Source organism: Streptomyces sparsogenes subsp. cuspidosporus (assembly GCF_039532705.1).
Lineage (GTDB): Bacteria > Actinomycetota > Actinomycetes > Streptomycetales > Streptomycetaceae > Streptomyces > Streptomyces sparsogenes.
The window spans coordinates 1-56,445 of sequence record NZ_BAAASD010000028.1; the positions used below are offsets into that span (position 1 = coordinate 1).

Here is a 56,445-nt window from a genome sequence, read left to right on the forward strand (position 1 = left end):
CGCCGGACCGCGTCGGCGCCGGCCGCGCCCGCCGCCGTGGCGGCCGGGAGCGAGCCGCCGCGATGCCCGCCGCCGACTCCACCACCCGCCGGACCGCGTCGGCCCGCCGGGCCCACCGCCCGCCGCACCGCGTGCTCCGTTCGGGCGCGGCCACCGCCCCCGCCCGCGCGGTCTGACGGCCGACTCGCTCGTGCCGGGCGTCGCGGGCCCGCGGAGACGGGGGGACACCCCCTAGCGCTGATAGCGGGCGAGCACCAGGTTTCCGTCCTTCACCAGCCGCTCCTTCAGCTCCGCCATCCCGATCTCGCCGCCGTAGTACTCCTGGAGACCGGGCGTGGCGATCTTGTCCTTCCACTCGGGGTAGCCGCGCACCGTCTGGGCGGGCGCCGGGCGCAGGGCGGGCGCCAGGGCGGCGCCGGTCGCCCAGCCGTGCTCGCGGGTGCGCAGCGCCGGGTCGGCCAGGGCGCGCGTGCCCGTCGGCAGCAGCCAGTCGCCGCGCGCGAGCCGCACCATGTTGCGCGGCCGGAGGAAGAAGTCGATGAAGCGGGCCGCCTCCTCCTTGTACGGGCAGTCCTCGGCGATGGACAGCGTCTGCGGGCTGACGCCCTGCCGCTGGTCTCCCCCGGGCCCGGCGGGCGCCGGCAGGACGGTCCACCGGAAGCCCTTGGGGGCCTGCTGCACGATCTGCTGGCGGTACGAGAAGCCGAGCGGGACCATCGCGTACTTGCCGCCGAAGAAGCCGGGCAGGGTGTCCGAGCCCCCCATGCCGAGGGTGGCCCGGGAGCCGGTGCGGTCGGTGCCGAGCTGGCGGTGAATGACGGCGGGGACCGCCTGGTCGGCGGCGTCGAAGCGGATGGTGACCTTGCCGTCGGGCCGCCGGTGGAAGATCCGGCCGCCGGTGGAGAGGGACAGATTCAGCGTCGCGGAGACGGGCTCCTTGAGCGGCCAGGCCACGCCGTAGGTGCCGTCGCGGGTCAGCCGCTTCGCGGCCTCCTCGAACTCCTCCCAGCTCCAGGGGTCGCGCGCGGTGGGAATACGCACCTTCGCCGCCGCGAGCAGGGAGCTGTTCGCCATGATCATGCGCGGCTCCTGGAGGAACGGCACGCCGTAGATCCCGGCGCCGAACGTGGCGGTCCGCCAGCTCTCGGCCGGGATGTCCTCCTTGAGGCGGCGGGGCAGCAGGTCGGTGAGGTCGGCGAGCGAGCCGCCGTATGCGAAGTCCGCGAGGTCGTCGGTCGCGTCGTGGATGATGTCGGGCGGCTCACCGCCCTCGAAGGCGGTCAGCAGCTGGTCGTGGACGCTGGTCCAGCTGCCCTGCACATACTCGACCCGGATCGTCGGGTGCGCCGCGTTCCACTCCGCGACGAGCTGTTTGTTCGCGGCGACGGACTCCTGCTGCCAGGCCAGGGACTGGAAGCGCAGGGTGACGGTGCCGTCGGCCGAGCGGCGGCGCCGGTCCGCCGCGCAGGCCGGCAGCAGCGCGGCGCCGGCGGGCGCGGCCAGCGCCCCGGCGAGGAAGTGCCTGCGGCGCATCAGTGCTTCACCGCCCCGGCCAGCACCCCGCCGGTGATCCGCCGCTGGATGACGGCGAAGAGGGCGAGGGAGGGGAGGGTGGCCAGCAGCGCGGCCGCGGCGAGCGGGCCGAGGTCGGCCACGCCCTCGGCGCCGATGAAGTGGGTGAGGACGACCGGCATGGTCTGCTTCTCCGGCGACTTGAGCAGGACGAGGGCGAAGAAGAACTCGTTCCACGAGGTGATGAAGGCGAAGAGGGCGGTGGCCACGATCCCCGGGGCAAGCAGCGGGGCGGTCACCGAGACCAGGATGCGCGCCCTGCCCGCGCCGTCCACGGCCGCGGCCTCCTCCAGCTCGCGCGGGAGGGCGCGGACGTAGCCGGTCAGCATCCACAGGGCGAACGGCAGCGCCCACACCACGTACACCGCCACCAGGCCCACGAGCGAGTCGATCAGACGGAGGTTCTTGAGGATCAGGAACAGCGGGATGATCACCAGCACCAGCGGGAACGTCTGGCTGACCACGACCCAGCCGGTGGCCGCGCGGGACAGCGCGGACCGGTGCCGGGCCATGACATACGCCATCGGGGTCGCGACGACGACGGCGAGCGCGGCGGCGCAGCCGGCGGCGATCAGACTGTTGGCCGCGGCCCGCAGCAGCGGCTGCTCGTCGAACGCCTGGCGGAAGTTGTCCAGGGTGGGGTGGTCGGGGATCCAGCCGGGGTGGAGGGAGGCCAGCTCGCGGGGCGGCTTGAAGGCGGTGGAGGCCAGCCACAGCAGGGGCAGGAGCAGGAAGGCGAGGTAGCACAGCAGAGCCAGGTACTGCCCGGCGCGGGAGGCGCGCTTCGCGGCCCGCCGGTTCGCGGTACGCCCCGGCCGTCCCGTCCGCCCGCTGACGGTCCGCCGGTCCGCAGTGCGGGGGCTCGTCGGTCGGCCGTTCACCGGTCGTCTCCCCTCAGCCGCCCGGCCAGATACACGGCCAGCAGGACGGACACCACCGCGACCAGGACACAGCCCATCGCCGCCGCGTAGCCGAACTGGCCGTAGCGGAAGGCCTCCTCGTACGCGAAGAGCATCGGCAGCCGGGTGCGGCCGCCGGGGCCGCCGTTGGTCAGCACATAGACCAGCGCGAAGGAGTTGAGGTTCCAGATGAAGCTCAGCGCGCTGATCGCGAGGGCTATGGGCCTGATGGCGGGCCAGGTGACGGTGCGGAAGCGGCGCCAGGCGCCGGCGCCGTCCACCGCCGCGGCCTCGTGCAGCTCGCGCGGCACATTGGCGAGGCCGGCCAGCAGCGCGACGGTCACCTGTGGCATGCCCGCCCAGACGCCGACCACGACGACCGAGGGCAGGGCGGTCGCCGGGTCGCCCAGCCAGTCCCTGCCGGTGCCCAGCGCCTCGTTGAGGACGCCCGCGTCCGGGTGGTAGACGAGCCGCCACATGACACCGACGACGATCTCCGGCATCGCCCAGGGGACGATCGCCAGGGCGCGCGCCAGCCAGCGGAAGCGGAGGTTCTGATTGAGCAGCAGCGCCAGCCCGAGCGCCAGCAGGAACTGCGGGACCGTCACCCCGACCGCCCACTGGAGCCCGATGCGGAAGGACTCCCAGAAGAGCCGGTCCTGGCCCAGGTCCTGGAAGTTGAGCAGCCCGGTCCACTGCGTGGCGCGGGTACGGCCCGACTGGGAGTCGGTGAAGGCCAGCACGATGCCGTACAGGAGGGGGCCGACGCTGAGGACCAGGATCGGTATGAGGGCGGGCAGGACCAGGAACCACGCGCCGCGGCCGGGCCTCCGCTCCGGTGTTCCGGTACCTGGCCGCGTCGTCGCGGCCATTGATGTCACTGCGAAGGGCTCCTTAGGGCGCGGCTCGAGCACGGTGGCTCTCAAAAACGGTGGGGGGGCGCCCGGTCGGGAGGCCCACGTCATCGTGCGGAGGGTGCGCGGCGCAGTCAAGCGTTCGGCTCGCGGTATGTGGTGCGAGACTTGGCGCCGCACGGCGCGCGGACGAAGGAGCACGGCATGGGGCAGGCGGCACTCACCGAGGAGCGGGCGCGGGCGGTGCTCACCGCCGCGCTGCCGCCGTATCGGACGGGCACCGCCGGGGCCCGGCTGCTGGCGCTCGGCGAGAACGCGGTCTTCGCCCTCGACAGCCTGTCGCTGGTGGTGCGGATCAGCCGCGACCTGGAGGTGTGGGACCGGGCCGCGCGGGAGCTCCGGGTCGCCGACTGGCTGGCGCGGGAGGGCCTGCCGGCGGTGCGCCCGGACCGGCGCTTCGGCCCGGAGCAGCCCCTTCCCTTCGGCGGCCACCTCGTCACGTACTGGCGGCAGCTCCCCGAGCCCGTACGCCCCGCGGGCCCGCGCGACCTCGGCGAGTTGCTGCGGCTGGTGCACGCCCTGCCCGATCCGCCGTTCGCGCTGCCGGGCCGCGATCTGCTGGGCGGCGTGGAGCGCTGGCTGCGGCTGGCCGGGGACGCGATCGACCCGGCGGACGCGGCGTATCTGCGCGCCCTGCGGGACGACGCCGCCGCGGCCGCCGCCGAGCTGACCCCGCGTCTGCCGCCCGGCCCGGTGCACGGCGACGCGCTGCCGCGCAATGTCCACATCGGGCCCGACGGCCCGGTGCTGGTGGACCTGGAGACCTTCTCGCGGGACCTGCGCGAGCACGACCTCGTCGTCATGGCCCTGACCCGGGACCGCTACGGGCTCGGCCCGGCGGCCTACGACGAGTTCGTGGCGGCGTACGGATGGGACGTGCGGGAGTGGGACGGCTGCGCGGTGCTGCGGGGCGCGCGGGAGGTCGCGAGCTGCGCCTGGGTGGCCCAGCACGCGCCGGGCAGCCCGGCCGCCCGCGCCGAGTTCGCCCGCCGGGTCGCCTCCCTGCGGGAGGGCGATCCCACGGTCCGCTGGCACGCGTTCTGAACCGGCGCGACGGGCTGAACCGGCGTGGCGTTCTGAACCGGCGCGACGGGCTGAACCGGCGCGGCGGGTGGGCAGGTCAGCCCGCCACCGCCCCGGCGCCTGCCTCGGCCTCGCGGAGCGGCCAGTGTCCGTCCACGACCGCGTCGGGCGTCTTGCGACGCAGCCAGGCCTGGAAGTCGGCCGCCCAGCGCGCATACCACCCGATCTGCTTGCGGTGCAGATCCCACAGGTCGAGGCCGGCCACCTCGCCGTGCCGCTCCGCCACCGCGCAGGCGACGCGGACCGCCGCCAGCGCGTCCGCCCCGGCCTCATGGGCCCGCTCATGGACCACCCCGTACTCCCCGCACACCGCCTCCAGCGTGCGCTTGCCCTTGCGATAGCGGTCGACGGCCCGGTCTATCGTGTACGGGTCCACGACCGGGCCGGTCTCGGCGCCGCCCAGCCGCTCGCCCAGCGAGGGCAGGCCATGGCGCCGCAACTCGGCGGCGAGCAGGCTCAGGTCGAACGCCGCGTTGTACGCCACCACCGGCGCCCCCGCCCGCCAGTGGGCCACCAGCGCGTCCGCTATCTCGTCGGCCACCTCGCGCGCGGGGCGCCCCTCGGCCGCCGCCCGCTCGGTGGTGATGCCGTGGACGGCCACGGCGTCGTCCGGAATGGGCACGCCCGGATCGGCCAGCCACGCGCGCCGCCCGATCGGCTCCCCGCCCCTCACCTCGACCACGGCCGCCGTCACGATCCGCGACTCCCGTGGGTCCGTGCCCGTGGTCTCGAGATCGAACCCGATCAGCAGCTCCCGGTGCCAGCCCATACCGGCCCTCCTTTGTCGTACTTCCCCCTGGTGTGCACCACCCTCCCACGCACCACTGACAACGGGCCGGGACAACGGGCGCCATGGGTCCTCAGACGTCTGAGGACCCGTGTTAGAGTCCCGGCCGACGCACATGATCGGAAAGAACCGGAAAGAGGTGGGGGGATGACGGAGCCGGCCCGGCTGCGGCACGGCCGTGTCGTACCGCAGGTCGAAGGCGCGCTGCGGGACATGCTGCGCGAGGGGCGCTGGGAGCCCGGCGCGCGGCTGCCCAACGAGGTGATGCTCGCGGCGGAGCTGGGCGTCGGCCGCTCCTCCGTGCGGGAGGCCGTGCGGCTGCTGGCCCACGACGGGCTGCTGGACGTGCGCCACGGCTCGGGCACCTTCGTCGCCCGGACCGATCCCGGGCGGGACGGCGGACCCGACCTGCGGCACCTGCTGCGCCGCGCCCGGCTGCTGGAGGTCTACGAGGTCCGCAGGGCCCTGGAGGTGGAGGCCGCCCGGCTGGCCGCGCGGCGCACCCGCCCCGAGGACCTGGCGCGCCTCACGGCGGACCTGAAGCGGCGCCAGGAGGCCGCCGGGGGCGATCCGGCCGCCTTCGTGGACGCCGACCTGGAGTTCCACCGGACCGTCGTGGAACTGTCAGGCAACGCCGTGCTGCTCGGCCTGTTCACCTCCGTGCTGCCGGTGCTGCGCGAGGCGCTGATCGAGATGGTGCGGTACGAGACCGGCCTGCCCGACCTGTCGTGCGCCCACGCGGACCTGCTGGACGCGCTGGCGCGCGGCGACGCCCCGGCCGCGATCGCGGCCACCACACGGCACCTGGAGTCCGTCATGGCCCTGGTCCAGCCTCCGGCCCGGCCTGCGGCGCAGGAAGGACCGAGGGCCCGGGAGGAGGCGCGATGACCGGGTCGGTCGTGCTGTGTGCCGAGGACGTCGACGTGGTCCGCGACGGCCGGCACCTGTTGCGGTCGGTCTCGCTGACCGTGCGCGAGGGCGAGCACTGGGCGCTGCTCGGCGCCAACGGCGCGGGCAAGAGCACCCTGCTGGGCCTGCTCGGGGCGCTCGCGCACCCCACCCGGGGCACGGTGCGGGTGCTGGGGCACACGCTGGGCCGGGTGGACCTGCGGGAGCTGCGCACGCTGGTCGGCCACGTCAACCCGCGCCATCCGCTGCGCTCCCCGCTGCGGGTGCGGGACGTGGTGCTGACCGGGCTGACCAACACCGTCGAGCCCGTCCCGCGCCGCAGGGTCGAGCCGGCGCGGCTGGAGGAGGCCGAGGCGCTGCTCGACACCCTCGGGGTGGGCGCCCGGCGCGACGCCCTGTGGCCCACCCTGTCCCAGGGCGAGCGCGGCCGGGTGCTGATCGCCCGCGCGCTGATGCCCCGCCCGCGGCTGCTGCTGCTCGACGAGCCGGCCACGGGGCTGGACCTGGCGGCGCGCGAGCAGCTGCTGGACAGCCTGGACGCGCTGCGGCGTGACCATCCGCGCCTCGCCACCGTGCTGGTGACCCACCATCTGGAGGAGCTCCCCGCGAGCACCACGCACGCGCTGCTGCTGCGCCAGGGGCGGGTGCTGGCGCTCGGGTCGGCCGACGAGGTGGTGACCTCCGAGCCGATCAGCGCCTGCTTCGGCCACCCGGTCCGCATCACCCGCGCCGACGGCCGCTGGGCCGCTCGTACGGGACGCGGCGCCGGGCGGGCCGCCGGCACGGACCGCGCGGGCCAGGGGGCACCGCTCGCGGGCCGGGGAGGCCCGCCGCGGGCTCAGGACACCGGCCGGGAGTCCGCCCACACGCTCTCGAACTCCTCACGGTAGGTGCCGAAGAGCCCGCCGTCGCCGTCGCGGCTCGGGTCCTGCCCGTCCCGCACCACGCCACGGCCGCGCCCGGCGCCGCGCAGCACCAGGACCGGGGCCTCGATGCCCCGGGCCTTGCGCAGATACGACTGGACGACGGCCAGGCCGTCGGCGCCGTCGCCGTTGACCAGGTAGGCGGTGAAGCGCGGGGTCTCGTCGAAGACGTGGATCTCGAACGCGCCGGGGTCGCGCAGCCGGGCGCGGACCCGCCGCATGTGGAGGATGTTCATCTCCACCGACCGGCTCATCTCGCCCTTCTTCAGCCCCAGCTCGCGCTCGCGCCGCCGCACCGCGCTGCTGGCCGGGTTGAGGAACAGCAGCCGGGCCCGGCAGCCGGCCTCGGCCAGCCGGACCATCCGGCGGCCGGAGTAGTTCTGGACCAGGAGGTTGAGTCCGATGCCGATCGCGTCCAGGCGGCGGGCGTTGCCGAAGAGGTCCTCGACGGGCAGCTGCCGCTGCAGCCGCACCCGGTCGGGATGGACCCCCACCACGTCCGCGTACCGGTCCCCCACCAGGTCCTCGACGGCGTCGATGGGCAGCCGGTCGGCGGAGGGGGTGCCGGTGCCGCTGCCGAGGATCTCCAGCAGCCGGGCGGAGGCGCGCTCGGCCTGGGCCAGGACGGTCTCGGTCAGGGCCCGGTTGCGGGAGACGACGTTGCGGGCCACCTCCAGCTCGTCCAGGGCCAGTTCCACCTCGCGCCGGTCGTCGAGGTAGGGCTCGAAGCAGGGCCAGTGCTGGACGAGGAGTTCGCGCAGCTGGGGCAGGGTGAGGAAGCTGAGGACGTTGTCGTCGGCGGGGTCCAGCAGATAGCCCTTGCGGCGGCTCACCTCCCGGACGGCGACCGCGCGCTGCACCCACTCCTGCCCGGCGGGCCCGGCCGCGGCGACGACCCAGTCGTCGTCGTGCACCGGTTCGTAGATGGGGCGGAGCACGGCGGCCACGACCGCGCGCAGCCGCTGCTCGACGAGGTTCAGCCAGATGTAGGCCCGCCCGGCCCGGCGTGCGCGGGTGCGCACCTCGGCCCAGGCCTCGGCGCCCCAGTCCAGTTCCGCTCCGATCTCCACCGGCTGTACGAGGGACACCGCACCGGGGGGTGTGTCGGTGGCGCCGTCACCCCCGGGGCCCGTGTCCCCAGGGGGCAGCTCCAGCCCGCCCGAGCTCACCTGTGCACCGCCTTCCGCCCCCGTCCAACGATCACCGCAGACTACTGCGGCGGACGGGGGCGGTGCAGCTCGATCGATCGACCTTACGGTCAACCTTGCTCTTCTGTATGGCCGTTGTGATCGGACAGTGCAGAAGGCGTGAGCGGATTCATAGCGGTGACGTCGCGCGGGGCGAGCTGGAAGCCCTGCCAGTGCACCGGCATGGGCTCCTGGTCCTCGTCGCGGGCGATGTGGTGGAACCCGATGTTGACCCAGACGATCGGGTGCTTGAGGGTCTGGCCGTTCACCCACTTGTCGACGCTCTTGCCGGCGCCGGGGCCGCAGTCGCGCAGGTTGTGGCTGGCGAACTGCTCGCACTTGTTGTACTCGGTGAAGTACACGTCGTGCCTGGTGTAGCTGCGGCCGGGGAACTTGGTGGTGTGGCCCGGCACGATCTCGTAGCTGCGCGGGTGGCCGTCCTTGTTCTTGCCCGCGGTGGACACGACCCGCCACCAGCGCGCGGCGGCGGCGTCCCCGGCCAGCTCCTTGGTGACCTGGGTGCGGGTGGTCTTGGTCTTGGGCTGCTGGCCGCTGGCCGTGGTGGTCTTGGAGTCGTACTGCTCGATCTTGCTCTTGGGGGAGCCGTCGAGGCCGAAGTTGAGCCGCCAGAAGACGTTGTGGGCGTGGCTGGTGGCGTAGTCCTTGGCGCCCTTGCCGATCGGCCAGCCGCGGCCGTCCCCGGCGTCGTAGTCGAACGGGGAGAGCGTGCCGGTGGCGCCGACCTGCATGGTCATGGTGCCGTCACCGGAGAACCGCCACTCGGTGATGTACTCGTACCAGCCGACCTGGTTGACCGTGTACAGCAGCAGGTCCTTGCCCTGCATCTGGTAGACCTTGCTGCCGTCGTCGCCGCCGCCGCCCATGCGGTAGGCGTGGCCCCGGGCGCGGGTGGTGGCGCACAGGCCCTTGACGTCGGGGTGCTCCGGGTCCCACGCGCCGGGGACGCGGACGGTCTTGATGGTGCCGCCGGGGCACTCGGCCGGGTCGAGCTGCTGCAGCCCCTGGGCGAAGCCCTGTCCGGTCAGATCGTCGTACTCATTGCTGCCGTCGTCGTACGGCACATGGATCTGGCCGAGTTTGGCGCTGGTCAGCACCTTGATGGGGGCGGCCTCGCCCTTGGGCTGGTACGAGACGTCGTCGAGCACGAGCCCGGCCTTGCTCTCGTAGTGCCAGCACATCCGCCAGGTGGTGCCGCCGTCCAGCTTCTGTTCGATCCGGTACGCGGCCGAGCAGTCCGCGGCGGCGGCCGGGGCCTTCGCCGGCGCCTTGGGCGCGGCCTGGGCGGACCCGGCCGGACCCGCCGCGACGGCCGTGACCCCGATGAGGGCGGAGGCGCCCACGGCCGCCGCGACCCGGGCACGGGTACGGCTGAGCCTTCGTTCAGGCATGGTGGTACTCCTGTGAGGAACGTGAAGGTATGCGGGAAGGGACGCGCCGGCGCCCGTCAGCCCAGCCGGTGGACGGTGCGGTCGCTCAGGTCGATCACCAGCTGCCGGGTGTCGATCCACGGGCCGTTGACCACCTTGGTGAACAGCCGTACGCAGCGGTGCTTCCCGCAGTCCGCGAGGGCGGCCGGCCCGGCGTTCTCCTCGTCGACGCGGTAGACGAAGCCGGTGATGGTCAGCTGGTCCGGGCTGGTCAGCGCTCTGCTGGTGGCGTCCTTGTAGTCGGCCTTGAGCCCGGTGCCGAGCTTGTCGGCGATCAGCAGCCGGACGGCCTCGCTCGCCTCTTCCCGGGTGGGCGGCGGCTGGACTCCGCGCTGGGTGTCGGTGTGGACGACCTTGCCGGAGGCGAGGTCCACGGTCTTGGTGACGTAGGTGTCGTCCTTGTAGTCGTAGTACGAGACCTCGGCGCGGCGCGGCGGGTCGGCCTCGGCCGCCTCCTGGGGGGACAGCTCCTCGAGGTCGACGGCCAGCCGCTGGGGGCCCTTGCCGCCGGTGACGTTCTCGCTGCTGTCGCGGAAGCCCCGGGTGAGCGCGATCGTTTGGGCGCGCTTCAGCTCGTCGTCCGTCAGCGGGTCCCGGCCGGTGCCCGTCCTCCCCTGCTCGGGGGCGGACTCCACGACGGCGGGCCGCTGCCGCGGCGACTGGCTCTGCTCGGCCGTCGAGCCCTGCGGGCCCCCGTCGCCCTTCGCGCCCCTCTCCTGGCCGGACGCGTCGCTCGGGAGGGTCACTCCCACCATCACCGCGGTGGCGGTGACCGCGATGGCCGCACCGGCCACCACCTTGCCCAGGTGGCGGTGCATCATCGTGCGCACATTCTCCCCCAATTCCCCCTCATGTCACAGGGCACCACATACCGGGAGATCCGACATGGGTAGGTCACCCGGTAGGACGAACCGATCCGGCCGCGGGTTGCCTCTGGTTTTCAGGAAGTTGTGGTGAAAGTGCTGCCGGGGGCCGCGAGTTGGGCAAGGATTCCCCCCTGCCCGCCGTCAGGGGTGCTCGCCGCCCCCGGGGAAGAAGTGGAAGAGTCGACGCATGCAGGTCTGGCCGGGACAGGCTTACCCCCTGGGCGCCACCTACGACGGCGCCGGAACCAACTTCGCGGTCTTCTCGGAGGCCGCCGCGCGGATCGAGCTGTGCCTACTGCACGACGACGGCTCGGAGACCGCGGTGGAGCTGCGCGAGACCGACGCCTTCGTACGCCATGCCTATCTGCCGGGGATCATGCCCGGGCAGCGGTACGGCTTCCGGGCCCACGGTCCGTACCAACCGGAGCGCGGCCACCGCTGCAACTCGGCCAAACTGCTGCTCGACCCCTACGCCAGGGCGATCAGCGGCCGGATCCGCTGGGGCGAGGAGGTCTACGGCTACCACTTCCAGCGGCCCGAGAAACGGAACGACCTCGACTCGGCCCCGCACACCATGGCCTCGGTGGTCGTCAACCCGTACTTCGACTGGGGCGACGACCGGCCGCCGCGCACCGACTACCACCGCACCGTCATCTACGAGGCCCACGTCAAGGGCCTCACCATGCTCCACCCTCGGCTGCCGGACGAGCTGCGCGGCACCTACGCGGCGCTCGCCCACCCCGCGATCATCGAACACCTGACGGAGCTGGGCGTCACCACGCTGGAACTGATGCCGGTGCACCAGTTCGTGCACGACCACCGGCTGGTCGACGCGGGTCTGTCGAACTACTGGGGCTACAACACCATCGGGTTCTTCGCCCCGCACAACGCGTACGCCTCCTGGGGCGACCGGGGGCAGCAGGTCCTGGAGTTCAAGTCGGCGGTCCGCGCCCTCCACCAGGCCGGCATCGAGGTCATCCTCGACGTCGTCTACAACCACACCGCCGAGGGCAACCACCTGGGGCCCACGCTGTCCTTCCGGGGCCTGGACAACTCCTCGTACTACCGGCTGAGCAACGACCGGCGGTACTACATGGACACCACCGGCACCGGGAACTCCCTGCTGATGCGCAGCCCGCACGTGCTGCAGCTGATCATGGACTCGCTGCGCTACTGGGTGACCGAGATGCGGGTCGACGGCTTCCGCTTCGATCTGGCGGCCACGCTCGCCCGGCAGTTCCACGAGGTGGACCGGCTGTCCTCGTTCTTCGACCTGGTGCAGCAGGACCCGGTGGTCAGCCAGGTGAAGCTGATCGCCGAGCCCTGGGACGTCGGCGAGGGCGGCTACCAGGTGGGGAACTTCCCGCCCCTGTGGACCGAATGGAACGGCAAGTTCCGCGACACGGTGCGCGACCTGTGGCGGGGCGAGCCGCGTACGCTCGCGGAGTTCGCCTCCCGGCTGACCGGCTCCTCCGACCTCTACCAGAGCGACGGGCGGCGGCCGCTGGCCTCCGTCAACTTCGTCACCTGCCACGACGGCTTCACCCTGCGCGACCTGGTCTCGTACGACAAGAAGCACAACGAGGCCAACGGCGAGGGCAACCAGGACGGCGAGAGCTACAACCGCTCCTGGAACTGCGGCGCCGAGGGCGACACCGACGACCCCGGGGTGCTGGCGCTGCGCGGGCGCCAGATGCGCAACTTCATCGCCACCCTGATGCTCTCCCAGGGCGTGCCGATGCTCAGCCACGGCGACGAGTTCGCGCGCACCCAGCACGGCAACAACAACGCGTACTGCCAGGACAACGAGGTCTCCTGGGTGCACTGGCCGGACCCCAGGAACGAGGCGGACGCCCCGGCCCTGGAACTGCTGCGCTTCACCCGCTCGCTGATCTGGCTGCGCCGCGACCACCCCGTCTTCCGGCGCCGCCGCTTCTTCCACGGGAGGCCGGTGGAAGGCACCCACGACGAGCTGTCGGACATCGCCTGGTTCACGGCCGAGGGCGAGGAGATGCGGCAGCGCGACTGGCAGGCCGCGCACGCCAAGTCGCTGACGGTCTTCCTCAACGGCAACGCGATCTCCGAGCCGGGGCCGCGCGGGGAGCGGATCACCGACGACTCCTTCCTGCTGATGTTCAACGCGCACCACGAGCCGCTGGACTTCACCGTGCCCGTCGACCACGGCAAGCAGTGGCAGGTGATCGTGGACACCTCGCTGCCGGAGGGTGTGGAGCCCGGCAGCGGGGCGAAGGTGGCGGCGGGCGACCGGCTGACGCTGGTGGACCGGAGCCTGCTGGTGCTCCAGCGGCCGGCGTAGCTTCGGGTTTCGCCGCTCGGGTTCCCGTTCGGTTCGTGTGAGGCTGCTGTGCGGGTTCCCGGCCGGGCTTCCGTTCGGGTTTCCCGCCCGGGTTCCCGTTCGGGTTCCCGTTCGGGCCCAGAAACCCTCGTACGAGTGTTTGGCGGGTGCGCCGATCTGATGGCGGGCGGGTTGTGGGTACGTACGTTCTATGACGTTCGACCGCATCGCTCCCGGGGCCGCCCCGACCGCCACCTACCGGCTGCAGCTGCAGCCCGCCTTCCCCTTCGCGGCGGCGCGGGCGGCCGTGCCGTACCTGGCCTCGCTCGGCGTGTCGCATCTGCATCTCTCGCCGGTGCTGGAGGCCCGCCCCGGCTCCACCCACGGCTATGACGTGGTCGACCACTCGGCCGTGCGGGCGGAGCTGGGCGGCGAGGAGGGGCTGCGCTCCCTCGCCCGCGCCGCACACGCCCACGGGCTCGGGCTGATCGTCGACATCGTCCCCAACCACATGGCGGTGCCCGCTCCCGAGCGGCTCAACAAGCAGCTGTGGGAGGTGCTGAGGGACGGCCCCGCCTCGCCGTGCGCGCGGTGGTTCGACATCGACTGGGGGCGGCACGGCGGCAAGGTGCTGCTGCCGGTCCTCGGCGGCCCCCTCGGCGACGAGCTGGCGCGGCTGCGGGTGGAGGAGGGGGTGCTGCGCTACCACGACCACGAGTTCCCGCTGCGGCCAGGCACCGAGCGGTTGCCGCTGCCCGAGCTGCTCGACCGGCAGTGGTACCGGCTGTCCTGGTGGCGGCTGGCCCGCACGGAGCTGAACTACCGGCGGTTCTTCACCATCTCCGAGCTGATCGCGGTGCGGGTGGAGGACCCCGAGGTCTTCGAGGCGACCCACGGGAAGCTGCTGGAGCTGGTGCGCGACGGGGTGGTCGACGGGCTGCGGGTGGACCACCCGGACGGCCTCGCCGACCCGGAGGGCTATCTGCGGCGGCTGGACCGCGCGGTGCGGGCCGCGGCGGGCGGCGGCCGGTGGACCGTCGTCGAGAAGATCCTCGCCCGCGGCGAGCGGCTGCCCGCCCCCTGGCCGGTCGCCGGGACGACCGGCTATGACGCCCTGCACCACATCGACGGCCTCTTCGTCGACCCGGCCGGGCTGGAGACGCTGACCGCCGTCTACCGCGGCTTCGCCGTGCCCCCCGACGACCTGGGCGGCGACTGGCCGGCGACCGTGCGGCGGGCCGCGCGCCGGGTGGTGACCCATGAGCTGGCCGCCGAGGTGGAGCGGCTGGCGCGCACCGCGGTCCGGCTCTGCGCCGCCGATCCCCGGCTGCGCGACCACGCCCCCTGGGCGCTGCGCACGGCGATCCGCGAGCTGCTGGTGCGGCTGCCGGTCTACCGCCCGTACGTCTCCCCCGGCGCCCCGGTGGCGGAGGCGGACGCCGAGATGCTGACCGTGGCGGCGGAGGACGCGCGGGCGGCGTTCGCGGTGCGCGAGGAGGCGCGGGTGGTGTTCACGGTGCGGGACGCGGCGCTCGGCAGGCTGGGGGACGGGCCGCACCACCGCGACTTCTGCGCGCGCTTCGCCCAGACCGCCGCGGCTCTGCGGGCCAAGTCGGTCGAGGACACCGCCTTCTACCGGTACACGCCCCTGCTCTCGGCCGCGGAGGTCGGCGGCGATCCCGGGCGGCCGGCCGTCACCCCCGCCGAGTTCCACGCCTTCGCCGCCCGGCTGCGGTCCGACTGGCCCGCGACCGGCACCGTGCTGTCCACCCATGACACCAAGCGCAGCGCGGACGTGCGGGCGCGGCTCGCCGCGCTGACCGAGTGCCCGGACCGCTGGGGGCGGCTGCTGGAGGCGCTGGGGGCGCGGGACACGGCGGCGGGCGCCGCGCCTGCTCCCGACCCCCATCTGGAGTGGACGGCGTGGCAGACCGCGGTGGGCCTGGGGTCGCCGGACGGCGAGCGGCTGGTCCCGGCGGTCCTCAAGGCGGTGCGGGAGGCGGGGCTGCGCACGACGTGGACCGAGCAGGACCCGGAGTACGAGGAGGAGGTCGCCCGCTTCCTCAAGGCCGGCCCGTGCGACCCCGGCCACCGGGCGTGGGCGGCGCTCGGCGACGCACTGGACGCCCCCGCGCGGGCCAACATGCTGGGCGCGGCGCTGCTCCAGCTGACCATGCCGGGGGTGCCGGACCTCTACATGGGCAGCGAGCACACCTATGCCGCGCTGGTCGACCCCGACAACCGCCGCCCGCCCGAGCCGCGCCCCGAGGCGCTCGACCGGCTGGCCGCGGGGGGCGTGCCGGAGGGGGTGTCGGCCGAGAAGCTGCTGCTGACCTCGGCCGCCCTGCGGCTGCGGCGGCGCCACCCCCAGTGGTTCGGGCCGTCGGCCGGCTACACCCCGCTGTCCGCCGAGGGCCCGGCGGCCGCGCACTGTGTGGCCTTCCTGCGCGCGGGAGCCGCCGGGAGCGAGGGCGGCGCGGGCGCGGGCGGCACTGGCGCGGGCGATACGGGGCGGGGCGATACGGGCCGGGGCGAGGGGGGCGGCGGGGCGGTCACCGTCGTCACCCGGCTCTCGCGACGGCTCGCGGAGGCGGGCGGCTGGCGCGAGACGGCGCTGCGGCTGCCGCCGGGCCGCTGGCGGGACCTGCTGACCGGGCGGACGGCCGAGGGGGCCGCCTCGCTGGGCGAACTCCTCGACCGGCTCCCGGTGGCGCTGCTGGTTCCGGCCTGACGCTTCGGGCCTGACGCTCCGCCAGAACTCGGGCTGCCTTCGCGGTGTAAAGCATTTACAGCTCTTGCGGACGGCGCTACCTTCACAAAGTAACTTGGGAGCGCTCCCATACGACGGTTCCTGACCCGTTCGCGTCGAAGGGAAGAAGTAGCGCAATGCCACGACGATTGATGGCCCTCGCACGTCCCGCTCACCCGCCGGGCCGCTCCCGCGCCCGTCGGCCCGCACTGCTGGTCCTGCTCGCCGTGCTGCCCGCCCTCGGGCTGGTCTTCTTCGGCGGCGGCAGCAGCGCCTCCGCGCACGGCGCCCCGCTGGCGCCGGGCAGCCGCACCTATCTCTGCTGGAAGTACAGCCTGTCCAGCACCGGCGAGGTCAAGCCCACCAACCCCGCCTGCAAGGCCGCGTACGACAAGGGCGGGGCCACCCCGTTCTACAACTGGTTCGCGGTGCTGCGCTCCGACGGGGCGGGCCGCACCAAGGGCTTCATCCCGGACGGCCAGCTGTGCAGCGGCGGGGCCACCGTCTACAACTTCTCCGGCTTCGACCTGGGCAGCAAGGACTGGCCGGTGACCCATCTGACCGCCGGGAAGTCGATGCAGTTCTCGTACAACGCCTGGGCCGCGCACCCCGGTTCGTTCCGCAGCTACGTCACCAAGAACCCCATCGACCCGACGAAGCCGCTCACCTGGAGCGACCTGGAGGACCAGCCGTTCAACACGGTGACGAACCCGCCGCTGTCCGGTCAGGTCGGCACCGTGGACGGCAAGTACACCTGGACCGCCAACCTGCCCTCGGGCAAGAGCGGCCGCCACATCATCTACACCGTCTGGACCCGCTCGGACAGCCAGGAGACCTTCTACAGCTGCTCCGACGTGGTGTTCGACGGCGGCAACGGCGAGGTGACCGTCCCCGGCGCCTCCAGCGGCGGCAGTGACCCGACCACCCCGCCGACGGACCCGCCCACGGCCAAGTGCACCGCCACCCAGAAGACCATCAGCACCTGGAACGGCGGCTACCAGGCGGAGGTGACCGTGGCCAACACCGGCGCCACCCCCATCTCCTCCTGGATGGTCGACTGGACCCTGCCGTCCGGGCAGCGGGTGGACAGCGTCTGGAACGGCAAGCTGACCGCCACGGGCTCCTCGGCCTCGGTCACGAACGCCGACTGGAACGGCTCACTGGCCGCCGGAGCGTCCACGACCTTCGGCTACGCGGCCAGTGGCGGCTCTCCGGACACGGGCGCCACGCCCATCTGCATGGTGCACTGACCCGCCCCGCGCGGCGCGCCGACCCGCACAGCGCGCTGCCCGGCCCCCCTGCCCCACCCCGGTCCACGCGGTGCCCTGATCCGCTCCTCCGCCATGTCAGGCGCACCTCACCCCGCCGGTCTGCCGCCCCCTTCCCCCTCGTGGGCGGCAGGCCGGCCCTGCCGCTTCCGCCCTTGCTCCCCCTGCTCCCTTCGCTCCCTCTGCTCCCCCCGGCCCCACCACCGCTGGTCCAGCAAGCCGACGAAGGAGGCCGCGGCCCCGGTGAGTTCGACCCGGGAGAACGCGGTCAGCTCACGCGCCCAGGGCGGGTCCAGGGGCAGCACCGCACAGTCGTACTGCGTGGCCACATGCGCGGCCGTGATGAGGACTCCCGCTCCCGCGGCGGCCATGCGCACGGCGGTGGAGGTGTGCTCGGTGTCGACACCGGTACGAGGCGTGAAGCCCACCCGCTCACAGGCCACGTCCAGGAAACGACGGCCCTCGACCACCGGCTCCAACGCGCAGCGCACCCAGTCCCGGTCCGCCAGGTCGGCCAGCCGGACCGCCTCCCGCCCGCTCAGCGGATCATCCGGCGCCACCACGACCACGATCTCCTCCTCGCCCACCGTCACCACCGGCCCCCGCCAGCCCTCGGGCCGGTGCCCGAGAGCGACGTCCGCGACACCGCGCTCCATGCCCTCGCGCAACTCCCCGCCGGTGGCGTACTCGTGCACCACCAGGCGCACCTGCCCATGGTCGCGCCGCCAGCGGGCGAAGACCTCGGGAAGCACCCCGATGGCGAAGGCGTGCAGGGTGGCGATGTGCAGCTCGCCCCCGGCCGCCCCGGCGGCCGCCCGCGCCGCGCGCCGCGCCTGCCGGGCGCTGCGCACCGCGAACTCGGCGTGCGGCAGAAACGCGCGGCCCATCGGCGTCAGGCGCACTCCGCGCGGCAGCCGCTCCAGCAGCGGCCCGCCGACCTCCCGCTCCAGGGCCTTGATCTGGTGGGAGAGCGCCGACTGGGTGACGCCCAGCAGCTCGGCGGCATGGGTGAAGGAGGCCTCCTCGACCACCGCCATCAGGTACTCCATCTGACGCAGGCTCATCCGCGCCCCCCTTCGCTGTCGCTCCCCTGACGCGCGCCCTCATGCGGCAGCCCTCATGGGGCGGTCCCCATGCGGCAGCCCTCATGCAGGAAATTCATCGTAACCAGAGAAACTTTGCCTTGGACTCATGTGCCGCTCTGGGCAGAGGGTGGGTTCATGCATGAGACAGACATCATCGTCATCGGCGGCGGCACCGGCGGCTACAGCACCGCGCTGCGCGCCGCCGCCCTCGGTCTCGACGTCGTGCTGGCCGAGCGCGATCTGGTGGGCGGCACCTGCCTGCACCGCGGCTGCATCCCCAGCAAGGCGATGCTGCACGCCGCCGAGCTGGTCGACGGCATCGCCGAGGCTCGCGAGCGGTGGGGGGTGAAGGCCACGCTGGAGGCCGTGGACTGGTCCGCGCTGACCGCGACCCGCGACGACATCGTGGCCCGCAACCACCGTGGCGTCGAGGGGCATCTGTCCCACGCGGGCGTCCGCGTGGTGCGCGGCTCCGCCGCCCTGACCGGCGCCCGCACGGTACGCGTCGAGCCGACCGGTACAGGAGCGGACGCCGAGGCGGGCGGCGAGTGGACCGCGCGGCGCGGCATCGTGCTGGCGACCGGCTCCCGCCCGCGCACCCTCCCCGGGCCGGCGCCGGACGGCCGACGGGTCGTCACCAGCGACGACGCCCTCTACGCCCCGGGGCTCCCGGCCTCCGTGCTGGTGCTGGGCGGCGGCGCGATCGGCGTCGAATACGCCTCACTGCACCGCTCCATGGGCGCCGACGTCACCCTCGTCGAGGCGGCGGACCGGCTGCTGCCGCTGGAGGACGCCGATGTCAGCCGCCATCTGACGCGCGGGCTGAAGAAGCGCGGCATCGAGGTGCTGACCGGTGCCCGGCTGGAGCAGGCGGAGACCCTTCCCGACGGGGTGCGCGTCACCGTGCGCCCGGCCCGCGGCGAGCCGCGCACCCTCGACGTCGAGCGGCTGCTGGTCGCCGTCGGCCGCGCCCCGGTCACCGACGGTCTGAACCTGGGGGCGGCCGGACTGGCCACCGACGACCGCGGGTTCGTCGCCCCCGCCGACTGGGCGCGGCTGGAGACCGCCGTGCCGGGCATCCATGTCGTCGGCGACCTGCTGCCGCCGCCGTCGCTCGGGCTCGCCCACGCCTCCTTCGCGGAAGGGCTGCTGGTGGCCGAGACCCTGGCGGGCCTCTCCTCCCGCCCGCTGGACTACGCCACCGTCCCCCGGGTGACCTACTCCAGCCCGCAGACCGCCTCCGTCGGTCTGTCGGAGGCCCAGGCGCGTGAGCGCGGCCATGACGTCGTCACCAACACCATGCCGCTGACCGCCGTGGCCAAGGGCATGGTGCACGGGCAGGGCGGGATGGTGAAGGTCGTCGCCGAACGGGCGGGCGGGGGCGGCGCCGGCCAGGTCCTCGGCGTCCATCTCGTCGGCCCCCACGTCTCGGAGATGGTCGCCGAAAGCCAGCTGATCGTCGGCTGGGACGCCGATCCCGCCGATGTGGCCCAGCACATCCATCCGCACCCCACGCTCTCCGAGGCGGTCGGCGAGGTCTTCCTCACTCTGGCCGGGCGCGGTCTGCACCAGATATGAGCGGGCCGGGCGGCCGCTTGCCGGACTCCTCGGCGACGGCGACCACGACCAAGCCGACCACGGCCAGGCCGATGCTCGCCCACAGCTCATAGCCGTCCAGGAACGGGAGAAGGCGGATCACCGCCATCAGCCGGAACCAGCCGATGAGTTCGTGGGCGATCCCGACGATCCCCTGGAACAGCAGAAATCCCCCCACCGCCTCGCACGCTTTTCTCATGCTTCGAGGCTAGGCGCCGGCCAGGCGGGCGCGGGTCGGCCAAAGGTCTACGACCCCGCGACTTTGGTCGCTGCCCGCGCCCGGGGCGGCGACGCGGGCCCCCGCTCCTCACTACATTCATCGGTATGGGCAGCTCGGACGAGGCGCGTGCGGCGCGCCGCACGACGGCGCGCCGCGCCCTGCGCGACTGGCTCGTGGACGTGTGCTGCATCTCGCTGGCGGCCGTGTTCTCCATGGTGACCTGCGAGTCGGTGGCCAACGACCCTCCGATGTCGGACGAGGCGCTGTTCGCCGACGTGGTGGCGGGCGCGCTGGGCTGTCTGGCGCTGTGGCTGCGCCGCCGCCGACCGGTCGAGCTTGCGGTGGTGCTGCTCGGCGCGGGCCTCGTGTCGTACTACGTCGCGGGGCCGCTGCTCGTGGCGCTGTTCACGGTCGCGGTGCACCGTCCGCTGCGTACCGTCGCGCTGGTCGGCGCGGCGGCGGCGGCCCAGATCCTCACCACCCCGCTGGTGCACCCCGACCCCGACCTCGACTACGTCGGAGACGTGCTGCTCGGCGCCCTGCTCGTCAGCGGTGCCATCGGCTGGGGCATGTTCGTGCGCTCCCGGCGCCAGTTGCTCGCGTCGCTGCGCGAGCGGGCGGCGCGGGCCGAGGCGGAGGCGGCGCTGCGCGCCGAGCGGACCCAGCGCCTGACGCGCGAGCGGATAGCCCGGGAGATGCACGATGTGCTGGCCCACCGGCTGTCCCTGCTGAGCGTCCACGCGGGCGCGCTGGAGTACCGGGCCGACGCCTCCCCGCAGGAAGTGGCTGAGGCGGCAGGGGTGATACGCAGCAGCGCGCACCAGGCGCTGCAGGATCTGCGCGAGGTGATCGGCGTGTTGCGGGCCCCGGAGTCCGACCCAGACGGCGGCCCGCCCGACCGGCCGCAGCCGACGCTGGCCGATCTGCCGAGGCTGGTGGAGGAGTCGCGCCGGGCGGGCATGCGCGTGACGCTGTCCGACGAGGCGGGCGTCACGGGACCCGGCCCCCGGCCCGGCACCGGCACCGGCACCGGCACCGCACCGGATACCGGACCAGGCACCGGAATCGGCGCCGAGGCCGCAGCCGTTCCGGGCGCCACGGGCCGTACGGCGTACCGGATCGTGCAGGAGGGGCTGACCAACGCGCGCAAGCACGCGCCGGACACGGAGGTGACGGTGACGGCGGCAGGGGCTCCCGGCGAGGGGCTGACCGTGGAGGTGTGCAACGCCGTGCGCGCCCCGGCGCGCGCCTGCACCCCCGGTTCGCCACCGGGCCGGCAGGAAGGGCCCGCGGCCATCCCCGGGGCGGGCCAGGGCCTGGCCGGACTGGCCGAGCGCGCGGCGCTGGCGGGCGGGCGGCTGGAGTGCGGCCCCTCCCCGGCCGGGGACTTCCGGCTCTACGCCTGGCTACCGTGGCCCGCATGAGCCCCTCCCCACCGGAATCCCCCGCCTCCGGACCCGCGCCCGGGCCCACGCCCGCCTCCGGGCCCGCGCCCGCCACCGGCCCCAGGCCCGAGCCCGGCCCCGCCACCGGACCCGAGCCCGCCCCCGCCCCGATCCGCCTGCTGATCGTCGACGACGACCCGCTGGTCCGCGCCGGGCTGCGGCTGATGCTCGGCGGCGGCTCCTCCGGCATCGAGATCGTCGCCGAGGCGTCCGACGGCGCGGAGGTCGCCGCGCTCGTGGACCGCCACCGCCCCGACGTGGTCCTCATGGACATCCGCATGCCGACGGTGGACGGGCTGGCCGCCACCGAGCAGCTGCGGCGCCGCGAAGACGCCCCCGAAGTGGTGATCCTGACGACGTTCAACGCGGATGAGCATGTGCTGCGGGCGCTGCGCGCCGGGGCGGCGGGCTTCGTGCTCAAGGACACCCCGCCGGCCGAACTCGTCGCGGCGGTGCGGCGGGTGGCGGCCGGCGAGCCGGTGCTGTCCCCGGTGGTGACCGCGCAGCTGATCGAGCATGTGGCGGGCTCCGGCCGGGACGGGCGGCGGGTGCGGGCCGGGGCCCTGCTCGACCGGCTGAACGACCGGGAGCGCGAGGTCGCGATAGCCGTGGGCCAGGGCCGGTCCAACGCGGAGATCTCCGCCGCGCTGTTCATGAGCGTCGCGACCGTCAAGGCCCATGTGTCGCGGATCCTGACCAAGCTGGATCTCAACAACAGGGTGCAGATCGCGCTGCTCGCGCACGACGCGGGCCTCCTCGACTGACGACTCGACCGACGGCTCGACCGACGATTCGACCGACGGCTCGACCGACGATTCGACCGACGACTCCGCGGCCGACTCGACCGACGGCTCGACCGACGACTCCGCGGCCGACTCGACCGACCACTCGACCGACGGCCTCTCAGGGAGCGGTGAGCGGTTCGGCCTGGTAGGCGCGGTGCAGCAGCTCCAGGAAGGACGGTGCGTCGGGCAGGGACACGGAGCCGATCCGGCTCACCGCCACGCCCGGCGTCCAGGAGTTCATGACCACGGCGCCGGCCAGCGCCGGCAGGCCGGTGAGCGTGACCTCCTGGACGCGCTGGGGGACGCCGAGGCGGTCGAGCTGCCGGCGGAGGATGCCCATGGTGATCCCGCCCAGCACCTCGGCGGTGGGCCACACCACCGAGGTGCCGTCCCAGAAGGCGAGGTTCCAGATCGTCGCCTCGCTGAGCCGGCCCCGGCGGTCCACGAAGGCGGCGTCGTCGAAGCCCTGCGCGACGGCCTGGCGCAGGAGGTAGGTCTTGGCCACCTCGCCGACGTGCTTCAGCTCGGGCAGGAACCGTTCGTGCTCGACCACCGACAGCGCCAGCGGGCCGTCCGGCCCGGCCGCGGCCGGGCCGGTGCGGACCAGCACATCGAGTTCCGCCGCGTCCCCGGCCGCGGTGAACTCCCCCTTCGGCGAGTAGACCGTGGCCGTCAGCGAGACGTCCGCGGGACCGGCCGCCACGGCCGCCCGCAGATACGACCGCACCTGGTCGTCGGGCAGCGCCCCGCCGAACAGCTCCACCGAGGCGTTCCGCAGCCGCTCCAGATGGAGGTCGAGACCCCGGATCCGGCCCCCGCGCACCTGCATCGCGGTGAAGTGCGCGTAGCCCGCGAAGGCGAGCGGCGCCAGCTCCTCGGCGGTCGCCGCCCGGCCATTACGGTGTACGGCAAAAGACGTCATGATCGCTCCAACGACAGAGACAGTAGAGGCAGCACGGAAACGGCGGGTCGGGCGCGGAATACCCGCTCGCGGCAACGACGTTATGGCTTCACATCGATGGAAAGGTCAAGCGCGGAGGGCACGGGGCGGATGCTGATCGGCGAGTTGTCCCGGCGTACCGGGGTCAGCACACGGCTGCTGCGGTACTACGAGGAGCAGGGATTGCTCGAGGCCCGGCGGGGCCCCAACGGCTACCGCGAGTACGACGAGGACTCCGTGGTCACCGTGCGGAAGGTGCGCGCCCTGCTGAAGGCGGGCCTGTCGACCGAGGTGATCCGTACGGTGCTGCCGTGCGCCCGGGGCGAGCAGCCGGGCTTCGACTGGTGCGCGGAGCTGCGGGAGGTCCTGCAAGGCGAGTTGGCGGCGCTGGACGACCGGATCGACGGCCTCATGCGCAACCGGGGCGCCCTCGCCGACTATCTGGCGCAGTCCCGATCCGCCCCCGCTGATCCCTCCTGACACGCCACCTGATCCGCCTTCCGAAAACGGCTGGACGCGGGTCCGCCGGCTCGCCTAATGTGTGGGCACGCCCGTGATCAAGGAAGGAGGCGAGAGCCATGAACACCATCACGTTCCCGCGCTCCCGCCCCTTGTCCACCGGGCGTACCGCCGTCTGATCGCGATCATCGCCTGATCACCGATCCGACCGGGAGCGCATCGCATTCCGGAAGGATCCCCATGACCGAGCTGGTCATCCGCGCGCTCACCGAGAGCGACGCACACCTGTTCCACACCCTGCACGACCCCGCCCTCGTCGGCCGTGGCCGCTTCGGCCACACCTACCGCACCTACGCCGAGGGCGGCGACTTCCGCCCGGACTGGACCTGGGTCGCGCTGCGCGACGGCCGGGTGGTCGCCCGCGCCGCGTGGTGGGGCGCCCCCGATGACGCCAAGCCCATCGCGCTGGACTGGTTCGACTTCGCCGACGGCGAGGCCGACGCGGCGGCCGAACTGCTGCGCACCGCCCCGCTGCGCGCCGAGTACAGCCTGCTGGTGGCGCCCGGCTGGCGCGAGCGGCCCGCGGAGCGGGCGGCGGCGCGGGCCCGGATCGACGCCGCCATCGCCGGCGGGATGGAGCCGCTGGTGGAGCGCTACCGCTACGACTGGACGCCCGAGTGCGGGCTTCCCGAACGGCCGGGGCGGCTGGAGTTCCGGCCGGCGTCCGACGACGCGGTGATCGCCGATGTGCTGCGCCGCATCATGCCGGGCACGCTCGACGCCCACGACCGGCGGGCCATCGACCAAGGGGGTGTCGAGGCTGGGGTGCGCGAGCTGATGGACTTCCTGAGCTGGTGCCCGTCGCCGCGCGAGTGGTGGCGGCTGGCGTGGACGCCGGGCGGCGAGCTGGTCGGCATCCAGGTGCCCGCACACAACCCGTCGGGCCCGTGCGTCGGCTACATCGGGGTGGTCGAGGAGCAGCGCGGCCACGGCTACGCGTACGACCTGCTGGTGGAGTGCACCCACGACCTGGTGGAGCGGGGCGCGACGAGGATCGCGGCCGCCACCGACCAGCACAACCTCCCGATGGCCGCGCACTTCGCCAAGGCGGGCTATCCCATCACCCAGGAGCGGATCGAGCTCGTCTGACGCCCCTGCCATGCTGCGCGGCGCGCCCCGCGTCGCGCAGCATGGTCTCCCGGACACCGATGACCGGACGCCCTTGAGGTGAGGAGACGTCAGTGCTGTTCGAGGTGTGGGCGCCGCGCGCCGAGCGAGTCGAGCTCCGTCTGGAGGGACGTACGCACCCCATGGAGCGCGATGCGGCCCGGGAGGGGTGGTGGCGAACGGCGGCCGGGGCCGGGCCCGGCGCGCGCTACGGCTTCGCGCTCGACGGCCGCCCGCCGCTCCCCGACCCCCGCTCGCGCCGCCTGCCCGACGGGCCCGACGGCCTGAGCGCGGTCGTCGACCCGGCCGGCTTCCCGTGGCGGCACCAGTGGCGGGGGCGGCAGCTGCCGGGCGCGGTCCTGTACGAGCTGCACATCGGCACCTTCACCCGCGAGGGCACCTTCGACGCGGCGGCCGGGCGCCTGCCGCACCTGGCCGAGCTGGGCGTCACCCATGTGGAGCTGATGCCGCTGTGCTCGTTCCCGGGCACGCACGGCTGGGGCTACGACGGCGTGGCGCCGTGGGCCGTCCACGAGCCGTACGGGGGGCCGGAGGGGCTGGCGCGGTTCGTGGACGCCGCGCACGGCCACGGCCTCGGCGTGGTCCTGGACGTGGTCCACAACCACCTGGGCCCCTCCGGCAACCACCTCCCCGCCTTCGGCCCGTACTTCACCGACACCCACCACACGCCGTGGGGGGCCGCCGTCAACCTGGACGCCCCCGGCTCCGACGAGGTCCGCGCGTACTTCATCGGCAGCGCCCTCGCCTGGCTGCGCGACTACCGCCTGGACGGGCTGCGGCTCGACGCGGTGCACGCGCTGCGCGACGGCCGCGCCCGGCACTTCCTCGCCGAGCTGTCCTCCGCCGTCGACGCGCTCGCCGCCCAGGTGGGCCGCCCGCTGTTCCTCATCGGCGAGTCGGACCTGAACGACCCGCGCACCACCACGCCGCGCGAGGCGGGCGGCCAGGGGCTGCACGCGCAGTGGAACGACGACTTCCACCACGCCCTGCACACCTTCCTGACCGGCGAACGGCAGGGCTACTACGCCGACTTCGCCGCCGACGGAGCGCGGGCCCTCGTCAAGACGCTCGGCGGCGGCTTCTTCCACGACGGCACGTACTCGTCCTTCCGCGGCCGGGGCCACGGCGCCCCGCTGAACACCCTCACCACCCCCGCCCACCGCCTCCTGGGCTACGCCCAGACCCACGACCAGATCGGCAACCGCGCGCTGGGCGACCGGCTCTCTCCCCGGCTCTCCCCCGGGCTGCTGGCCTGCGCGGCCGCCGTCGTGCTGTGCTCCCCGTTCACGCCGATGCTCTTCATGGGCGAGGAGTGGGGCGCGGCCACGCCCTGGCAGTACTTCACCGACCACCGGGACCCGGAGCTGGCCGAGGCCGTACGGCGCGGCCGGCGCCGCGAGTTCGCCGCCCACGGCTGGGCGGCCGAGGACATCCCCGACCCCCAGGACCCGGCGACGCGCCTGCGCTCCTGCCTGGACTGGACCGAGCCCGCCCGCGAGCCGCACGCGGCCCTGCTCGACTGGTACCGCCGCCTGATCGCCCTGCGCCACGCCGAACCGGCCCTCACCGATCCCCGGTGGTCCTACACCCACCTGTCCGCCACCCCGGACGGCTGCCTCGCCTTCGGCCGCGGCCCGCTGCACATCGTGGTCAACCCGCACCCCCACCCGGGCGAGACCCGCCTCGTCCCGCCCGCCCCCGCCGAGATCGTCGCCGCCTGGCGGCCCACCGACCCGCCCGCCGCGGACGGCACCCTGCGGCTGCCGCCGGAGACGGCGGTGGTGCTGCGGTCGGCCGGCTGACGATCGGCCGGGTCAGTCGTCCCGCGGCTCCAGGCGCAGGGAGATGGAGTTGATGCAGTACCGCTGGTCGGTCGGGGTCGGGTAGCCCTCGCCCGCGAAGACATGGCCGAGGTGGGAGCCGCAGCGGGCGCAGCGGACCTCGGTGCGGACCATGCCGTGGGAGCGGTCCTCGATGAGTTCGACGGCGGAGGAGTCGGCCGGGTCGTAGAAGGACGGCCAGCCGCAGTGGCTCTCGAACTTGGTCTCGGAGCGGAAGAGCTCCGCCCCGCAGGCGCGGCAGGAGTAGACACCGGCGGTCTTGGTGTCGGTGTATTCACCGGTGAAGGCGCGCTCGGTGCCGGCCTCGCGGAGGACGTGGTACTCCTGCGGGGTCAGCTCCGCGCGCCACTGGTCTTCCGGCTTGTCGATTTCGTACGGCATGGACCCTCCTAGCTGTTCGCGCTCTCGGCGCTCCGCAGGCGGGCGAGGATCTCCGGACCGAGATCGGTGACGTCGCCCGCGCCCATGGTGAGAACAAGGTCACCGGGCTTGGTCATTCCGGCGAGGAGTCCGGGCACCGCGGCCTTGTCGTGCTCGGCGGTGACGTCCGCGCCGTGGCGGGCGGCGGCCTCGATGACCAGGTCGCTGGTGATGCCGGGGACGGGGTCCTCGCGGGCCGGGTAGATGTCCAGGACGACCGACGCGTCGGCGAGGGCCAGCGCCTCGCCCATCTCGGCGCCCAGCTCGCGGGTGCGGCTGAAGAGGTGGGGCTGGAAGACGACCAGCACCCGGCCGTCGCCGGCGCCGCCGCGGATGGCTTCGAGGTCGGCGGAGATCTCGGTGGGATGGTGGGCGTAGGAGTCGATGACCTGCACCCCGGCGGCGACGCCCTTGAGCTGGAGGCGGCGCTTGACGCCGGTGTACGAGCCGAGGGCGGGGGCCAGCTCGCGGGCGGGGACGCCGAGGGCGGCGCCGGCGGTGAGGGCGGCGACGGCGTTGAGGGCGTAGTGGCGGCCGGGGACGGAGACGGTGAAGGTCAGCTCGCCGCCGCCCAGGGTGTCCGGGAGCAGGACGGTGACCTCGCTGGTCAGCCCGTGCTGGGCGATGCCCAGGACGCGGACGGACGAGCCCGGGTCCTCGCCGTAGGTGAGGACGCGCAGGCCCTCGCGGCCGGCGACCCGGCCGGTCAGCTCGCGGGCGCCGGGGTGGTCGGCGGAGACGACCAGCGCGCCGCCGGGGCGGATCCGCTCCACGAAGGTCCGGAAGGAGTCGTGGATCTCCTCCATCGAGGCGTAGTTGGCGTGGTGGTCGAGCTCCACGTTGAGGATGATCGCGACCTCGGGCTCGTACTTGTGGAAGCTGCGGTCGCTTTCATCCGCCTCGGCGACGAAGATCTCGCCGCCGCCGTGGCGGGCGTTGGAGCCGGGGGCGTCGAGGTCGCCGCCGATCGCGTACGAGGGGTCGAGGCCGAGGGCGGTGAGGGAGACGGCCAGCATGGAGGTGGTGGTCGTCTTGCCGTGGGTGCCCGCGACGGCGATCGGGCGGGCGCCGTCCATCAGGCCGGCCAGGGCGTCGGAGCGGTGTATGACGGGGATGCCGCGCTCGGCGGCCGCGACCAGCTCGGCGTTGTCGGCGCGGATGGCGCTGGAGACGACCACGCTGGTGGCGTCGGCCGCCAGGTGCTCCGCGGCGTGGCCGATGTGCACCGTCACCCCGAGCGCGCGCAGCGCCTCGACGGTCGGGGAGTCCTTGGAGTCGCTGCCCGCGACCCGCGCGCCGCGCATGGCGAGGATCTTCGCGATGCCCGACATCCCGGCGCCGCCGATGCCGATGAAGTGCGGTCGGTCCATCGCGTCGGAGGCAAAGCCGGCCGGTGCCATGTGCGGGTCTCCCCTGGGTCGTGTTCGTCGCTGTCGGCCCCGATTCTCGCACCCTGGGGGTCCGGGTCCGGCGAAGGCCCGTCCGGGGAGAGCGGCGCGGTGGGGTGGGCGGGGCCGGCGCGGCTCAGCCGCCCTGGGCCGGCTGCTGCTCGTCGACCGCGTGCGAGAAGAGCTTGAGCACGGGCACGCCCACCTTGTGCCGTGCGCGGGACGCCCAGTCCCGGTGGAAGAACTCCTCCACGAAGTGCGGTGCCGTCAGCACGATCACCTCGTCGGCGCCGACCTGCTCGACGACGCTGCGCAGGGTGTCCAGCGGGTGGCGCTGGACGACCTCCCCGCGGGCCTCGCCGCCCGCCGCGCGCAGGGCGGCGAGGGAGTGGTTGAGGGCCCGCTCGGCGGGTTCGAGCGCCTGCCGCCCTTCCGGCTCCTCGCGTTCCTGGACGGCCTGCTCCAGCTCGCCGAGCGCGATGTCGTCGATCGCGCGCAGCAGCCGGTCCTTGCTGCCCCGCGGCTGCATGAGCACGAAGAACGAGACCTGGTCGTCGCCGTGCAGAGTGGTGACGAATTCCACGTCGACGGGGCTCAGTGGCTGCTCGATCATCAATACGCTCGTGAACACGGTCGACGCCCTTTCTCGGCGATATATTCCCTTTTTCGCTAAAGCCGATTATTGCCCTCTTGTCGAAGACGACGGTAGCGGGTGAAAAGGAACCCGGCGTCCTCCAGGACGGAAGCGAGAGTGAACCGCTCCGGTTCCACCAGCCCGGGACCGTTGATGATCCGCGCTGCGTCGCCCGCCGTCACCAGCGGGGCCAGCGACAGACACAGCTCGTCCAGCACCCCCGCCGCCGCGAACTGCCCGAGCAGCTTCGGCCCGCCCTCCGTCAGCAGCCGGGTCAGACCGCGCTCGGCGAGCGCGGCCACCACCCGCGCCGGGTCCACCCGCGTCCCCTCCCCCGCGAGCACCACCTCGGCGCCCGCCGCCCGCGCCGCCGCCAGGCGCTCCGCGGGGGCATGGGCGCCGGTGAGCACGACCGTGGGCACCAGCGGCTCGGTGAACAGCGGCAGCGAGAAGTCCAGGTCCAGGCTCGCGCTGATGACGGCGATCGCGGGCACCGGCGGGTGGCCCTCCGCCGCCCGGCGCGCGGCGAACGGCTCCCGCGCGCGGGCCGGGCGGTAGCCCTCCCGGCGTACGGTCTCGGCGCCGACCACGACCGCGTCGGCGAGCCCGCGCAGCACGCCGAAGATCCGCATGTCGGCGGCGGAGGACAGCGGCTGCGACCGCCCGTCGTGGTGGGCGGCCCCGTCCAGCGAGGAGACCATGTTGGCCCGCAGCCAGACGCCCGCGGGCCGCCCCCGCGCGGCCTCAGGGCCCGGCGCGGCCTCAGGGCCCGGGGGAAGGTCCGGGTAGGCGTACGCCTCGGCCAGCTCCTCCAGCGTCCATTCACGGTCCTCGACGGGCGAGGGGCCGCCCAGCGGCCGTGCGGCGGATCCGGTGGGCGTCCCGGCGGGGGATTCGACGGGGGATTCGGCGGACAGCGGGAACAGGCGTCGCATACGCCGCAGTGTGACATGCCTCCCTATCCGGCGGTCACCTCCCCCGAAGGGACTACGCTGGGAGTTTGTGTCATCGCGAACTTCCACGTCCGACCTGTCCGTGGGCCCGATAGCCGAGCAGCCGCCCGCCGAGCCCGCCGGCCCGGTCGCCCTCACGTCGCGGACGCCGCATGTTCCCGCCGAGCGCCTGGTGGCGGAGATGGTGCCCCCACCGCGCTTCGCGACGGTCAGCTTCGACAACTACATCCCGGACCCGAAACAGCCCAGCCAGGCCACGGCCGTCAAGGAGCTGGCCGCCTTCGCCGGCTCCGTCAGCGGCGGCCGAGAGGCGGCGGAGGGCCGCCGCAGGAGCTGGTTCCGCCGGGAGAGCAGGCCGGCCGCGCCCCGCGGTCCGCGCGGGATGTACCTGGACGGTGGTTACGGCGTCGGCAAGACCCACCTGCTGGCCTCCCTCTGGCACGCCACCGCGGCCCCGGCCGAGCGGAAGGCGTTCGGCACCTTCGTGGAGCTGACCAATCTGGTCGGCGCGCTCGGCTTCCAGCAGACCGTCCAGACCCTCAGCGGCCACCGGCTGCTGTGCATCGACGAGTTCGAGCTGGACGACCCGGGCGACACGGTGCTGGTCTCCACGCTGCTGGGCAAGCTGGTGGACGCGGGCGTGGCCCTGGCCGCCACCTCCAACACCCTCCCCGGCAAGCTCGGCGAGGGCCGGTTCGCCGCCGCCGACTTCCTGCGCGAGATCCAGGGCCTGTCCGCCCACTTCCGGACGCTGCGCATCGACGGCGAGGACTACCGCCACCGCGGCCTGCCCGAGGCCCCCGCCCCGTACCCGGACGAGACCGTCACCCGCGTCGCGCACCGCACGCCCGGCGCCTCGCTCGACGCCTTCCCCGCCCTTCTGGAGCACCTGTCCCGGGTGCACCCGAGCCGCTACGGCGCGATGTGCGACGGGATCCACGCGGTGTGCCTGACCGGGGTGGGGCCGGTGCCCGACCAGTCGACCGCGCTGCGGCTGGTGGTGCTGGCGGACCGGCTGTACGACCGCGAGGTCCCGGTGCTGGCGTCCGGAGTGCCGTTCGACCGGCTGTTCAGCGAGGAGATGCTCCAGGGCGGCTACCGGAAGAAGTACTTCCGGGCGATCTCCCGCCTCACGGCGCTCGCCCGGGACGGGAAGCGGCTGGCGGAGTAGCGCGGGGCGAGCCCCGGCGGGGGCCTCGACGCGTCGGACGAAGCGTTGATCAGGTGGTTCCCGAGCGGGAATTTGCGTGATACACACGTGCGGTCACATTTCCTGTCCGCCAGCAGGGAGTTACCGCATGTCAGTAACACGACGTCAGGCCCTGGCCCGCAGTGGCGCGGCCGCCGCCTCCATCGCCTTCGCCGGCACCATCTCCGAGCTCTTCGCCGGTACGGCCGCCGCCGCCGAGCCGGGCCCCGAGGCCGCGGCCGGCACCGGCGGCTACGGCCCGCTGGTCCCCGACCCCGACGGTCTGCTCGATCTCCCCGAGGGCTTCCGCTACCGGGTGCTGTCCCGGGAGGGCGACGAGCTGCGCTCCGGCGAGGGCAAGGTCCCCAGCCACCACGACGGCATGGCGGCCTTCCCCGGCCGGGCCGGCACCAGAGCCCGCACCCACCTGGTCCGCAACCACGAGAACCGCCCCACCGCCGCGATCCGCGTCCCCGCCGTCAAGGACCTCACCTACGACCCCATGGGCATGGGAGGCTGTACGGCGCTGGAGCTCGACGCCGGCAACCGTGTCCTGGCCGAACACGTCGCCATCGCGGGCACCGCCGTCAACTGCGCGGGCGGCCCCACCCCCTGGCACACCTGGCTGACCTGCGAGGAGACCGAGGACAAGGCCGGCACCAACGGCTACACCAAGGACCACGGCTTTATCTTCGAGGTCGATCCGTACGACCCGCGCCGCACCGGCGCCGTGCCGCTGACCGCGATGGGGCGCTTCCAGCACGAGGCCATCGCGATCGACCCGCGCAGCGGTGTCGTCTACGAGACCGAGGACGCCTTCGACAAGCCCTTCGGCCTCTTCTACCGCTTCCTGCCGCACAAGCCGCTCGGCGGCAGGGGTTCGCTGCGCGCGGGCGGGGACCTGTACGCGATGCGCGTCCCCGGTGTACGGGACCTGTCCACCGTCCAGGAGACGGGCACGACCTTCCACGACATCGAGTGGGTGCCGGTCCCCGACCCGCTCGCCAAGCAGACCCCGATCCGGTTCCAGGACTTCGGCCCCAAGGGCATCACCCATGCGCAGAAGCTCGAGGGCTGCTACTGGGGCGGCACGTCCGTCTACTTCGTCTCCAGCTTCGCCAAGAGCGCGGACGGCTCGGCCGCCGACCACTACGGGCAGATCTGGCGGTACGACCCGCAGCGGAGGCGCCTCACCCTGGTGATCGTCTTCGGGCCGAACACGGACGTCCAGCTGCCCGGCGAGTCCCCGGACAACATCACGCTGGCGCCCAGCGGCGGCCTGATGGTGTGCGAGGACGGCAACGGGGCGCAGCACGTCTTCGGGCTGACCAGGCGCGGGGAGGTGTATCCGATGGCTCGGGGGCGCCAGAACATCGGCACTCCGGAGAAGCCGGAGTGGGGCGAGTTCGCGGGGGTGACCTTCTCGCCCGACCGGCGCACGATGTACGTGAACTGCTACACCCCGGGCACGACCTTCGCGGTGACCGGGCCCTGGCGCCACTGAGTTCCGTCCCCTGAGGCGGTCAGGACCGCCGTGAGCTGAGCGCACAGGCCAGCGCGGTCGCCCCCGCGGCGACCGCGCCGGTCAGGGCGAGCGGCAGCAGGGGCAGCGTCACCGTGCCCGTGTGCGAGCCGCTGACCAGGTCGGACACGGCGGCGTTCGCCGGCGACGCGTCGGTGACCAGCACCAGCAGCGAGGCCAGCGCGGTGGCCTGGATGCCCCAGCCCGTGCTGAGCAGCAGCGGTCGGCTGAACAGCGTGCCCACCGCCGCGCCCAGCAGGGCGCAGGCGAGGGCCGCGAGCAGCCCGGCGGACGTGGCCTCGGGGAGGGGGACGGCGATCCGCTGGTCCGAGGTCTTCGGGTCGCTGATCAAGGCGATGAACACCGCCCCCACCACACCCAGTCCGGCCGCCGCGCACAGCCCGGTGAGCACGGAGCTCAGATGGACCCGCGCGGGGCCGGCCGCCGCGGCGGCGCAGTTGCGCGCCGCGGGCGGCTCGTTGCCGACGCACACCCGCACCAGCCAGGCCGCGATGGGGAGCAGGGCGGCCGCGGCGTAGCCGAAGGAGTCGAGGATCGGCTGCCCCGCCATCACGCCGATGGCCATGAACGCCCCGTACAGGACGACCGGCGGCACCCAGCGCTGCGAGCGGGCCAGCAGCGCGGCCTGGTAGCGCAGCAGGGCGGGCAGCGCGAGCCCGGCCGGCAGCGGCCGGGAACCCGCCTCGCCGCCCGGCCCACCCCGGCCCGCCCGGTCCCCCCGGTCTGCTCGGTCCCCCCGGCCCGCCCGGTCCTCCTGTTCCGCGCCCGCCCGGTCCGGGGCGGGCCCCGGGGCCCGCTGCTCCACCCCGGCCGGTACGGGCGTCACCGCCCGGATGTGCCACGGCGGCCGGGCGGTGAGGAGCGCGCGCAGCAGCGCGTCGGAGTGGGCGGCGCCGACGGTCAGCCGTACGACGGGGCCGGCGCCGACCGGGGCGCCCGGCACGTCGGCCGGAGCGCCCGGCACTGCCGCGGGGGCGCCCGGCAGGCCGGTCGGCAGCGAGGCCCCTGGCGGCCCCTCGGAATCCACGCGGACGCGGGGCCCGGGCGCGGCGTCGGGCGCGGGCTTCCCGGGTCCGTACGGGCCGGAGGCCGTGGTGGCGGCGGGGAACGCCGGCCCCGCGGAGGCGCCGCCCCGCTCCCGCACGAGCCGCGTGTCCGCGACGCGCAGGACCTCGTCGGCGGCGTCGGCCAGGCGGCGCGGGTCGTGGTCGACGAAGACGACGGCGCCGCCGTCGGCGACGCGGGCGAGGACCGCCTGGTCCAGGGTGCCGCGGGAGGCCTGGTCGAGGCCGGTCCACGCCTCGTCGAGGACCAGGAGGCCGGGGGCGGCCAGCAGGGCCTGGGCGACGGCGACCTTCTGGCTGGTGCCCTTGGACAGCTCGGCGAGCGGGGTGTGCGCGTGGCCGTCCGCGCCGAACTGCTCCAGCCACTCCAGGGCCTCGCGCGCGGCCGCGTGGCGGCGGAGGCCGTGCAGGCGGCCGAGGTGGGTGAGGTAGCCGAGGGCGGTGAAGGGCAGTTCCGCCGGGAAGCGCTCGGGCACGTACGCGGTCCGCGGCCGGCCGGTGATCCGGCCGGTGGTGGGGGCGTCGATGCCGGCGAGCATCCGCAGCAGCGTGGACTTGCCGCTGCCGTTGCCCCCCGTCACACGGATCAGGGAGCCCGGCCGCACATCGAGGTCGGCGCCGCGCAGCACCCAGGCCCCGCGCAAGCCGAAGCGGCGACCAACACCATGCAGTCTCATGACCGTTGAGCCTATGCGGTCGCGGTCGTCCCGGGGCGCAGGTGTGCGCGGGTGGCACGGTGTGCGCGGTGGCACACTGGGGCGCGTGACCAGCTCCGACACCAGCCCCGACACCCGCTCCGCCACGCATCCCGGCGACGACAACGGCAACGGCGACGACGGCCGAGCCTCCAGCAGCCCGTTCCGGCACTCGGAGATCGACCGGGACGCCGCGCCGCAGTTCGTGCTGCCGCTGGTGGTGCGCATCGAGAAGGCCGCGCCGCCGGCCCGTACGGACGCGCTGGAGACCGCGGCGCGGGCCGTGCTGGTCCTGCTGTCGGACGAGCGGGCGACGGCGCCGGACGGCGCGTGGACGGAGGCCGTACGGAGCTGGCAGGACGCCCGGATCCGCAAGGTCGTGCGGCGGGCGCGGGGCGCGGAGTGGCGGCGCGCCGAGGCGCTGCCGGGCATCACGCTCACCGGCCGGGCCTCGGATGGCGCCGGGTCGGCGGCCGAGGTGCGGGTGTTCCCACCGGTGCCGCTCGACGGCTGGCCGAAGGAGCTGGCCAAGCTGCAGGTCTCGGGCACCGACCTGGACGACCCCGGGCCGCCGCCCGCGCCGGACCTCACCGCGCCGGTGCTGTGGCTGAACCCGGAGGTCACCATGTCGGCGGGCAAGGCGATGGCGCAGGCCGGGCACGGCGCGCAGCTCGCGTGGTGGGAGCTGGACGGCGCGGCCCGCGCGGCCTGGCGCGCGGCGGGCTTCCCGCTGTCGGTGCGCACCCCGTCGGCCGAGTGCTGGGCCCGGCTGGTCGTGAGCGGCCTGCCGGTGGTGCGCGACGCGGGGTACACCGAGATCGCGCCCGGTTCCTGCACGGTCGTCGCGGACCATCCGGCGCTGCGCGGGCGGGGCTGACCCCCGGGACCTGCGCGGGCGGGGCCGGCCGCGCCCTCCGCGGGGTCGCCGGGCCGCGCGGGGCGCTCGTCAGGGGCCCGTCAGAACCTCAGGACCGCCGCGATGCGCTCGTGGGCGTCCAGGGAGTCGTCCGGAACGAAGGCGACCTCCCCGCCCCGGTCCAGCGTGGTCTCGATGATCTCGTCCACGATGTCCTCGAGCACCGCCGTGCCCAGTTCGGCGGGGGAGGTCTCCTCGGGGTCGACCGGGGTCAGGTGCTCGCCGGTGACCCGCGCGGTCCGCTGGTAGTGCTCCTCGACGGCGAGCAGCTCGATCCGGCCTTCCTTGCCGACCTGCCAGATCTCCTCCAGCCCGGCGGCGAAGGCGCGGCGGCCCTGCGCCTGGCCGATGCGCTCGAGGACGCGCTCGGTGTGCCGCGCCGTCTGCTCCGCCAGGGCCGGGCGCAGCGCGTCGGCGAGCGCGCGGGCGGGGCCGTTGGTCATCCCGCCCTTGGTGACCTTGCTGACGGCCGCCTTGTTCGCCGAGCCCACCTCCTCCAGGAGGCTCAGCGCGGGCGCGAGGCCGACGAGGTGGAGCGGGCGGGGGTCGGTGGCCAGCAGGGAGTCCAGGGCGGTGTCGACCTGCCGCAGATAGGTGCGGGTGCCCTCGTCGTCGTACGGGCCGGGGACGTCGCCGATCCGCTCCTCGCGCTCGACGTCCTGGTTGGACGCCGGCTCGGGCGCCAGGGGGAAGCCCGCGACGCGCTCCTCCTGGAGCGTGCCGTCGCTGCCGCCCCACAGCGTCGTACGGTCCACGGCGACCGCCAGCACCCAGTACGGGCGGGTCCGCTCGCGCGCCGCGACGAGGTTGCGGGTCAGGAAGGTGTCGCTGAAGACGAGGCGCTCGGGTGCCGTCCTCGGCAGGGTCCACACCTCGTACTCGCCCTTCGCCGCCAGAATCACCAGCGAGTCCAGGGCGTAGCGCAGGTCCACGTCCGCCAGGGCCCGGTCCAGCTGCTCGCCGATGTCGTAGCGGGCCTCGCGGGGGACGTCCGGATCCGCCTCCAGGCGGTGCTTGGCCTCGGCGACGAGGTTGCGCAGGCGGACGGTGTCCTCGGCGCGGTAGGGCTCGCGGCGGTGGGTGGGCAGGGTGATGGTGACCGCCGGGTAGGGACGCCTGGCGCGGAGGGCGGTCAGCGTGCGGGATGTCAGTCCGGTGGTACGCATCCGGTGCCTCTCGACGTGTTCATCCAGCATCACCCAGGACCGCCGCCGCCGCATCGCGGGACGGGCGGGGCGGCGCGGCCCCCGCGCGCGTGGGCGTGCCCGTCGGGCCTGCGGCGGGCCGTCTGTCGTAGGCCAGTTGATGCGGGATCCGTGTGAAGAGAAGGTAATTCTTCAGTGATACTGGTGGGCCGTACGTTTGTACTTCCTCCAGGGAGCGGGACCCGTGCAGGTGCTGAAGACCTTGAAGGCTTGGAAGGCGCGGACGCCGAGGAACGCCTACGGCGTGACGGGGCCGGTGGGGGCGCTGGTGGCCGTCGCGGTCGTCGTCGCCGTGCTGCTGGCCGTCCTGCCCTCGGGCGGGGAGGCGGACGGCTCTCCCCTGGGGAAGACCCCGGCGGGCGGCGCGCCCCCCGCGTCGGGCCGGGACACCCCCGCCACGAAGAAGCGGAAGGAGAAGTACGCCGACTGGGACGGCAAGGTCAAGGTGCTCGGGGACGGCTCCACCTCGTACACCGGGCCGCAGCCCCACCAGCTCAAGATCAGGAAGCTGAAGCCCGGGGAGAAGCCGCCGCAGTTCGTGGTCTTCTCCTGGGACGGCGCGCTGGAGAACGACGACCACCTCTTCTCCCACTTCCGCCAGGTCGCCAAGGAGAACGACGCCACGATGACGTTCTTCCTGAGCGGCATGTATCTGCTGCCCAAGTCGAAGAGCGACCTCTACCAGCCGCCCCAGCACAAGCGCGGGTCGGCGGCGATCTCCTTCCCGACCGACGAGCACATCAGGGAGACGCTGGAGCAGCTGCGCGGGGCGTGGCTGGAGGGCAACGAGATCGGCTCGCACTTCAACGGCCACTTCTGCGGCCCGAAGGGCGGTGAGGACTGGAGCACCGAGGAGTGGAAGAGCGAGACCGAGCAGGCGTACTCGTTCGTGAAGAACTGGAAGACCAACACCGGCTTCACCGGCCTCGACCCGCTGCCCTTCGACTACGACGTGGAGCTGGTGGGCGGCCGGGCGCCGTGCCTGGAGGGGCAGAAGAACCTCATCCCGGTCATCAAGTCGATGGGGTGGCGGTACGACGCCAGCTCGCCCGGTGACTTCCAGATCTGGCCGTCCAAGATCGACGGGATCTGGAACTTCCCGCTGCAGCTGGTGCCGTACCCGCACAGCGAGAAGCAGGTCCTCTCGATGGACTTCAACTTCCTCTACCACCAGTCGGGCGACAGCACCGAGGGCGACCCGGCGAAGTACCCGGAGTGGGAGCAACTGACCCGGGACGGCTATCTCAACGGCTTCGAGCGCGTCTACAACGGCAGCCGGGCGCCGCTGTTCATCGGCAATCACTTCGAGACCTGGAACGGCGGCATCTACATGCAGGCCATCGAGGACGTGATGAAGAGCGTCTGCCGCCGCCAGGGCGTCGAGTGCGTGTCCTTCAAGCAGCTCGCGGACTGGCTGGACGCCCAGGATCCGAAGGTCCTGGAGAAGCTGCGCACGCTGGACCCGGCCGAGTCGCCCGACTGGGCCACCTTCACGAAGACGAAGTGACGGCCTTCATGTAGCGCGTCCAGATCTCGAGGGCGTAGGGAGTCCCGGCGCCCCAGCCGGCGTCGTCCCCGGTGGCCCCCGACGTCCCGGAATTCCCGGGGGTGCCGGTGGCCCCGGGGGTTCCGGTGTCCCCGGGGGTCCCGGTGGCGCCGGATCCGCCCAGCCCGTCCAGGGGCAGCAGCTCCTGGGTCTTCGGATCCAGCCGCGAGACCGAGACCGCCGTCGACATGTCCTTCGTATAGCCCACGAACCACGAGGAGGTGTTGTCCTGCTCGGTCCCCGTCTTGCCCGCCACATCGGAGCCGACCACCGCGGCCGCCTGCGCGGACCCGCTCCGCACCGCGCCGTGCAGGGCGTCGTCCACCTGCGCGGCCACCTCCGGGCTGAACGGCCGGGTCGCGGGCTGCTTTTCGAGCGCCACCCGCTCGCCGCGGTGGGTGAGCCCGGTGACCGAGTACGGCGGGGTGTGCCGGCCCCCGGCCGCGAAGGTGCCGTAGGCGCTGGCCATGCGGATGGAGCTGGGGGTGGCGGTGCCGAGCGAGAAGGCGGGCACCCGGGCGCCGAAGCTGCTGGGCAGCAGGCCCGCGTCGATGGACGCCTTGCGCACCCGGTCAAGACCGACGTCCATGCCGAGCTGGATCATCGGGGTGTTGATCGACCGCACGATCGCGTCCCGCAGGGTCACCTGACCGAACGAGCGGTGCCCGTCGTTGGTGCCGCGTACGATCTGCCCGCTGCGGTCCCAGTACGGGCCCTCGGGCGTGCGCACGGCCACCTTGTCGTTGCCGTCGTAGACGCTGGTGGGGGACACGGGGGTGCGCGGACCGCCCCGCTTGAGCTGTACGCCGTCGCGCAGGGCGGCGGCGTAGACGAAGGGCGTGAAGGAGGTGCCGGCCGGGACGTTGGAGGCGTTGGCGTCGTTGAAGCCCTGTTCGAGATAGCCGGGGCCGCCGTAAAGCGCGGCGATCCGGCCGTCCGGGGTGACGGACGCGGCCCCGATCCGTACGTACCGGTCCTCCTTGCGCGCCTTCGGGTCGAGGCTGTCGCGCATCGTCTTCACCGACTTGGCGAGCTCGTTGACCTTCGACTTCTCGAAGGTGGTGTGGATCTGGTAGCCGCCCAGGTCGAAATCGGCGTCGGAGATCTCGGTGTGGGAACTCACATAGGCCCTCGCCGTCTCCACGAGATAGCCGACCTGGCCGGTCAGTCCCTCGGGTTTCGGCGGCGCCTTGGGCTCGGGGAACTTGGTGTACTTGGCCCGCTCGGCCTTGCTGAGCCTGCCGATGTCGACCATCCGGTCCAGCACCCACTTCCACCGCTCCTCGGCCCGGCGGTGGTTCTTGGCGCTGATGGCGGGGTCGAAGGTCCCGGCGCCCTTGAGCAGCGACGCCAGCATGGCGCCCTCGCTCGGGTTCAGCTCGGAGACGTCCTTGCCGTAATAGGCGTACGAGGCCCGCTGGATGCCGTAGGTGCCGCGGCCGAACCAGCTGGTGTTCAGATACCTTTCGAGGATCTCCTCCTTGCTCATCTTGTCGTCGAGCTTGATGGCGATGAACATCTCGGTCAGCTTGCGGGAGAACGTCTGCTGCTGATTCAAATAGGCGTTTTTCACGTACTGCTGCGTGATGGTGGAGCCGCCCTGGGTCTCACCGCCCGTCACCATCCGGGTCAGGGCGCGCATCACACCGCTGGGGGACACTCCGCTGTCGGAATAGAAGCTGGAGTTCTCGGCGGCGAGCACCGCCCATTGCACCTTTTCCGGCACCTTCTTGAGCGGGACCTCCTGCCGGTTGACCGGGCCCGTGCGGGCCATTTCGGAGCCGTCCGCCCAGTAGTAGACGTTGTCCTGCTGGGTGGCGAAGTCGTTGAGGTCGTCCGGTATGTCGGTCTGCAGGTAGAGATAGCTCAGGACGCCGGTCAGGCCGCCGAGGCAGAAGAGGAACAGCATGGCCATCTGCCGCCAGGAAGGCAGCCATCGCCACGGGCCGCGACGGCCCGCGCGGGGATAGTCGAGCTCGACCCGGCGGATCGCCCAGCGGCGCAGCGCCCACCACGGCCGGGACGAAGGTGTCCTGCGGCGCGGTGCCTTGCGGCGGTGCCTGCCCCCGGCGTTGTTGCTGCCCTGCACGTGTCCCCCACGATCCGCGCGCGGGGCGCGGCCAAAGGTCTGATGGTCCGTCCCCCCGAAGACGACACGACCCTATGATGCTTTCCGAACATCTGTCGCCTCGAAGCCCCAAAAGTTTGTCACAGTAATGATATTCCGCGACGTGAGTCACGTGCGACACGCGGGAAAGGGGCTTCTTCGTCCGGAAGGGGCGGAGCCGGCGCCTAGGGCAGCAGCACCAGCCGGCCGCGCAGGCCGCCTTCCGCGAGCCGCCGGTGGGCGTCGGCGGCGCGGTCCAGGGGGAGGGTTTCGGCCACCCTGAGGGGCAGTCGGCCCGCGCCCGCCAGGGCGGACAGCCCGGCCAGGCGCTCACCGTCGGCGCCCACCCACACGGTGGAGACCCTGGTGCGGCGGCGCGGGACGGGCGCGGCGCCCGGGACGGTCGAGACGAAGGCGCCGCCGAAGCGCAGCGCCTCGAGGGCGGTGACGCCGAGCGGGGCCGTGTCCAGGACGCCGTCCACGCCTCCGGGGACCAACCGGCGTACGGCGTCGGCCACCTCGGCGCTCCGGGGCACGAAGTGCTCGGCGCCGAGGGCCCGTACGAGCTTCTCGTCCCGCTCCCCCGCGACCGCCACGACCCGCAGCCCGCGCTCGGCGGCGAGCGCCACCCCGAACCCGCCCACGCTGCCCGCCGCGCCGCTGACCAGCACCGTCCGCCCGCGCTCCAGGGCGAGGTCTTCCAGCGCCTGGTCGGCGGTCAGGGCGCCGAGGGGGAGGGTGGCGGCCTCGGCGGCGGAGGCGCCGGCGGGCGCGGGAGCGGTCTCGGCCGCCTCCAGGAGCGCGTATTCGGCGTAGGCGCCGAGCGGCAGGTCGAGCCGGTCGATCATGCCGATGACCCGGTCGCCGACGGCGAAGCCGGTCACCCCCGCGCCGAGCGCGTCGACGGTCCCGGCGGCGTCCCAGCCGATGCCGTACCGCTCGCGCGGCAGCGCCATCCCGTTGCGGACGGTGCCGCCGGAGCGCACCAGCGCGTCGACCGGGTTGACGGCCGCCGCCTCCACCCGGATCCGGATCTGTCCGGCGCCCGGCTCCGGGACGGGCACCTCCACCACCTCCAGGGCCTCGGGGCCGCCGAACTCACGGACGACTACGGCACGCATGTCTCACTCCTCGGGTCGTGGGAAGCCGGCTGTGCGCCGGCGGAACCTGCACGTCAAACCTAAGGAGAGTTACTCTCTTATGGGGAGTAGGCACCTGGAAGTGCGTAACGCACGCGAGGGAGAGGACATCGCCATGCCGACCCGCACCGCCGCCCAGCGCCGCGCCGAGGCCCGGATCGCGTACGACGCCTTCATCGCCGCCTGCCCGTCGCGGCAGCTGCTCGACCGGATCAGCGACAAGTGGACGACCCTGATCGTCAACGCGCTCGCCGACGGGCCCCGGCGCTACGGCGAACTGGCCCGCGTCATCGCGGGTGTCAGCCAGAAGATGCTCACCCAGACGCTGCGCGCGCTGGAGCGGGACGGGCTGGTCAGCCGCACCGTCACCGCGTCCGTGCCGGTGCGGGTGGACTACGCGCTCACCCCCATCGGCCGGGATCTGCTGCCGGTCATCCGGGCCGTGAAGACATGGGCCGAAACGCATATCGAGGAGGTCGTCTCCGCCCGGGAGGCGTACGACGCGGCGAACGGTGAAACCCGCAAGCTCAAATGAACCTCTGAACCGCGCCGCTCCTGGGTTCGTCCTTCTCCAGCGGGGTCATCACCCCCGCACGAGGGGACGGACGAGGAGGGGGAAGCCATGGTGCGCCTCGGAACCGGCATGGGATGGCGCCCGGAGATCGCCGATGACATCGAGCGACTGCCGGGCATCGACTGGGTTGAGGTGGTGGCGGAGAACGTCTGCCCGGGCCACCTCCCCGACGGGCTGCGGCGGCTGCGGGAGCGCGGGACGACGGTCGTTCCGCACGGGGTGTCGCTGGGCCTCGGCGGCGCCGAGCGGCCGGACGCGGGACGGCTCGCGGCGCTCGCCGAGCGGGTGGAGGCGCTGGGCTCGCCGCTGGTGACCGAGCACATCGCGTTCGTACGGGCGGGCGGCCCGCGAACCGCGTCGCCGGCGGCGGAGGCCGGGCACCTGCTGCCGGTGCCGCGCACCCGCGACGCGCTGGACGTGCTGTGCGAGAACGTCCGCATCGCGCAGGAGTCGCTGCCGGTGCCGCTCGCCCTGGAGAACATCGCTGCGCTGATCACCTGGCCGGACGAGGAGCTGACCGAGGGGCAGTTCCTCGCCGAGCTGGTCGAGCGGACGGGCGTGCGGCTCCTGATCGACGTGGCCAACCTGCACACCAACCGCGTCAACCGGGGCGAGGACCCGGCCGCCGCCCTGGACGCGCTGCCGACCTCGGCCATCGCCTACGTCCATGTGGCGGGCGGGGTCGAGCGGGACGGGGTGTGGCACGACAGCCACGCCCACCCGGTGACCCGGCCGGTGCTCGACGTGCTCGCCGAGCTGTGCGCCCGTACGGCGCCTCCGGGCGTGCTGCTGGAACGGGACGACAACTTCCCGGCGGCCTCGGAGCTGGCGGCCGAGCTCGACGCGATCCGCGCCGTGACGGCGAAGGCGGCTGCGAGGGTTTCCGGGGCGGTGGGGGTTTCCAGCACCGCCGGGATTTCTGTGGCCGTTGGGAACCCTGGGGCCGTCGGGATTTCCGGAGCCGCCGAGGCCCGCGAGGGTTCCAGGGCCCGGGGAGAGCTGGTGGCGGGTGGGTCGGACGCCGTGGAGGGCGCCAGGGGGCGGATCGCGCTCGCGCAGGCGTCCCTGCTGTCCTCGCTGGTCGCGGGCGCCCCCGCGCCGGAGGGGTTCGACCGGCGCCGGCTGGGGGTGCAGAGCCGGGCGCTGGCCGCGAAGCGGGCCGACGTGGTCGGCAAGGTCGCGCCCGAGCTGCCGCGGATCCTGGGCAGCGGCTACCGGCCCGCGTTCCTGGAGTACGCGCTGGACCGCCCGATGACCGGCGGCTATCGCCGCGACGCCCTGGCGTTCGCCGAGCACCTGCTGGCCGACCAGCGGCCCGAGGACCCCGCGGCACGGCGGCAGCTGACGCAGTGGTGGCGGGAGCGGTCGGGGCCCGCTCCGGTACGGCCCGGCCCCGCGGCGCGCCTGGCGCGGGCCGCCCGACTCGCGCTGCTGGGAAGGTGATCGGGATGCAGGCGGTATGGGCGTACGTGGTGTTCGCCGCGTCGTCGGCGGTGCTGATCACGGGCACGGTCCGGGCCCGGCGGGCGGGGGGCCCGGTCGCGGACGCCCGGGCGCACGATCTGCTGGAGGCCGCCTTCCTGGAGGCCGGCCCTGGCCGGGTGGCCGACACGGTGATCTGCGCGATGCACGCCGACGGGCGGCTGAGGGTGGGCGGCCCCGGGGTGGTCTCGGTGCGGCAGCCGATCGCCCGCGACCCGGTGGAACAGGCGCTGCTCGAGGTCCACGCCCAGGCGCCGCACGGCGGACTCGCCCTGCTGCGCTCGCGGCTGATGCGCCATCGGGCGGTGCAGGCGATCGGCTACCGGCTCGCGGAGCGCGGGCTGCTGGTGCTGCCCGAGAAGATCAACTTCTGGCGGCGGCTGGCCGCCGTCCAGACGGTCGCCGCGGTGGCGGGGGTGTTCCTGGCCATCTGGGGGACCTCCGTGGAGGAGTCGGGCGGGTACGACGGCGGGCTTCCGCTGATCTTCAGGATGTTCCCGGCGCTGTCCGGCGGCTTCCTGGTCGGGGTGATCTGCGCCGCCACGAACCGGAAGCGGATCACGGCGGCCGGGAAGCGGGCGCTGAGGGCCTACCGGCAGGACCTCGCGTACGCCACGGCCGAGCCGCGGGACGGCGCTCCGCTGCGGACCGGCACCCGGGTGGCGTCCGTGGCCGAGATCGTCGCGCTGACCGGGGTGGGCGCGCTTGCCGCCGACGAACTGCTGCGTGACCAGCTGCTGGAGGCGCACCGCACCGAGGCCACCGCGGCGGCGTCTGCCGGGCCCTCGGGGTCCTCGGGGTCGTCGGGGTCGTCGGGGTCGTCCGGCTCCTCGTCGTCCTGCGGGACCAGCGGCTCGTGGTGCGGCACCTCCGGCAGCGGATCGGGCTGCGGCAGCTCCAGCTGCGGCGGAGGGGGCGGCTCCGGCTCCAGTTGCGGGGGAGGTGGCTCGAGTTGCGGAGGCGGCTCCGGCTGCGGTGGGGGTGGCGGTTGCGGCGGCGGAGGCTGCGGGGGCGGCTGACCGGCCCGGGGCGGCGGCCGGGCGCCGCCGCCCCTCCCCCGCGCGTTTGTGGCGTTCAAAGCGTTCATGGCGTTCATCTGGTGAAATGCCCTGGCGGTGGGCGGGCCGGATCCAGTACAAAGCGGCCATGTTGTGGCTGTCGTTCCTGCTCGTCGCCTGTGCCGCCGCCGTCGCCTCCTGCGCCCGGCTGTGCGCGGCCGCCGTCGCCGCCGCCCGGGAGGCCGGGGGCGCGGGGGCCGGCCGCGAGCTGAGCCTGTACGAGGCGGCGTTCCTGTCCGGCGGCCCGCGGCGGGTCGGTGACCTCGCCCTGGTGACGATGGCCCGGCAGCGCCGTCTGCTGCTGGCGCACACCGGCTGGGTCACGGTGGTGGACCCGGAGGGCCGGGACGAGTGGGAGCGCTCGGTGATCGCCGCGATAGGCCCGGGGGGCCAGTCGCCCGTCCCTCCGGTGCGGGCCGCGCTCGCCGACGCGGAGCCGGTGCGGGCGCTCGCCGACCGGCTGGTGGCCGCCGGGCTCGCGGTGCCGGCGGCGGCGCGCACGAACGTGGCGGCCGCGGTCCGCCAGGTGCGGGCGGCGGCCGTGCTGGTCGTGCTCCTGGGGGCGGCGGCCGTGCTGGTCGTGGAGCCCGACGCGGGGCCCGGGCGGGCGGCGGCGTGGTTCGCGCTGCCGCTGCTGCTGACCCTCGGCTGCCTGGCGATCGCCCGCGTCGAGGCGCACCCGTACACACGGTGGGCGTCGCCCGCCGGGCAGCGGCTGCTGGGCCGCATCGAGCTGCCCCGGCCGCGGCCGGCCCCGCGCCGCGAAGCGGCCGCCGGCGGTGAGGGCGGCGGTGTCGGCGGCGGGGTCGGCAAGCTCGGCGGGGGCGGCGGCGAGGTCGGCGCGGGCGGTCGCGATGACGCCGAGTTCCTCACCGCGCTCGCGCTGCGCGGCGCGTCCGCCCTCCCCGACCCCGCCCTGCGCGCGGCCTTCAAGGCGCATTGGGGTCATTGAGCCCGACACCTCGGCGCGGTGCTTTACATGGCCGACCCCCGCGCCAAGGATCCCTCTCGTCGCGACCACCGTGCTACGACAAGGCGTCGCGGACCGGCAAGCGGCACCCGCACGGCAGACGAGGGGACGGCCCGTGAGAGCAGTAAGGCTGTACGGCGTCCTCGGGCCGCTGTCCCTGGCCCTGGCCATGACCGCGCTGCTCGCCGCCCCCGCGCCCGCCGCCCCGGCCCACGCCGCCTCACCCGCCGCCGACCCGGCCGCCGGCCCCCTCGGCGACGAGGCCGCGACCGCGCCCTCCGCCGGCTCCACCGCCGAGGACCGGGGCGTGGCGCTCGCCGCCCGGCGCGCCGCCGCCCGCGGCATCGACTTCGGCCGCTGCCCGGCCGTCGAGGAGTTGCCCGGCGCCGCCCGGTGCGGCACCGTCAAGGTCCCGCTGGACTACGCGCACCCCCGCTCCGCCCAGCTCTCCCTCACCGTCAGCCGGATCCGCGCCACCGGCCCCCGCGCCCGGCGCCAGGGCGCGCTGGTCTACAACCCGGGCGGGCCCGGCGCCTCCGGCATGGCATTTCCCACGTACGCCGGCGTGGCCGGGTTCCACGCGGCCGCCGAGGCGTACGACTTCGTCGGGTACGCCCCGCGCGGAGTGGACCGCTCCGAGCCGCTGTCCTGCCAGGACCCGGCCGCCTTCGCGAAGGCGCCGGCCGACTTCCCCGTGCACCCCTCCGCGGCCTTCAAGCGGAAGATGATCAAGCGGGCCAGGGCGTACGCGCGCGGCTGCGCCCGCCGCGCGGGCCGCGCGCTGCGCCACTACACGACCCTCAACAACGCCCGCGATCTCGATGTGCTGCGCGCCGCCCTCGGCGAGAAGCGGCTCACCTTCGTCGGCGCCTCCTACGGCACGTACTACGGCGCGGTCTACGCCACGCTCTTCCCCGCGCACGTGCGGCGGATGGTCTTCGACAGCGTGGTCGACCCCGACCCGCGGCAGATCTGGTACCGCAGCAACCTGAGGCAGTCGCTGGCGTTCGAGCGGCGCTGGCGGGACTGGCGCCGCTGGGTGGCCCGGCACGACGCGGTCTACCACCTGGGCGACACCGCGGCCGAGGTGTTCGCCTCGTACGAGAAGGCGCGGCGGCGGCTGGCACGCCACCCGGCGGGCGGGAAGGTGGGCACCGCCCAGCTCCATGACGCGTATCTGCAGACCGGCTACAACGACGCCTTCTGGGACGTGAGCGCGCACGCGCTCGCCGCCTATCTGCGCGGCGACACCGGGCCGCTGGTGACGCTGGCCGCGCCCGACCCGACCCGGGCGGTGGCCGAGGAGAACGGCAACGCCGTCTACACGGCCGTCCAGTGCAACGACGCGCCCTGGCCGCGCTCCTGGGCCCGGTGGAACGGCGACAACACCGCCCTGGCCCGCCGCGCGCCCTTCGAGACCTGGGACAACGTGGCGATGAACCTGCCGTGCGCCTACTGGCCCGCCCCGCACCGACGGCCGCTGCGGGTGGGCCCCGGCGGCGGGGCGGGACGCGGGGCGCCGCCGCCGGTGCTGCTGCTGGCCGCCGAGCGGGACGCGGCCACGCCCTACGCGGGCGCCAAGGAGCTGTGGCGCAGGCTGCCCGGGTCCTCGCTGGTCACCGAGCGGAAGGCCGGTACGCACGGGCTGTGGGGCGGCCCGAACGACTGCGTCAACGCCTACGTCGACACCTATCTGCTGACCGGGCGGACGCCGGGCCGCTCGGTCTCGTGCGCGCCCCGCCCGGCGCCGGAGCCGACCGCGTGGTCGCTGCCGGGCCCCGCTCAGGCCAGCCCGGCGACCAGCTCGGACACCGGCTTGCGCCGCCCGGTGTAGAACGGCACCTCCTCGCGCACGTGCATCCGCGCCTCGGAGCCGCGCAGGTGCCGCATGAGGTCGACGATCCGGTGCAGCTCGTCGGCCTCGAAGGCGAGGATCCACTCGTAGTCGCCGAGCGAGAAGGACGCGACCGTGTTGGCCCGCACGTCCGGGTAGCCGCGCGCCATCCTGCCGTGGTCGGCGAGCATCCTGCGGCGGTCCTCGTCGGGCAGCAGGTACCAGTCGTAGGACCGCACGAAGGGGTACACGCTGACGTAGTCGCGGGGGGTCTCGTCGGCCAGGAACGCCGGGATGTGCGACCGGTTGAACTCGGCCGGGCGGTGCAGCGCCATGTTCGACCACACCGGATCCAGGGCGCGGCCCAGCCGGGTGCGGCGGAAGAGGTTGTAGGCCTCCTGGAGGGCATCGGAGGTCTCCGCGTGCCACCAGATCATGACGTCCGCGTCCGCGCGCAGCCCGGAGACGTCGTAGGTGCCGCGCACGGTGACGTCCTTGGCGGCGAGCTGCTCGAACAGCTCCTCGACCTCGTCGGCGTAGCCGGTGCGGTCCTCCGGCAGCACGTCGCGCAGCTTGAACACCGACCACAGGGTGTAGCGGATGACCTCGTTGAGGTCCTTGGCCTTCTTGCCGGCGTTGGGAACCTTGCCGGACGGGCCGGACTCGGAAGCGGATGCAGCAGTCATGGTCCCTATTCTCACTCTCCGCGCCCGGCGCCCCGCGCCAGGGTGGCGGCCATCGATTCCAGCAGCTCGTCGGCGGCGGCGCGGGCGCTCGCGACGCACGCGGGGATGCCGACACCGTCGTACACCGCCCCGCACACCCGCAGGCCGGGCAGCTTGGCGACCTCCGCGCGGATGCGGGTCACGCGGTCGAGGTGGCCGACGGGGTACTGGGGCAGCCCGCCCTGCCAGCGGTCGACGCGGGTGGCGACGGGGCGCGCGGCCAGGCCGGTCGCCCGGCCGAGGTCGGCGAGCGAGATCCTTACCAGATCGTCGTCGTCACGGCTCAGATCGGCCTCGTCCTCAAACCGCCCGATCGAGGTACGCAGCACGAAGAGTTCGGGATCGGCCTCCCCCAGCCAGCCCCATTTGCGGCTGGAGAAGGTGGCGGCCTTGATGGTGTGGCCGTCGACGGGCGGCACCAGGAAACCGCTGCCCTGGGGGAGCCCGGCCGCGTCCGCGCGGCGGAAGGCCATGGTGATCAGCGCCATGGACGCGTAGGCGACGCCGGCCAGCTCGGCGGAGGCGGCCGGGGAGTCGGCGGCGAGCAGGCGGGCCGCGACCGGGGCCGGGGCGGCGAGCACGACGGCGTCGGCCTCCAGCGCCTCGCCGCGCTCGGTGACGACCGTCCAGCGGGCCGCGCCGTCCTCACGGGAGCCGCCGGGGGTGGCGGCCGGGCGCAGCAGGCGTACGGGCTCACCGGTGCGGATCTCGCCGCCCGCGGCGCGCACCGCGTCGGCGACGGCGAGCGGGAGCCGCCCGATCCCCCCGTCGATGCCGGTGAACACCGGGCCGGCCTGCGCCGCCGCGGACCGCGCGGCGAGCGCCCGCGCGCCCTCGGTCAGCGAGCCGTGGGCGCGGGTGGCGTCGAAGAGGGTGGGGACCGCGGCGCGCATCGACGTGCGGTACACATCGCCCGCGTACACGCCGCCCAGCAGCGGCTCGACCAGCCGGTCCACGACCTCCCGGCCCAGCCGCTCGGCGACGAACCCGCCGAGGGCGACGTCCTCGGTGAGTTCCGCCCGCGGCAGCCGGGCCTCCTCGGCGATCCGCGCGAGCCCTTCCTCCGAGATCACCCCGGAGGCGGCCAGCGGCGCCAGGTCGCCGGGCACGCCCATGACATGGCCCTTGGGCATCGGCCGCAGCCCGCCGCGGGTCCACAGCGAGGCGGTGGCGGTCGCGGGCGGTCGCAGCCGGTCGCCGAGCCCGACCGCGCGCGCCAGGTCCACGGCCTCGGGGCGGCGGGCGAGCATCGACTCGGCGCCGAGGTCCACGGGGACGCCCGCCAGCTCGCCCGCGTACAGCTTGCCGCCGACCCGGGCGGAGGCCTCGAGCACGGTCACCCGCGCCCCGCCGGCCAGCAGGCGGTGGGCTGCCGCGAGCCCGGAGATTCCGCCGCCGACGACCACGACATGGCCCGTCGGGCCGTTCGCTGCGCTCATGCCCCCACTCTCTCAGACGCCCCCTCCCCGCCCGCATGGGCCGGGTGGCCCCTCACCAGGGCCCCTCGCCCCCGTCGCCGCCGTCACCGCCGTCGCCGTCGTCGTCCCGCTTGACCTCGCGCAGCACGTCCAGGGCGGCCCGCGCCCGCCCGGCCAGGTGCCTTGGGCAGCCCCAGGCGTCGGGGGCGAACGGCTCCTCGGGCGCGGGGAAGTCGTCGGGCGCGCAGAAGTGGTTCAGATGCGCGCCGATCAGGTCGTCGGGGCTCCCCACCACCGCGTAGCCGCGGTTGGCGATGCGCTCCAGGCCCTGCCACGGGTGTTCGCCGGGGTGCGGGCACGGCGCGTCCAGCGGGGCGGGATCGACGCTCTCCAGGATCTCCTGGAGGACGCCGCGCACGGATCCCGGTATGTCGATGACCATTCCGTCCACCGCCCAGCAGGCGAGCAGCAGCAGGACGGCCCGCTCGCGCGCGTCACCGGCGCCCGCCGCGTACCGGCGGGCGGCCCACAGGGCGGCGTTCTGCACCAGCTCCTCGTGTTCGGTGACCCAGGGCTGCCGGTAGGTGGTGGTGAGGGTGTCGATGTCGATCCGGCCGTCGGGGAGCAGGTACTCCGTGTCGAGGTGGGTGGTGTCGCGGGTGCCGAATAGCTTGTCGCGCCCGGCCCGCAGGTGGTCCAGGGCCTCGCGGGCGAGGCCGGCGAGGAAGGCCGGGCACAGCCATGCCTCCAGGGGGGTGTGCCACCCCTCGACGCCGCCGCGCCGCTCGTACACGCCCCGTCCGCCGGGGCTGAGCAGGTGGACGCCCACGGTGGCCAGCGCCGCCGGGTCCTCGCCGGTCCCGGGGTGCTCGCCGGGGCCGTGGGCGCAGGGTTCGCCGTCGAGCCCGGGCAGGGCGTTCTCGAGGGCCTCGATCATCTCGTCCAGCACCCACTTGCCGCGGATGCGGCCGCTCACGGCGTACCAGCGGCAGGCGTGCAGGATGACGACGAGCCCGGCGCGGCTGTCGCCGTCGGGCTCGGCGAGCAGGGCGGCGGCGTGGTCGGAGAGCTCGTACGCGGGGTCGACGTGGGGGTGGTCCCAGAGGATGGACCGCAGCTGCTGGGCCTTGCGCGCGTCGATGAGGGGCAGCCGGGGCGGGATGTCGCCCACCGCGCCGGGGTCGATGATGTCGATGGCCACGCGGGCGTACCCGGCGATGTTGCGCGGGCACAGCCACTGGTCCTTGGTGGCCGGGTCGCGCCACTGTTCGTCCTCGGCCTCGCTCCTGCCGTTGCGCAGCAGCGGCAGCAGGCGGGCCAGCTGGTCGTGGCGCTCGTCCAGGTCGTCCTCGTACGGGTGGAGCGGGTGTGCGCAGGGGCGCTCCCGCAGGGCGCTGTCGGCGGCGTCGAGGGCCACCAGGGCGGCGCCCTCGACGCCCTCCCCGGTGAGCCAGCCGGTGTGTTCGGCCGTCATCAGCAGGCCGAGCGTCCACAGGTAGGCCAGCTCGCCCGCGGGCTCGGCGGCCAGCCGCTCGGCGCAGTCGCGGACGAGCCGGTCGGCCTCGTCCTTGGAACGGCCTTCGCGGACGGCGGCCCACTGGCCGGCGAGTTCCCGGACGCGGTCGGCGGTGATGGCACGGAAGTCCCTCATGGACTCCCAGACGGCGAGGGACCCCGTGCGGGTTCCGGCCCCTCAGGGGCGGGGCCGGTTCAGCGGGCGGTGTGGGTGTGGACGTACTCCACGAGGCGGGTCAGGGCGTCGGGGTCGGTGGTGGGCAGCACGCCGTGGCCGAGGTTGAAGATGTGGCCCTCCAGGCCCCGGGCCGCGTCCAGCACCTCGCGGGCCTTGGCCTCGACGGCCTGGCGCGGGGCGAAGAGCACGGCCGGGTCGAGGTTGCCCTGAAGCGTCTTGCCGGGGCCGACCCGGCGGGCGGCCTCGTCCAGCGGCACCCGCCAGTCCACGCCCACGACGTCCGCGCCGGCCTCGCCCAGCAGCCCGAGCAGCTCGCCGGTGCCGACGCCGAAGTGGATGCGCGGCACGCCGTAACCGGCGACGGCCTCGAAGACCTTGGCGGAGGCGGGCATCACCTGCGCGCGGTAGTCGGCGGGGGCCAGGGCGCCGACCCAGGAGTCGAAGAGCTGGACGGCGGAGGCGCCGGCCTCGATCTGGACCTTGAGGAAGGCGGCGGTGATGTCGGCGAGGCGGTCGAGCAGGTCGGCCCACAGCTCGGGGTCGCCGTACATGAGCGCCTTGGTGCGCTCGTGGTTGCGCGAGGGGCCGCCCTCGACGAGGTAGCTGGCGAGGGTGAAGGGGGCGCCGGCGAAGCCGATCAGCGGGGTGGCGCCGAGCTCCCCGACGAGCATCCCGACCGCCTCGGTGACGTACTTCACATCGTCGGGGTCGAGCGGGCGCAGCCGGTCCAGGTCGGCACGGGTGCGGATGGGGGCCTCGATGACCGGGCCGACGCCGGGCTTGATGTCGAGGTCGAGCCCGATGGCCTTGAGGGGCACCACGATGTCGCTGTAGTAGATGGCGGCGTCCACATGGTGGCGGCGAACCGGCTGCAGCGTGATCTCGGTGACCAGGTCGGGCCGCGTGCACGAGTCGAGCATCGCGATGCCCTCGCGGACCTTGCGGTACTCCGGCAGCGAGCGGCCGGCCTGGCGCATGAACCACACCGGAGTGTGCGAAACCGGCTCACGCCGACAGGCGCGCAGGAAGGCCGAGTCGGCTGTGGCACTCGCCGCGGTGCGGCCGGTCTGCTGCTGGCCCGAGGGCCGCTCGTTGGCGCTCATGTCCCAAATCTTCGCACGGTCCGAACGAGTGACCCGCCAACCCGGGTGTTCCTCCCCGGCTCCGGCCCCCGATGCGCCTAGTCTTCCGGGCATGGCAGCGGTTCAAGGACACCTCTCGAACGGTGCTGACGGCGCTGAGGGGCCGGACGGGGCGGACACGGCGGACGGGGACGGCACCCCGCCCGCCTTCCGGCACGCGGTCGCCGGGCTGTGCGCCGTACGGCCGCGGCCGGAGGTGGAGCTCTCCCCGACCCCGCCGCCGCGGCGGCTGGCGCCGTTCTCGTACGCGCTCGAGGCGGTGGTCGCGGCGGACACGGCCGAGGACGAGGACGAGGAGCTGGCCGAGGGGCGGCTGATCCTGCTGCACGACCCGGCCGGGCACGAGTCCTGGCGGGGTACGTTCCGTCTGGTGACCCTGGTGCACGCGGATCTGGAGCCGGAGATGGCGGCCGATCCGCTGCTGCCCGAGGTGTGCTGGTCGTGGCTGACCGGCGCGCTGGAGGCGCGCGGGGTGCCCTATCGGCAGCCCAGCGGCACGGTGACGCGGGCGAGCTCGCACTACTTCGGCGGGATCGGGGAGCGCGAGCCGTCGACCCGGATCGAGATCCGGGCGTCCTGGACGCCGGAGGAGCCGCCGGGCGCGGAGCCGGGCCGGGTGGAGCGCCTGCGGCCGGAGCGGGGCGCCGGGCCGGCCGCCGAGGCGGCCGGGGTGCCCGACACCGCCGCGCACCTGGCCGCCTGGTGCGATCTGCTGTGCCAGATCGCGGGGCTGCCGCCGGCCGGGGCGGCGGAGGCGGGGGTCGTGTCGCTGCCGCAGCGGCGCGGTCCGCAGCCGCGCTAGCCGCCGCCCTCCCGGCCCTCCCTCGTCTCTCGCCGCCTCTGCCCCGCCTCCCGCCGCCTCTCGCAGCGGGCCCGGGGAGCGCAAGAAGGCGGGTTTGGGTTGCCCGCTCTGATCAGGCTTGATCGATCAGTCGTCCTAATTGCCCGAATTGTTACTCACCAAATCGTGATCATTCCCTAAAGCCGGGCCGTATCGGTGCCGAAGGACGTGGTGACCCGTCCCACCACTTCCCCCCAGGAGGCCTGGTGTCTGTTCTTCTCGAGCAACCTTCCAGCCTGGTCGCCTACCGCCCGAACAAGCCGACGGCCATGGTCGTCGTCGCCGACCCCCGTGTCCGTTCCACCGTCACCCGTCACCTCTGGGCCCTCGGGGTGCGCGACGTCATCGAGGCGTCGTCCATCGCGGAGGCCCGTCCCCGTATCGCCAACCCCCGCGACATCTGCGTCGCCGATGTCCACCTCCCCGACGGCTCCGGCCTCACGCTGCTGTCCGAGACCCGCGCCGCCGGCTGGCCCAACGGCCTGGCACTCTCCGCCGCCGACGACATCGGCGCCGTCCGCAACGCCCTGGCCGGCGGCGTCAAGGGCTACGTCGTCACCGGCACCCGCACCAACCTGGGCATCCCGGGCCGTCCCGGCGCCGCCCCCATCGGCGCCGCCGCCCGGATGCACCGCCGCCCGCCGGGCGCCCCCGGACACCCGGGCGGCTACCGCGAGCTGTCAGGACGCGAGGTCGAGGTGCTGCGGCTGGTTGCGGAGGGCCAGTCCAACAAGGCCATCGGCGTCTCGATGGGCCTGTCCGCGCTCACCGTCAAGAGCCACCTCGCCCGGATCGCCCGCAAGCTGGGCACCGGCGACCGGGCCGGCATGGTCGCGGTCGCGCTGCGCACCGGGATCATCCACTGAGCCGAGTACACCCCCCGTACACCCACCCGCTTCCACCCACGTCACCCACCGTCCACCCACCGCCCGGCGCCCGCCGACGGAACGTTCCGTCGGCGGGCGCCCTGCGTACCCGGCACTCACAGCTACCCTTGACAGGTGACCGACGCCCAAGAGACCGCAGCAGAGACGACACTGCGAACCACCGGGGGCGCTCCCCCGGACGACCTCCCCTCGGCGCCGGTCCCCTTGCTGGAGCCGCGCGAGGGCATCCCGCCCGTCACCGCCGACCCGGACGCCCTGGCCGACGTCATCGCCGCCTTCGCGGAGGGCCACGGCCCGGTCGCCGTGGACGCCGAGCGCGCCTCCGGCTACCGCTACGGGCAGCGGGCCTACCTCGTCCAGCTGCGCCGCGCCGGCGCGGGGACCGCCCTCATCGACCCCGTCGGCTGCCCCGACCTGTCCGGCCTGGGCGACGCCATCGCCGACGCCGAATGGGTGCTGCACGCCGCCACCCAGGACCTGCCCTGCCTGCGGGACATAGGCATGCTCCCCGGCCGCCTCTTCGACACCGAACTGGCCGGCCGGCTGGCCGGTTTCGCCCGGGTGGGCCTCGGCGCCATGGTCGAGAACATCCTCGGATACGCCCTGGAGAAGGGCCACTCCGCCGTCGACTGGTCCACCCGCCCGCTGCCCGAGCCGTGGCTGCACTACGCCGCGCTCGACGTCGAGCTGCTGGTCGACCTGCGCGACGCGCTGGAGGAGGAGCTGGAGCGGCAGGGCAAGCTGGAGTGGGCGCGCCAGGAGTTCGCCGCCATCGCCGAGGCCCCGCCCGCCCCGCCCCGCAAGGACCCCTGGCGGCGCACGTCGGGGATGCACAAGGTCCGGCGGCGTCGGCAGATGGCCGTGGTGCGCGAGCTGTGGACGGCCCGGGACCGGATCGCGCAGCGCCGTGACGTCTCGCCGGGCAAGGTGCTGGGCGACGCGGCCATCATCGAGGCCGCCCTGGCCCTGCCGGCGAACACGCGCGCGCTGGCCGCCCTGAACGGCTTCGGCCACCGCATGGGCCGCCGTCAGCTGGAGCAGTGGCAGGCCGCGGTGGACCGGGCGCGGGCCCTGCCGGAGTCGGAGCTCCCCCAGCCGGGCCAGCCGGTGGCCGGCCCGCCGCCCCCGCGCGCCTGGGCCGACAAGGACCCGGCCGCCGCGGCCCGCCTCTCGGCGGCCCGCGCGGCGGTGACCGCGCTGGCCGAGCGGCTGAATCTGCCCCAGGAGAACCTACTCGCCCCCGACACGGTCCGGCGGCTGTGCTGGGAGCCCCCGTCCGAGGTGACCGCCGACTCCGTCGCGGCCGTCCTCCACGGCTACGGCGCCCGCCCCTGGCAGATCGAGCTGACCACCCCGATCCTCATGACGGCCCTGGGGGCGAACGCCTGACGTGACGTGCGTGGACCGACCGCGGCGGCGGAATTCCCCGGCGAGTGAGCCGAAGGGGCGCGCCGCTGGCGAAAGGGAGAGCGCGCGGAGGCCCCGAGGTACGAGGGGGCGAGCACGGTCGACCGTCGACAGGGGCTGAGGCGCGCCGGAGGCGAGCCGAGCCCTAAAAGAGGGGTGTGACGTTCAACCCTCCCGGAGCGGGGACTGGGCACCGTGGTTACTCATAAGTAGCATGAGGTCGTGGAGGCACGCCCGCTGGGCGTGCCCGCAGCAGTGCCATCCCGCGCACCTGGAGGAGAGCCAACGTGCCTCGTACCGCTAGGGACGTCGTCTTCGTCGACGGCGTCCGGACCCCGTTCGGCAAGGCGGGTCCGAAGGGCATCTACCACGAGACCCGCGCCGACGACCTGGTCGTCAAGTGCATCCGGGAGCTGCTGCGCCGCAACCCGGACCTGCCCCCGGAGCGCATCGACGAGGTGGCCGTGGCCGCGACCACGCAGATCGGCGACCAGGGCCTGACCATCGGCCGCACCGCCGGCATCCTGGCCGGGCTGCCGCAGTCGGTGCCCGGCTACGCGATCGACCGGATGTGCGCCGGCGCGATGACCGCCGTGACGACGACCGCGGGCTCCATCGCCTTCGGCGCGTACGACGTGGTCGTCGCGGGCGGCGTGGAGCACATGGGCCGCCACCCGATGGGCGAGGGCGTCGACCCGAACCCGCGGTTCGTCTCGGAGAAGCTGGTCGACGAGTCGGCTCTGTTCATGGGCATGACGGCGGAGAACCTGCACGACCGGCTGCCGCACATCAGCAAGCAGCGCGCCGACGAGTACGCGGTGCGCAGCCAGGAGAAGGCCGCCAAGGCCTACGCCAACGGCAAGATCCAGCAGGACCTGGTGCCGATCTCGGTGCGACGCACCAGCCCTGAAGGCGGCGAGCTGGGCTGGGGCCTGGCGACCGCCGACGAGCCGATGCGCCCCGGCACCACGCTGGAGGGCCTGGCCACCCTGAAGACCCCGTTCCGCCCGCACGGCCGGGTCACCGCGGGCAACTCGGCGGGGCTCAACGACGGCGCGACCGCCTCGCTGGTCGCCGCCGAGGACGTGGCCAGGGAGCTGGGCCTGCCAGTGAGGATGCGGCTGGTCAGCTACGCCTTCGCGGGCGTCGAGCCGG

The 56,445-nt window shown here is 74.1% G+C and carries 47 protein-coding genes (1 of these 47 only partly in view); 25 read left to right on the forward strand and 22 right to left on the reverse strand.

The genetic code is table 11. From position 1 onward, the window contains the following. Positions 1-231: 231 nt before the first annotated feature. From ABFY07_RS27415 to ABFY07_RS27425, 3 genes are all read right to left on the reverse strand, one after another. A complete protein-coding gene (locus ABFY07_RS27415) occupies positions 232-1,533 on the reverse strand; it encodes an ABC transporter substrate-binding protein (protein ID WP_346177043.1) in 1,302 nt (433 codons plus the stop codon). Next, the gene (locus tag ABFY07_RS27420; protein WP_346177125.1) at positions 1,533-2,330 is read right to left on the reverse strand and encodes a carbohydrate ABC transporter permease; all 798 of its coding nucleotides are present in this window, start codon (positions 2,328-2,330) and stop codon (positions 1,533-1,535) included. Before ABFY07_RS27420 ends, ABFY07_RS27415 begins: the two co-directional genes overlap by 1 nt. A 119-nt stretch (positions 2,331-2,449) precedes the next feature. Continuing rightward, entirely contained in the window at positions 2,450-3,343 is an 894-nt protein-coding gene (locus ABFY07_RS27425; protein WP_346177126.1) for a carbohydrate ABC transporter permease, read from the reverse strand. A 186-nt stretch (positions 3,344-3,529) separates the two neighbouring features. Between ABFY07_RS27425 and ABFY07_RS27430 the strand changes: the two genes are divergently transcribed. Then, positions 3,530-4,429 (forward strand): phosphotransferase enzyme family protein, encoded by a 900-nt coding sequence (locus ABFY07_RS27430; protein WP_346177044.1) that lies wholly within the window; start codon positions 3,530-3,532, stop codon positions 4,427-4,429. 76 nt (positions 4,430-4,505) lie between these two features. Here ABFY07_RS27430 and ABFY07_RS27435 read toward each other — a convergent pair whose 3' ends face one another. After that, the gene (locus tag ABFY07_RS27435) at positions 4,506-5,237 is read right to left on the reverse strand and encodes a 3'-5' exonuclease (protein WP_065965578.1); all 732 of its coding nucleotides are present in this window, start codon (positions 5,235-5,237) and stop codon (positions 4,506-4,508) included. 165 nt (positions 5,238-5,402) lie between these two features. On the opposite strand from ABFY07_RS27435, the gene ABFY07_RS27440 reads away from it, so the two are divergent. Both ABFY07_RS27440 and ABFY07_RS27445 read left to right on the forward strand, forming a co-directional pair. Continuing rightward, a complete protein-coding gene (locus ABFY07_RS27440; RefSeq protein WP_346177045.1) occupies positions 5,403-6,143 on the forward strand; it encodes a FadR/GntR family transcriptional regulator in 741 nt (246 codons plus the stop codon). Continuing rightward, positions 6,140-7,054, forward strand: a complete 915-nt coding sequence (locus ABFY07_RS27445) for an ABC transporter ATP-binding protein (RefSeq protein ID WP_346177046.1) — start codon at positions 6,140-6,142, stop codon at positions 7,052-7,054. Before ABFY07_RS27440 ends, ABFY07_RS27445 begins: the two co-directional genes overlap by 4 nt. Here the strand turns inward: ABFY07_RS27445 and ABFY07_RS27450 are convergent. The 3 genes from ABFY07_RS27450 to ABFY07_RS27460 all read right to left on the reverse strand — a co-directional run bounded on the left by ABFY07_RS27450 (position 7,003) and on the right by ABFY07_RS27460 (position 10,543). After that, positions 7,003-8,256, reverse strand: coding sequence for an SAV2148 family HEPN domain-containing protein (locus ABFY07_RS27450; protein ID WP_346177047.1), 1,254 nt, complete (start codon positions 8,254-8,256; stop codon positions 7,003-7,005). The genes ABFY07_RS27445 and ABFY07_RS27450 overlap by 52 nt on opposite strands. A gap of 89 nt (positions 8,257-8,345) precedes the next feature. Next, entirely contained in the window at positions 8,346-9,683 is a 1,338-nt protein-coding gene (locus ABFY07_RS27455) for a copper amine oxidase (protein ID WP_346177048.1), read from the reverse strand. A gap of 56 nt (positions 9,684-9,739) precedes the next feature. Then, on the reverse strand, positions 9,740-10,543 hold the full coding sequence (locus ABFY07_RS27460) for a Tat pathway signal sequence domain protein (protein ID WP_346177127.1): 804 nt from the start codon (positions 10,541-10,543) through the stop codon (positions 9,740-9,742). Between the two features lie 232 nt (positions 10,544-10,775). On the opposite strand from ABFY07_RS27460, the gene glgX reads away from it, so the two are divergent. From glgX to ABFY07_RS27475, 3 genes are all read left to right on the forward strand, one after another. Beyond that, entirely contained in the window at positions 10,776-12,905 is a 2,130-nt protein-coding gene (glgX, locus tag ABFY07_RS27465; RefSeq protein ID WP_346177049.1) for a glycogen debranching protein GlgX, read from the forward strand. 190 nt (positions 12,906-13,095) lie between these two features. Then, positions 13,096-15,615, forward strand: a complete 2,520-nt coding sequence (gene treY, locus ABFY07_RS27470; RefSeq protein ID WP_346177050.1) for a malto-oligosyltrehalose synthase — start codon at positions 13,096-13,098, stop codon at positions 15,613-15,615. Between the two features lie 155 nt (positions 15,616-15,770). Further along, entirely contained in the window at positions 15,771-16,883 is a 1,113-nt protein-coding gene (locus ABFY07_RS27475; protein WP_346177051.1) for a lytic polysaccharide monooxygenase auxiliary activity family 9 protein, read from the forward strand. 107 nt (positions 16,884-16,990) lie between these two features. Here ABFY07_RS27475 and ABFY07_RS27480 read toward each other — a convergent pair whose 3' ends face one another. Further along, complete coding sequence (locus ABFY07_RS27480) at positions 16,991-17,965, reverse strand: LysR family transcriptional regulator (RefSeq protein WP_346177052.1); 975 nt, start codon at positions 17,963-17,965, stop codon at positions 16,991-16,993. Positions 17,966-18,121: 156 nt separating this feature from the next. Here ABFY07_RS27480 and lpdA point away from each other — a divergent pair, with 156 nt between their 5' ends. Further along, positions 18,122-19,564, forward strand: coding sequence for a dihydrolipoyl dehydrogenase (gene lpdA, locus ABFY07_RS27485; protein ID WP_346177053.1), 1,443 nt, complete (start codon positions 18,122-18,124; stop codon positions 19,562-19,564). On the opposite strand, the gene ABFY07_RS27490 is transcribed toward lpdA, so the two are convergent. After that, positions 19,530-19,781, reverse strand: a complete 252-nt coding sequence (locus ABFY07_RS27490; RefSeq protein ID WP_065965569.1) for a hypothetical protein — start codon at positions 19,779-19,781, stop codon at positions 19,530-19,532. The two genes, lpdA and ABFY07_RS27490, sit on opposite strands and share 35 nt — an antisense overlap. A gap of 125 nt (positions 19,782-19,906) precedes the next feature. Between ABFY07_RS27490 and ABFY07_RS27495 the strand changes: the two genes are divergently transcribed. Together ABFY07_RS27495 and ABFY07_RS27500 are read left to right on the forward strand one after the other, a co-directional pair. Further along, positions 19,907-21,226 carry a sensor histidine kinase gene (locus ABFY07_RS27495; RefSeq protein WP_346177054.1) on the forward strand — a complete coding sequence of 440 codons (1,320 nt, stop codon included), beginning with the start codon at positions 19,907-19,909 and terminating at the stop codon, positions 21,224-21,226. Further along, positions 21,223-22,011 (forward strand): response regulator transcription factor, encoded by a 789-nt coding sequence (locus ABFY07_RS27500; RefSeq protein ID WP_346177055.1) that lies wholly within the window; start codon positions 21,223-21,225, stop codon positions 22,009-22,011. The genes ABFY07_RS27495 and ABFY07_RS27500 overlap by 4 nt, the downstream gene beginning before the upstream one ends. Positions 22,012-22,150: 139 nt before the next feature. Here the strand turns inward: ABFY07_RS27500 and ABFY07_RS27505 are convergent, their stop codons facing one another. Beyond that, positions 22,151-22,954, reverse strand: a complete 804-nt coding sequence (locus tag ABFY07_RS27505) for an aminotransferase class IV family protein (RefSeq protein ID WP_346177056.1) — start codon at positions 22,952-22,954, stop codon at positions 22,151-22,153. A gap of 129 nt (positions 22,955-23,083) precedes the next feature. Here ABFY07_RS27505 and ABFY07_RS27510 point away from each other — a divergent pair, with 129 nt between their 5' ends. The 3 genes from ABFY07_RS27510 to treZ all read left to right on the forward strand — a co-directional run bounded on the left by ABFY07_RS27510 (position 23,084) and on the right by treZ (position 26,421). Further along, positions 23,084-23,452: a MerR family transcriptional regulator gene (locus tag ABFY07_RS27510; RefSeq protein WP_346177128.1), complete on the forward strand. Its 369-nt coding sequence runs from the start codon at positions 23,084-23,086 to the stop codon at positions 23,450-23,452. Positions 23,453-23,671: 219 nt separating this feature from the next. Continuing rightward, positions 23,672-24,580 carry a GNAT family N-acetyltransferase gene (locus ABFY07_RS27515; RefSeq protein WP_346177057.1) on the forward strand — a complete coding sequence of 303 codons (909 nt, stop codon included), beginning with the start codon at positions 23,672-23,674 and terminating at the stop codon, positions 24,578-24,580. Positions 24,581-24,672: 92 nt separating this feature from the next. Next, positions 24,673-26,421, forward strand: a complete 1,749-nt coding sequence (treZ, locus tag ABFY07_RS27520) for a malto-oligosyltrehalose trehalohydrolase (RefSeq protein WP_346177058.1) — start codon at positions 24,673-24,675, stop codon at positions 26,419-26,421. Between the two features lie 12 nt (positions 26,422-26,433). Here treZ and msrB read toward each other — a convergent pair whose 3' ends face one another. From msrB to ABFY07_RS27540, 4 genes are all read right to left on the reverse strand, one after another. After that, positions 26,434-26,841 carry a peptide-methionine (R)-S-oxide reductase MsrB gene (msrB, locus tag ABFY07_RS27525; RefSeq protein ID WP_346177059.1) on the reverse strand — a complete coding sequence of 136 codons (408 nt, stop codon included), beginning with the start codon at positions 26,839-26,841 and terminating at the stop codon, positions 26,434-26,436. Positions 26,842-26,849: 8 nt separating this feature from the next. Beyond that, on the reverse strand, positions 26,850-28,280 hold the full coding sequence (murC, locus tag ABFY07_RS27530) for a UDP-N-acetylmuramate--L-alanine ligase (RefSeq protein ID WP_346177060.1): 1,431 nt from the start codon (positions 28,278-28,280) through the stop codon (positions 26,850-26,852). 124 nt (positions 28,281-28,404) lie between these two features. Further along, positions 28,405-28,881: an indole-3-glycerol phosphate synthase gene (locus ABFY07_RS27535; protein ID WP_346177061.1), complete on the reverse strand. Its 477-nt coding sequence runs from the start codon at positions 28,879-28,881 to the stop codon at positions 28,405-28,407. Positions 28,882-28,937: 56 nt separating this feature from the next. Beyond that, entirely contained in the window at positions 28,938-29,837 is a 900-nt protein-coding gene (locus ABFY07_RS27540) for a pyrimidine reductase family protein (RefSeq protein ID WP_346177062.1), read from the reverse strand. 109 nt (positions 29,838-29,946) lie between these two features. Here ABFY07_RS27540 and zapE point away from each other — a divergent pair, with 109 nt between their 5' ends. Further along, on the forward strand, positions 29,947-31,026 hold the full coding sequence (gene zapE / locus ABFY07_RS27545) for a cell division protein ZapE (RefSeq protein ID WP_428837017.1): 1,080 nt from the start codon (positions 29,947-29,949) through the stop codon (positions 31,024-31,026). Between the two features lie 127 nt (positions 31,027-31,153). Beyond that, positions 31,154-32,548 carry a PhoX family protein gene (locus ABFY07_RS27550; protein ID WP_065965557.1) on the forward strand — a complete coding sequence of 465 codons (1,395 nt, stop codon included), beginning with the start codon at positions 31,154-31,156 and terminating at the stop codon, positions 32,546-32,548. A 19-nt stretch (positions 32,549-32,567) separates the two neighbouring features. On the opposite strand, the gene ABFY07_RS27555 is transcribed toward ABFY07_RS27550, so the two are convergent. After that, positions 32,568-34,328: an ATP-binding cassette domain-containing protein gene (locus ABFY07_RS27555; protein WP_346177063.1), complete on the reverse strand. Its 1,761-nt coding sequence runs from the start codon at positions 34,326-34,328 to the stop codon at positions 32,568-32,570. A gap of 85 nt (positions 34,329-34,413) precedes the next feature. On the opposite strand from ABFY07_RS27555, the gene ABFY07_RS27560 reads away from it, so the two are divergent. Next, positions 34,414-35,223, forward strand: a complete 810-nt coding sequence (locus tag ABFY07_RS27560) for a peptidyl-tRNA hydrolase (RefSeq protein ID WP_428837016.1) — start codon at positions 34,414-34,416, stop codon at positions 35,221-35,223. Positions 35,224-35,303: 80 nt separating this feature from the next. On the opposite strand, the gene ABFY07_RS27565 is transcribed toward ABFY07_RS27560, so the two are convergent. Beyond that, a complete protein-coding gene (locus ABFY07_RS27565) occupies positions 35,304-36,428 on the reverse strand; it encodes a baeRF3 domain-containing protein (RefSeq protein WP_346177064.1) in 1,125 nt (374 codons plus the stop codon). 283 nt (positions 36,429-36,711) lie between these two features. On the opposite strand from ABFY07_RS27565, the gene ABFY07_RS27570 reads away from it, so the two are divergent. Next, positions 36,712-37,974 (forward strand): polysaccharide deacetylase family protein, encoded by a 1,263-nt coding sequence (locus tag ABFY07_RS27570; protein WP_346177131.1) that lies wholly within the window; start codon positions 36,712-36,714, stop codon positions 37,972-37,974. Here the strand turns inward: ABFY07_RS27570 and ABFY07_RS27575 are convergent. Then, on the reverse strand, positions 37,958-39,922 hold the full coding sequence (locus ABFY07_RS27575) for a transglycosylase domain-containing protein (RefSeq protein WP_346177132.1): 1,965 nt from the start codon (positions 39,920-39,922) through the stop codon (positions 37,958-37,960). The two genes, ABFY07_RS27570 and ABFY07_RS27575, sit on opposite strands and share 17 nt — an antisense overlap. Positions 39,923-40,305: 383 nt before the next feature. Next, on the reverse strand, positions 40,306-41,241 hold the full coding sequence (locus tag ABFY07_RS27580) for an NADP-dependent oxidoreductase (protein ID WP_346177065.1): 936 nt from the start codon (positions 41,239-41,241) through the stop codon (positions 40,306-40,308). A 133-nt stretch (positions 41,242-41,374) separates the two neighbouring features. On the opposite strand from ABFY07_RS27580, the gene ABFY07_RS27585 reads away from it, so the two are divergent. From ABFY07_RS27585 to ABFY07_RS27605, 5 genes are all read left to right on the forward strand, one after another. Next, on the forward strand, positions 41,375-41,794 hold the full coding sequence (locus ABFY07_RS27585) for a winged helix-turn-helix transcriptional regulator (RefSeq protein WP_346177133.1): 420 nt from the start codon (positions 41,375-41,377) through the stop codon (positions 41,792-41,794). A gap of 87 nt (positions 41,795-41,881) precedes the next feature. Then, positions 41,882-43,276 carry an MbnB/TglH/ChrH family RiPP precursor modification enzyme gene (locus tag ABFY07_RS27590; protein WP_346177066.1) on the forward strand — a complete coding sequence of 465 codons (1,395 nt, stop codon included), beginning with the start codon at positions 41,882-41,884 and terminating at the stop codon, positions 43,274-43,276. A gap of 5 nt (positions 43,277-43,281) precedes the next feature. After that, positions 43,282-44,334 (forward strand): TIGR04222 domain-containing membrane protein, encoded by a 1,053-nt coding sequence (locus tag ABFY07_RS27595; protein ID WP_346177067.1) that lies wholly within the window; start codon positions 43,282-43,284, stop codon positions 44,332-44,334. 127 nt (positions 44,335-44,461) lie between these two features. Further along, complete coding sequence (locus tag ABFY07_RS27600) at positions 44,462-45,325, forward strand: TIGR04222 domain-containing membrane protein (RefSeq protein ID WP_346177068.1); 864 nt, start codon at positions 44,462-44,464, stop codon at positions 45,323-45,325. A gap of 133 nt (positions 45,326-45,458) precedes the next feature. Then, positions 45,459-47,177, forward strand: coding sequence for an alpha/beta hydrolase (locus tag ABFY07_RS27605; RefSeq protein ID WP_346177069.1), 1,719 nt, complete (start codon positions 45,459-45,461; stop codon positions 47,175-47,177). On the opposite strand, the gene hemQ is transcribed toward ABFY07_RS27605, so the two are convergent. From hemQ to hemE, 4 genes are read right to left on the reverse strand one after another with little or no spacing between them, the layout of a single operon-like run. Beyond that, positions 47,126-47,863 (reverse strand): hydrogen peroxide-dependent heme synthase, encoded by a 738-nt coding sequence (gene hemQ, locus ABFY07_RS27610; RefSeq protein ID WP_346177070.1) that lies wholly within the window; start codon positions 47,861-47,863, stop codon positions 47,126-47,128. The two genes, ABFY07_RS27605 and hemQ, sit on opposite strands and share 52 nt — an antisense overlap. An 11-nt stretch (positions 47,864-47,874) precedes the next feature. Then, complete coding sequence (gene hemG, locus ABFY07_RS27615; RefSeq protein WP_346177071.1) at positions 47,875-49,341, reverse strand: protoporphyrinogen oxidase; 1,467 nt, start codon at positions 49,339-49,341, stop codon at positions 47,875-47,877. Positions 49,342-49,393: 52 nt separating this feature from the next. Beyond that, entirely contained in the window at positions 49,394-50,971 is a 1,578-nt protein-coding gene (locus ABFY07_RS27620; RefSeq protein ID WP_346177072.1) for a hypothetical protein, read from the reverse strand. Positions 50,972-51,030: 59 nt separating this feature from the next. Then, the gene (gene hemE, locus ABFY07_RS27625) at positions 51,031-52,116 is read right to left on the reverse strand and encodes a uroporphyrinogen decarboxylase (RefSeq protein ID WP_346177073.1); all 1,086 of its coding nucleotides are present in this window, start codon (positions 52,114-52,116) and stop codon (positions 51,031-51,033) included. A gap of 91 nt (positions 52,117-52,207) precedes the next feature. Here hemE and ABFY07_RS27630 point away from each other — a divergent pair, with 91 nt between their 5' ends. The 4 genes from ABFY07_RS27630 to ABFY07_RS27645 form a co-directional block, all read left to right on the forward strand. After that, positions 52,208-52,957, forward strand: a complete 750-nt coding sequence (locus ABFY07_RS27630; protein WP_346177074.1) for a DUF3000 domain-containing protein — start codon at positions 52,208-52,210, stop codon at positions 52,955-52,957. 245 nt (positions 52,958-53,202) lie between these two features. Next, positions 53,203-53,862 (forward strand): LuxR C-terminal-related transcriptional regulator, encoded by a 660-nt coding sequence (locus ABFY07_RS27635; RefSeq protein WP_346177075.1) that lies wholly within the window; start codon positions 53,203-53,205, stop codon positions 53,860-53,862. A 135-nt stretch (positions 53,863-53,997) separates the two neighbouring features. Then, complete coding sequence (locus ABFY07_RS27640; protein WP_346177076.1) at positions 53,998-55,272, forward strand: HRDC domain-containing protein; 1,275 nt, start codon at positions 53,998-54,000, stop codon at positions 55,270-55,272. Positions 55,273-55,577: 305 nt separating this feature from the next. Next, positions 55,578-56,445, forward strand: partial view of a thiolase family protein gene (locus ABFY07_RS27645; RefSeq protein ID WP_346177077.1) — the 5' portion only. 350 nt of this gene lie beyond the right edge of the window; only the first 868 of its 1,218 coding nucleotides appear in the window; it begins with the start codon at positions 55,578-55,580; its stop codon lies beyond the right edge, outside the window.

What these genes read in the sequence shown, in the direction of transcription:
- ABFY07_RS27415 (WP_346177043.1), bottom strand. Translation starts at nt 1,533, where the DNA reads ATGCGCCGCAGGCACTTCCTCGCCGGGGCGCTGGCCGCGCCCGCCGGC.
- ABFY07_RS27425 (WP_346177126.1), bottom strand. Translation starts at nt 3,343, where the DNA reads ATGGCCGCGACGACGCGGCCAGGTACCGGAACACCGGAGCGGAGGCCC.
- ABFY07_RS27430 (WP_346177044.1), top strand. Translation starts at nt 3,530, where the DNA reads ATGGGGCAGGCGGCACTCACCGAGGAGCGGGCGCGGGCGGTGCTCACC.
- ABFY07_RS27435 (WP_065965578.1), bottom strand. Translation starts at nt 5,237, where the DNA reads ATGGGCTGGCACCGGGAGCTGCTGATCGGGTTCGATCTCGAGACCACG.
- ABFY07_RS27440 (WP_346177045.1), top strand. Translation starts at nt 5,403, where the DNA reads ATGACGGAGCCGGCCCGGCTGCGGCACGGCCGTGTCGTACCGCAGGTC.
- ABFY07_RS27445 (WP_346177046.1), top strand. Translation starts at nt 6,140, where the DNA reads ATGACCGGGTCGGTCGTGCTGTGTGCCGAGGACGTCGACGTGGTCCGC.
- ABFY07_RS27455 (WP_346177048.1), bottom strand. Translation starts at nt 9,683, where the DNA reads ATGCCTGAACGAAGGCTCAGCCGTACCCGTGCCCGGGTCGCGGCGGCC.
- ABFY07_RS27460 (WP_346177127.1), bottom strand. Translation starts at nt 10,543, where the DNA reads ATGATGCACCGCCACCTGGGCAAGGTGGTGGCCGGTGCGGCCATCGCG.
- glgX (WP_346177049.1), top strand. Translation starts at nt 10,776, where the DNA reads ATGCAGGTCTGGCCGGGACAGGCTTACCCCCTGGGCGCCACCTACGAC.
- treY (WP_346177050.1), top strand. Translation starts at nt 13,096, where the DNA reads ATGACGTTCGACCGCATCGCTCCCGGGGCCGCCCCGACCGCCACCTAC.
- ABFY07_RS27475 (WP_346177051.1), top strand. Translation starts at nt 15,771, where the DNA reads ATGCCACGACGATTGATGGCCCTCGCACGTCCCGCTCACCCGCCGGGC.
- ABFY07_RS27480 (WP_346177052.1), bottom strand. Translation starts at nt 17,965, where the DNA reads ATGAGCCTGCGTCAGATGGAGTACCTGATGGCGGTGGTCGAGGAGGCC.
- lpdA (WP_346177053.1), top strand. Translation starts at nt 18,122, where the DNA reads ATGCATGAGACAGACATCATCGTCATCGGCGGCGGCACCGGCGGCTAC.
- ABFY07_RS27490 (WP_065965569.1), bottom strand. Translation starts at nt 19,781, where the DNA reads ATGAGAAAAGCGTGCGAGGCGGTGGGGGGATTTCTGCTGTTCCAGGGG.
- ABFY07_RS27495 (WP_346177054.1), top strand. Translation starts at nt 19,907, where the DNA reads ATGGGCAGCTCGGACGAGGCGCGTGCGGCGCGCCGCACGACGGCGCGC.
- ABFY07_RS27500 (WP_346177055.1), top strand. Translation starts at nt 21,223, where the DNA reads ATGAGCCCCTCCCCACCGGAATCCCCCGCCTCCGGACCCGCGCCCGGG.
- ABFY07_RS27505 (WP_346177056.1), bottom strand. Translation starts at nt 22,954, where the DNA reads ATGACGTCTTTTGCCGTACACCGTAATGGCCGGGCGGCGACCGCCGAG.
- ABFY07_RS27510 (WP_346177128.1), top strand. Translation starts at nt 23,084, where the DNA reads ATGCTGATCGGCGAGTTGTCCCGGCGTACCGGGGTCAGCACACGGCTG.
- ABFY07_RS27515 (WP_346177057.1), top strand. Translation starts at nt 23,672, where the DNA reads ATGACCGAGCTGGTCATCCGCGCGCTCACCGAGAGCGACGCACACCTG.
- msrB (WP_346177059.1), bottom strand. Translation starts at nt 26,841, where the DNA reads ATGCCGTACGAAATCGACAAGCCGGAAGACCAGTGGCGCGCGGAGCTG.
- murC (WP_346177060.1), bottom strand. Translation starts at nt 28,280, where the DNA reads ATGGCACCGGCCGGCTTTGCCTCCGACGCGATGGACCGACCGCACTTC.
- ABFY07_RS27535 (WP_346177061.1), bottom strand. Translation starts at nt 28,881, where the DNA reads ATGATCGAGCAGCCACTGAGCCCCGTCGACGTGGAATTCGTCACCACT.
- ABFY07_RS27540 (WP_346177062.1), bottom strand. Translation starts at nt 29,837, where the DNA reads ATGCGACGCCTGTTCCCGCTGTCCGCCGAATCCCCCGTCGAATCCCCC.
- ABFY07_RS27550 (WP_065965557.1), top strand. Translation starts at nt 31,154, where the DNA reads ATGTCAGTAACACGACGTCAGGCCCTGGCCCGCAGTGGCGCGGCCGCC.
- ABFY07_RS27555 (WP_346177063.1), bottom strand. Translation starts at nt 34,328, where the DNA reads ATGAGACTGCATGGTGTTGGTCGCCGCTTCGGCTTGCGCGGGGCCTGG.
- ABFY07_RS27565 (WP_346177064.1), bottom strand. Translation starts at nt 36,428, where the DNA reads ATGCGTACCACCGGACTGACATCCCGCACGCTGACCGCCCTCCGCGCC.
- ABFY07_RS27575 (WP_346177132.1), bottom strand. Translation starts at nt 39,922, where the DNA reads ATGCTGTTCCTCTTCTGCCTCGGCGGCCTGACCGGCGTCCTGAGCTAT.
- ABFY07_RS27580 (WP_346177065.1), bottom strand. Translation starts at nt 41,241, where the DNA reads ATGCGTGCCGTAGTCGTCCGTGAGTTCGGCGGCCCCGAGGCCCTGGAG.
- ABFY07_RS27585 (WP_346177133.1), top strand. Translation starts at nt 41,375, where the DNA reads ATGCCGACCCGCACCGCCGCCCAGCGCCGCGCCGAGGCCCGGATCGCG.
- ABFY07_RS27590 (WP_346177066.1), top strand. Translation starts at nt 41,882, where the DNA reads ATGGTGCGCCTCGGAACCGGCATGGGATGGCGCCCGGAGATCGCCGAT.
- ABFY07_RS27595 (WP_346177067.1), top strand. Translation starts at nt 43,282, where the DNA reads ATGCAGGCGGTATGGGCGTACGTGGTGTTCGCCGCGTCGTCGGCGGTG.
- ABFY07_RS27600 (WP_346177068.1), top strand. Translation starts at nt 44,462, where the DNA reads ATGTTGTGGCTGTCGTTCCTGCTCGTCGCCTGTGCCGCCGCCGTCGCC.
- hemQ (WP_346177070.1), bottom strand. Translation starts at nt 47,863, where the DNA reads ATGACTGCTGCATCCGCTTCCGAGTCCGGCCCGTCCGGCAAGGTTCCC.
- hemG (WP_346177071.1), bottom strand. Translation starts at nt 49,341, where the DNA reads ATGAGCGCAGCGAACGGCCCGACGGGCCATGTCGTGGTCGTCGGCGGC.
- ABFY07_RS27620 (WP_346177072.1), bottom strand. Translation starts at nt 50,971, where the DNA reads ATGAGGGACTTCCGTGCCATCACCGCCGACCGCGTCCGGGAACTCGCC.
- hemE (WP_346177073.1), bottom strand. Translation starts at nt 52,116, where the DNA reads ATGAGCGCCAACGAGCGGCCCTCGGGCCAGCAGCAGACCGGCCGCACC.
- ABFY07_RS27630 (WP_346177074.1), top strand. Translation starts at nt 52,208, where the DNA reads ATGGCAGCGGTTCAAGGACACCTCTCGAACGGTGCTGACGGCGCTGAG.